Below are 56,429 nucleotides of genomic sequence, written 5' to 3' on the forward strand. Positions count from 1 at the left end.
GTACCACCTCGACCGGCGACGACAGCCCGGGTAGGCCGCTGTTCCGCAGTGGCGCCAGCCGGTCGCGCAGCCGGGCCGTGGCCGCCGCCCGGTCCCGCCACCAGCCGTCCGGCTTCGATCCCACGACGTTGGCGGCGTCCACGACCAGAAGCGGCTCGGCTGTCATCCGCCCAGCCTGCCATCCCGCCCCACCGGTGATCGCCGCCACGCTGCCGCGCCTGCGGGGAGCGAGACCCCTTTCACCGTTACGCAGCGTTTGTCGGGCCTTCCGCCGGGTAGCCCAGCTGACGCCAGTGCCCGCGCCCGTGAGGGGGACATGAGATGACCCAGGGACCCGGCGATCTCGGCCCCGACCCGTGGGACGAGTTCCTGGCCCGGTACTTCGGCCGCGGCGAAAACCGCCGGCAGGGGCAGCGGGTGGACATCACCAGGCTGATGACCGCGGACGCGCGGGAACTGCTCGCCGACGCGGCCCGTCGGGCGGCGCAGGCGAACAGCAGCGACCTGGACACCGATCACCTGCTCTGGGCGGCACTGCAACGCGAACCGCTGCGGGACCTGCTCGCCCGGGCCGGAGCCGACCCGGACACCCTGCTCGGCGCGCTCGGCGGCGAGCAGCGGGTGGACCGGCCAGCCAAGCACGGCCAGGTCCCGTCGAACATGTCCCTGACCCCGGCCGCGAAGCGGGCGCTGCTCGACGCCCACCAGCTCTCCCGGGCGATGAACGCGTCGTACATCGGGCCGGAGCACATCCTGATGGCCCTGCCGCTCAACCCGGAGTCGCCGGCCGGCCGGATGCTCGCCGCCGGGCGGATCCAGCCCCAGTCACTCCAGGCCGCGAGCGCCGGCGGGGGCGGGAACGGCGGCCCCGCACCGGACCGGGGCACCCCGACACTGGACCAGTACGGCCAGGACCTGACCGACCTGGCCCGGGCGGACGAGATCGATCCGGTGATCGGCCGGGCCGACGAGATCGAGCAGGCGGTCGAGATCCTCTCCCGCCGGACCAAGAACAACCCGGTGCTGATCGGCGAGGCCGGGGTGGGCAAGACCGCCATCGTGGAAGGGCTCGCCGAACGGATCGCCGACGGGGACGTGCCGCAGACGCTGATCGGCAAGCGGGTGGTCCAGCTGGACCTCGCCCGGCTGGTCGCCGGCACCCGCTACCGGGGCGACTTCGAGGAGCGGCTGAAGAAGGTCATCGACGAGATCCGGGCGCACGGCGACGAGTTGATCATCTTCCTCGACGAGCTGCACACGCTGGTCGGCGCGGGCGGGGCCGGCGCGGAGGGTGGGATGGACGCCAGCAACATGCTCAAGCCGGCACTGGCCCGTGGCCACATGCGGGTGATCGGCGCCACCACGCTGAACGAGTACCGCCGCAACATCGAGAAGGACGCCGCGCTGGCCCGGCGGTTCCAGCCGGTGCTGGTGCCGGAGCCCACCTGCGACGACACCGTCGCCATCCTGCGCGGGCTGCGGGACCGCTACGAGGCCCACCACCAGGTCCGGTTCACCGACGAGGCGCTGGTCGCCTGCGTCGACCTCGCCGACCGGTACCTCACCGACCGGTTCCTGCCGGACAAGGCGATCGACCTGCTCGACCAGGCCGGTGCCCGGGTCCGGCTGCGTACCCGCACTCCGGCCGGCGACGTACGGGAACTGGAACAGGAACTCGAGGAGGTCCGGCGGGAGAAGGACCAGGCGGTCGCCGACGAGCAGTACGAGCGGGCGTCCGAACTGCGGGACCGGCTGCAGGAGGTACGCGACCGGCTGGAGGCGACCAACGGCAACGGCGGCCGGTCCTCCGTACCGGAGGTGGGGCCGCAGGACATCGCCGAGGTGGTGTCCCGGGCCACCGGCATCCCCGTCAGCCAGCTCACCGAGGAGGAACGGGACCGGCTGCTGCGACTGGAGGGGCACCTGCACGAGCGGGTGGTCGGCCAGGACGACGCGGTGGGCGCGGTCGCCGAGGCGGTACGGCGGTCCCGGACCGGGCTCGCCGACCCGGACCGGCCGATGGGCAGCTTCATGTTCCTCGGCCCGACCGGGGTGGGAAAGACCGAGCTGGCCCGGGCGCTGGCCGAGGCGCTGTTCGGCGAGTCGGACCGGATGATCCGGCTGGACATGAGCGAGTTCCAGGAGCGGCACACCGTGAGCCGGCTGGTCGGTGCCCCGCCCGGCTACGTCGGGTACGAGGAGGCGGGCCAGCTCACCGAGGCGGTACGCCGCCGCCCGTACGCCGTGGTGCTGCTCGACGAGATCGAGAAGGCGCACCCCGACGTGTTCAACATCCTGTTGCAGGTGCTCGACGACGGCCGGCTCACCGACAGCCAGGGCCGTACGGTGAACTTCCGCAACAGCGTACTGATCATGACCAGCAATCTCGGCTCGGAGCTGATCACCGGTACCCAGCGCAGCGTCGGATTCGGTGGCGGCGCCGAGGGTGCCGAGGAGGAGAACACCGAGCTGCGGGAGCGGCTGATGCGCCGGTTGCAGGAGTCGTTCCGGCCGGAGTTCCTCAACCGGATCGACGAGGTGATCATCTTCCGGCGGCTGGAGAGCGAGCAGTTGCGCCAGATCACCGGACTGCTGTTGGAGGACACCCGGCGGCGGCTGCACGCCCAGGACATCACCGTCGACTTCACCACCGAGGGAGTGGACTGGCTCGCCGAGCACGGCTACCAGCCGGAGTTCGGAGCCCGGCCGCTGCGCCGGACGATCCAGCGGGAGATCGACAACCGGCTGTCCCGAATGCTGCTCGACGGCACACTCGTACCGGGTCAACGGATCACGGTCGGTGTCCGGGAGGGCGAGTTGACCTTCGACGTGTCCGCCGGCGAACGGTCCGGAGGCCGGAGTCCGGCCGCCCTCTCCGCGGGTCGGTGAGTCGGCGGCGGCCGGGACGTCATCGCCAGGGCAGTACCCGGGAGGCCGGGGTGGTGCCCGCCGGTGGCGGCCGGCTCGAGGAGAGGAGTCCAGGGTGAGCCAGCCCGAAGAGAACCGCGAGAAGAGCGCCAAGACCGACGCGGTACTGCGTCCGCCGTCCGCCGTGCCCAAACCGGCGCCGCCCCCGTCCGCTCCGGGCCGACGGAAGACCGCCGAGAACGAGCCGGCGCCCGCGCCGGAGTCGGAGGAGGAGGAAGCGTGATGGCTCGGCAACAACGCGTGGAGCCGGAGGTGGAGCAGTTGTGGCAGGACTTCCACAATTGCGTCAACGTCACCTCGGAGCAACTGCGGAGCTGGCTGCTCACCCAGGGCTCCGGCGAGCAGGCGTTCGGGTCCGAGCCCGATCTCGGGCTGCCCGAACCCGGCCGGCGGATCCTCGCCATCCTGGGCAAGCGCAAGGTCGACCTCACCGGCGACGACATCCAGCTCATGCGGGAGACGGTGGGTGAGATCCAGGACCTGGTCGAGACCCGTCCGGCCGCCGGGGTCGCCGACGAGGACTGGCGGCGGGCGCTGCTCGACCTTGGGCACGACCCGCTGATCGAGCCCAACACGACCACGACCTACCGACGCCAGCCGTAGCCCGCGGCACCGGCCGTGCTGCCGGCGCTGCCGACCCGACCGACCTCTCCGGTGCGAGCACCGGAGAGGTCGTCGACGCGTCGGCCTACTCGCCACCGATGGTGGAGACCCCCAACCCGGCCGCCTCGGCGGCGTCGGTGCGCTCGGTGCGGATCGCCTCCTCCCGAGCCAGCAGGGCGGCGTACTCGGCAACGTCCTCCGGCGTGGGCAGCGCTGGAACCCGACGCAGGAAGGCTTCCACGTCACGGGAGGCGGCGGTGTGCGCGGCCGCGATCCGTCGTGCGGTCTCCCCGTCGTCCTCGGGTGGGATGAGGTCGGTCATGCCGTTACCGGTACCCGCTCGCGGCCAGTTCGCACCGGTACGGGCGGAATACCTGCCCACCGAAACGAGGACGGATGGCGCCGTGCGCCGCCCGGCCCGGAACCGGACGGCGCACGGTGGCCGGAGCCCCACCGACCGAGGGGGTCGGATCGGCGGTGTCGCAGCGATGTGGACCGCCGCCACCGACACCGTCGGTCCTGGGCCGGGCAGGACATGGTTAAGGTAGCCGGCAACAATCGACCCAGCCAGATAACGCCTGGCTCATACCGTCGCCCGGAAGGACCCCACTTCCGGCGGGGCAGCGCTCCGGCGGTCGACGCCCGCGTCCGCACCGGGCACGGGTGGGGCAGTCACCGAGGAGACGTGTTTGTCCAGCACCGGCGCGCGCCGACGGCCGGCGGTTCTGGTGGCGTACGCCGCCTTCATCCTGGTCGGCCTGAGTACCGGCGTCGCGGGCGTGCTGTTGCCGGCGCAGATCCTCGACTACGGCGTGGACAAGGCCACGGTCGGGATCACCTTCTTCACGTTCTCCGCCGGGTTCCTGCTGGCCGGCATCACCGCCGGCGGGTTGATGCACCGGCTCGGCACCCGTACCGCCCTGGTCGTCGGGGGTGGCGCGTTCGTCGCGGCCGCGCTCTACACGGCGGTCCGTCCCCCGTTCCTGGCGTTCGTGGCGGTGCAGGTGCTGGCCGGTTACGGCATCGGCGTCCTGGAGTCGGTGCTCAACGCCTACCTCAGCGAACTGCCCGGAGCGACGACGCTGCTCAACCGGCTGCACGCGTTCTTCGGGGTGGGCGCGTTGCTCGGGCCGGCACTGGCCGCCTGGATGCTGCGCGCGCTGCCGTGGACGGCGGTGTGGCTGGTGCTCGCGCTGGCGTCTCTGCCACTGGTCGCCGGCTTCCTGCTGTCGTACCCGGCGCGTGCCCTGCCGGACGACGGCCGGGACGCCCGCGGGCCCGACCCGGGCGTCGGCACCGGGGACGGCAGTGGGTCCGGCACCGCGGAGCCGACGACGCGGGGATCCTCGACGGCCGGCGGTGGTCTGCTCGGCACGGCCGTACGCCAGCCGGCGGTGCTGCTCGCAGCGGTGTTCCTGGCCGTCTACGTGGGGCTCGAGATCAGTGTGGGCAACTGGGGCTTCAGCCTCCTGGTGGACGGGTACGGACAGCAGGCCGTGCTCGCCGGGTACACCGTCAGCGGATACTGGCTAGGGCTGACCGCCGGCCGGTTCCTGATCAGCCCGATCGCCGTCCGGATCGGGCTGACCCCGGCGGGCATGACCACCGCCTGCCTGACCGGTGTCACGGCCAGCGCCGTACTGACCTGGCTGTCGCCCGCTCCGGTGCTGGCCAGCGCCGGCCTGGTGCTGTTGGGCTTCTTCCTCGGCCCGATCTTCCCGACCGCCATGGCGATGGTGCCGCTGCTGACGTCAGCCCGGTTGGTGCCCACCGCGATCGGCGTCCTGAACGGGGTCTCGGTGGTCGGTGGGGCGGTCCTCCCGTGGCTGGCCGGCGCGATCGCCCAGGGGGTCGGAGTGTGGACCCTGCTGCCGTTCACCCTGGCGTTGGCGCTGGCCCAACTCGCGATCTGGTGGCGACTGGCCCGGCGGGTCGTTCCCGGCTGATCCTCAGGCGGCGGCCAGGTCCTGGGGGCCGAAGCTGGGGTTGCGGGACAGCCAGGCCAGATAGTGCGGGTTGCGGGACAGCGAGTCGGTGTACGCCGCGATGGCCTGCGCGAGTACCCGGTCGGCGATCGCGGCCGCCGGTGCGTCCGGATGCCAGCCGAGCAGGAGCCGCCAGCGCAGCGGCGTGTTGGCCAGCGGGCGGGTGACCAGGCCCGACACCGGACGGAAGGTCGCCTGGGCGAGTGCGACCGCCTCGCCCGCCTCGACCAGGTCGATGCAGCTGCGGATGTCGGTCTCGTAGATCTTCCGGGGCGTGAACCCGGCTCGGGCACAGGCCGCGACGAAGCAGTCGGCGAAGCAACCGTCGCCGGGCGCCGCCGCCCAGCGTTCCTCGGCCAGCGCGGCCAGGTGCACCTCGTCGTGGGCGGCCAGCGGATGCGCCTCGGGCAGGAGGACGAAGACCGCGTCGTTCGCCACCGCCCGCCAGGTGAGGCCGAACTCCGCCGACGGGATGGCGTCGCCGCAGACACCCGAGAGCACGTAGTCCAGCCGCCCGCCGAGCACCATCTGGGCCAGCTCGTCGACGGACCAGGACGCGAAGGTGCTGATCTGCGCGTGCGGCTGGTCGGCGGCCAGCCGGTGCACCAGCCCGCCGAGGATCGGGCTGTTCACCCCGCCGAACCGGAACCGGGTCAGCGCCGCGCCCGTGCCCGCGAGTCGGGCGGCCTCGTCCTGCAGGCCCTTCATCGCGGGCAGCAGGACCCGGGCCCGGGCCAGCACCAGCTCGCCCAGCGCGGTGGGGCGGGCGCCCCGCCGATCCCGCTCGAACAGCGGTCCGCCGAGAGTGCGCTCGATGCGCTGGAGCTGTGCCGTGAGGGCGGGCTGCGCCAGCCCGAGGGTCGAGGCCGCCTTCGTCACGCTGCCCGTCTCCGCGATCGCGCAGACCACCTTGAGGTGCCGCAGCTCCAGGTTCATAGCGTGACGGTAGGACCCGAAAGGGATTCACGGGAAGACCTTTGGTCAGTCAAAGATCCCCAAAGGAAACCCAAACTGCGACCGAACGGACACCTAATTCTGACGTGTGGCCCAGAGCAGCCCTCGTTCGGTGATCGTCCGGATCGGCGGAAGGGTCAGATCGTCGAGCTTGTGGCCGACCGTCGAGACGAACACCCGGCCCGCCCCCCACGATCTGGTCCAGACGGCGGGCAGCGTGACAGGCTGCCGCCACGGCGTCGCCGTCGGCGTCCCGTCCGCCTCCGGCGCCGCATCCGCGTCCGGCCCCGGCTCGAACGTCACAGTGGCCAGTACGTCGTTGAGCGGGTCGGTGAGCACCCAGTACTTCTCGGTGTGCAGGGAGACCGGACCGATCTCCCGGACGATCGGGTGTTCGGCCCGGTCCGGCAGCACCGTCAGCTCGTGGTCGACGAACCCGGCCGGATGGTGTACGAATACACCGCCGGTGAGCTGGTGGTACGCGTTGTGGTGGAACGCGCCGACGATCCCGCCGTGCCAGCCCGCGAATCCGGTGCCGGCGCGGACCGCCGCGATCAGTCCCGCCGCCTGCTCGTCGGTGATGGACCCGATCGACCAGCACTGCACCACCAGGTCGGCGGCGGCCATCCGCTCCGGGTCGGCGTAGACCGCCAGGTCGTCGTGGACCTCCACCTCGAAGCCCTGCCCGCGCAGGAACGGAATGAACAACTCGGTCGCCGGCACCGGAACGTGGCCGTCCCAGCCGCCCCGGACCACTATCGCGTCGCGCATCGCCATCATCCGTCCATCGTCGTCGCCGGCCCGGCCAGACACGTTCGCCCGGTGCGTCGGCACGCCAACCGGCCCGACGCGGGAACGCGCCGGGCCGGAAGGATCATGACATTCGTTCGACGGTCAGGGTGCCGGTGGCGGCGGGGTCAGGTCATCGACGTACGTGGGCCGACCGCTCACCACGTCCCGGAGCTTGTCGACAACGCCGAGGGCGGGCTCGACGACCCGGTTCCAGGGCGGGGTGGCCGGGGTGGTCGGATGCGGCCGGGTCGGCGCGGCCTCCTCGGCGATCTCCACCCGGTTGCCGAGCCGGATCAGGTCGGCGTCGCTGGCCGCGGACCGCAGGGCCGGGAAGATCTGGGTCGACGCGGTCTCGGCGTGCCGGAGCAGTTGGCCGGCGACCTCACCCGCGAGCTGGTCGAACCGGGTTTCCGTCGGCGTCGCGCCGGAAAGTTCCCGCAGCGTACGCAGCATCTCGTTGTCCGCGGCGATCTCCCGGTCGGCCAGCGACCCGCCGTCGGGCAACGCGCTCCGGACGGTGGGGTAGAGGTACTGCTCCTCACCGGACAGGTGCCGGGCGACGGTGGCGGTCAACACCTCGGCGACCTGACTGCGTCGCTCCGGTGCGACGTCGTTGGTCAGCTCACCGCAGAGCGCGACGATCTGGTCGTGCTCCTCGGCGAGCAGATCCACCATGCTGCGCCCGCCGGGCCGGTATTCCTCGTCCTCACCGGTCGGGGGTAGCGGGGGCAGGGGCAGGGTCACGGTAGGCCTCCTTACAGGCTGTTCCCGGATCCAACGCCGCTTCATCGACCGACGCTGCTCCGTGGACACCGCGCAGGTACCCCCGGCCCCGGAAGGCGAAACCCGACGGTGGGTGGGGCGGATACGCAGGGACGGCCGGCTGGTATGAAGAAGCGCATGAGTAGCCAGTCCGCGTCCGCCCACCCGAGCGCCACCGACGACGTCGTCGAGCTGTGCCGGGACCTGCTCCGCATCGACACCAGCAACACCGGAGACACCGAGACCAGCGCCGGCGAGCGGGTGGCCGCGGAGTACGTCGCGGAGAAGCTCGCCGAGGTGGGCGTCGAGGCACACGTCCGCGAGTCGGCACCGGGCCGGACCAACCTGGTCGCCCGGATCCCCGGCACCGACCCGAGCCGCGGCGCCCTGCTGGTGCACGGGCACCTGGACGTCGTACCCGCCGACGCCAGCGAATGGTCGGTGCACCCGTTCTCCGGGGAGATCTCCGACGGCTACCTCTGGGGCCGGGGCGCCATCGACATGAAGGACTTCGACGCGATGGTGCTCGCGGTGGTCCGGAACTGGCAGCGCACCGGAGTACGCCCACCCCGCGACCTGGTCCTCGCGTTCACCGCCGACGAGGAGGCCGGTGGCGAGTACGGTGCGCACTTCCTGGTCGACCGGCATCCCGATCTGCTGGACGGCTGCACCGAGGCGATCGGTGAGGTCGGCGGCTTCTCGTACTCGGTCAACTCCGATCTTCGGCTCTACCTGATCGAGACGGCGGAGAAGGGCCTCGAATGGCTGCGGCTGCACGCCCGGGGCCGTCCCGGGCACGGGTCGATGGTGCACGACGACAACGCCGTCACCGCGCTCGCCGAGGCGGTCGCCCGGGTCGGCCGGCACCGGTTCCCGATCGTGCTCACGCCGACCGTGCAGGCGTTCCTGGAAGAGGTTTCCGAGGCGATCGGCATCGAACTCGACCCGACCGATCCGGAGCTGGCGATCGCGAAGCTCGGTCCGATCGCCAATCTGATCGGCGCGACGGTCCGCAACACCGCCAACCCGACCCGGCTGGCCGCCGGCTACAAGGACAACGTGATCCCCAGCCGGGCCAGCGCCACCATCGACTGCCGGAGCCTGCCGGGCCAGGCCGAGATATTCCTGGAGCAGTTGCGGGAGGTGGTCGGGCCGGACATCGAGATCGAGCACATCCAGCGGCAGCCGGCGCTCGAGACCAGCTTCGACGGCGATCTCGTGAACGCGATGGGGGCGGCACTGCGGGCCGAGGATCCGGGCGCCCGCCCGGTGCCGTACATGCTCTCCGGTGGCACCGACGCCAAGGCGTTCGCGAAGCTCGGCATCCGGTGCTTCGGCTTCGCGCCGTTGCGGCTGCCGGCCGATCTGAACTTCTCCGCGCTCTTCCACGGCATTGACGAGCGGGTGCCGGTCGACGGGCTACAGTTCGGCGTGCGGGTGCTCGACCGGTTTCTGCGCCAGAGCTGACCGCCTGTCCGGCTGGCACACACGCCCGGCACCCACCTACGATCCTGGGCGATCCATCCACTTCCGGTTCAACTACCTCCGGTCCACGCATTCCAACGTCCGGTCCACCCATGTCGGCCCGCGTCGGAGTCGACGACCGCCTGCGTGGCGGTCGTCCGGCGGGCTGGTGAACATCGCACTGAAGGGAAAGGCCACACCATGACCGACCAGCACGCCGAGCTGGACGTTGCCCTGGAACGGGTCATCGAGACCGCCCGGGCGCACCTTGCCGCGGTCCGGGCCGCCGAGGGCCGGATCGACGACGATGCCGTCTGGCAGGCGTACGTCGAGCTCAACAACGCGTCGTACGAATACGACGAGCAACTGCTCGACGCCTTCGGTGAGGTCACGCCGTGGGACGTGGAGGCGATCGATCCGGAGGAGGCGGACGAGCGCTACGGGGTGGGCCTCGGCGGCGCCGACGGCACCGAGCCGGGCGACCCGCACCCGCTCGTGCTCTCCGTACGCCACCGGCGTGACTACCGGGTGCCCAGCGTGGCCGCCCTGTTGCGGGTGGCTCAGGCGGCCCGCCGTGCCGGTGTGCCGGACGAGGAGGAGGCGCCGGCGGTCGAGGGTGTCGGCGAGGCGGTGCTGGAGCTGTTGCAGACCGGTGACGGGTCGCTCGGTGCGCTGGACATTCCCGAGCTGGAGCCCCTCGACGGTGTGGTCATGGTCAGCGAGGTGACCGTTCCGCTCGATCTGGAGTCCTTCGACGACGAGGACAGCAGCGGGCCGTTCACGCCGGGCGCGGACGACCGGCTGGTCGGCCGGCTCGACGAGCACCCGTTCGTCTCGGACCTCGACGAGGAGCCCGAGCGGGCCCGGTAGCGCCGATCCGCCTGGCCGGGTGCGATCCGTCCAGGTGTCAGTAGGAGAGGCCCGGTTGCGACTGGTTGACGACGCGTCGCCGCAGCATCACCTGCCGCGTACCGTCGCGGAACAGTCGTACCCGGGCCAGCTCCCAGCCGGAGAATTCGGCCTGAATCGCCAGTTGCGCCATTGCGGTCGTCCTGTCGACATTGGGCGGCAACCGTAATGGCGCGTATTCGTAGTCCATGTCCTCTATCCTGCCCACGCCGGCTGGGAGACACCAGTCCTTCACCGGGGTGAGCTGGGCCGGGCGCGGGAGGCTGCCACGCCCGGGGGCGCCTCGCCCCATTTGAGGTGACTGTCCGGTTTCTGGTTGGCTGTGGTGCTCCGGGGTTAGCTGTCGCGTTCCGGATAGCCGACGGGCACCGCCGAGACGTCGTCGAGAGCGCGGGCGATCTCGTCCGGCAACGTCATCCGCTCCACCTGGAGCGCACCGAGCAGCTGGCCGACCGTCCGGGCACCCAGGATCGGGGCGACGACCCCGGGCCGGTCCCGAACCCAGGCGAGGGCGACCTCCAACGGCGACACGCCCAGCCCACCCGCCGCGGTCGCCACCGCCTCCACGATGCTGGAGCAGCGCGGCTCCAGGTAGCTGGCCACGAAGCGCTCGAAGTGCGCCGAGGCGGCCCGCGAGTCGGCCGGGCGGCCGTGCCGGTACTTCCCGGTCAGCACCCCGCGACCCAGCGGCGACCAGGGCAGCACGCCGAGACCCAGGCTCTCGCAGGCCGGCAGCACCTCCCGCTCGATGCCCCGTTCGAGGAGTGAGTACTCGACCTGGGCCGCCACCACCGGAGCGCGTCCCGGAAAGGCCGCCTGCCAGGTCGCGGCCTGCGCGGTCTGCCAGCCGGAGAAGTTGGAGACCCCGACGTAGCGGACCCGGCCGCTGGCCACCGCGTGATCCAGTGCGGCCAACGTCTCCTCCAGCGGGGTGGCCGGGTCGTACCCGTGCACCTGCCACAGGTCCACGTGATCGGTGCCCAGCCGGCGCAGCGACGCGTCGAGGGTGCGCAGCAGATGGCCCCGGGAGCCGTCCCGGCGGCGGGCGGAGCCCGGCCGGAGCCCGGCCTTGGTGGCGAGCAGCAGGTCGTCCCGGGGCACCAGGGTGCCCAGCAGGGAGCCGATCACCGCCTCCGCGTCGCCGTCGCCGTACACGTCGGCCGTGTCGACGAGGTTGCCCCCGGCGTCCAGATAACTCTTCAGCTGGGCGGCAGCGTCATCCGCATCGGTGTCCCGACCCCAGGTCATGGTGCCGAGCGCGAGCCGGGAAACCGCCAGCCCGCTTCGGCCGAGCGGTCGCTGTTGCATGGTTGAACTTTATTCAGAACATCGCCTCGCCGATATCCTCGCTCCCGTCATCGCCGTTCGCGTCGCGGGGGACAAAGCCGACGTCCGGGCACGGCTCCGGCACTGACCGGCAGGTACCGGGCAACTGACGGGCAGGTGGCGGGCGCCCGGGCGGCCCGGAACGAGGAGTGCCGGCGCGTTGGGCCCACCGGTCGTCGGCTGCCGGAGGAGCATTGCGTACCCTGATGCGACTTGCCGCATGGACGGGGGGAGAGGGACCAGTGCGACTCGGGCTCAGCCTCGGATATCAGACGGCGTGGAGCACCCCCGCCGACCACCTGGCCCTGGCCCGCGAGGCGGACCGGCTCGGTTACTCCGTGGTCTGGGCCGCGGAGGCGTACGGCTCGGACTCGCCCAGCATGCTCGCCTGGCTGGCCGGACAGACCGAGCGGATCGACCTCGGTGCCGGGGTCATGCAGATCCCGGCGCGTAGCCCGGCGACCACGGCCATGACGGCGGCCACCATCGACGCGGTCTCCGGCGGCCGGTTCCGGCTCGGCCTCGGCGTCTCCGGGCCACAGGTCTCCGAGGGCTGGCACGGCGTGCGGTTCGCCAAGCCGTTGGCGCGGACCCGGGAGTACGTCGACATCGTCCGGCTGGCGCTGGCCCGGAAGCCGGTCGAGTACGACGGCGCGCACTACCGGCTGCCCCTGCCGGACGGTCCGGGCAAGGCGCTCCGGCTCGGCTTCCATCCGCCGCGCGAGCAGGTTCCGATCTACCTCGCGGCGGTCGGGCCGAAGAACCTGGAACTCGCCGGTGAGATCGCCGACGGCTGGCTGGGGGTGTTCTACGCGCCGGAGTTCGCGGCCGAGCAGCTCGCCGCGGTCGCCGCCGGACGGGCCCGCGCGGGGCGGGAACTCGCCGGGTTCGACGTGGTGCCCACCGTGCCGGTGGTGGTCGGCGACGACGTCGCCAACTGTGCCGAACTGGTCCGCTGGTACGCCGCGCTCTATGTCGGCGGGATGGGCAGCCGGGAGCAGAACTTCTACAACCAGCTCGCCACCCGGATGGGATACGGTGACGCCGCCCGGGAGGTGCAGGAGCTCTACCTGGCGAAGCGGCAGCGGGACGCCGCGGCGGCGGTGCCGCTGGAGTTCATCGACCGCACGTCCCTGCTCGGCCCGAAGGAGCGGATCGCCGCGCGGATGGCCGAGTACGCCGCCGCCGGTGTGACCACGCTCTCGGTGAGCCTCTTCGTCGCCGACGCGGACAGCGGCATCGAGACCCTGCGTACCTGCGCCGAGGCGCTGGATCTTGCCGGAGTCGGGGAGTGAGCGGGCGGGAGGTCCGGGCGGCGGACTGCTGGCGGCGGAACGCGGCGACGAGCGGGGTGCGTGGGTGAGCTGGATCGAGGCAATCGTCCTGGGCATCGTCCAGGGCCTCACCGAGTTCCTGCCGGTGAGTTCGTCGGGGCATCTGCGGATCACCTCGGCGATCTTCTTCGACCAGGACGCCGGGGCGTCGTTCACCGCCGTCACCCAGCTCGGCACCGAGTCCGCCGTGCTGCTGTACTTCGCCAAGGACATCTGGCGGATCACCCGGGTCTGGGTGATCGGGATCTGGGACTCCTCGGTCCGGTCGAGCCTGGACTACCGGATGGGCTGGTACGTCATCATCGGCTCGATTCCGATCGGGTTGTTCGGCTTCCTGTTCAAGGACCAGATCCGTACGGCGGCGCGGAACCTGTGGCTGGTCGCGACCACGCTCATCGTCTTCGCCTTCGTGCTGGCCTTCGCCGAGTACTGGGGCCGGCAGACCCGACGGCTCGAGAACTTCACCCTCCGGGACGGCATCGTGATGGGCTTCGCCCAGGCGATGGCCCTGATTCCCGGAGTCTCCCGGTCCGGCGGCACGCTTACCGCCGGGCTGTTCCTCAACCTGACCCGCGAAGCGGCGGCCCGCTACTCGTTCCTGCTGGCCATTCCGGCGGTGGTGATGTCCGGGGTGTTCAGCATCCCGGACGTCTTCGACACCAGTGGCGGCGGCTCGATCCCGTCCGGGGCACAGATGATCGTCGCCACGGTGATCGCCTTCGCGGTCGGCTACGCCGCCATCGCCTGGCTGCTGCGCTATGTCGCTCATCACACCCTCTACGTGTTCGTGCTCTACCGGGTCGCGCTCGGCAGCCTCGTCCTGGCGCTGCTGCTGACCGGCACCATCTCGGCGACCTGACGACCCGCCTGCCTGGTCGGCGAGGGTGTCGGCGGGGCGGCCGGGCCGGGCCGTAGGGTGGGAAAGCGTGGCAACCCTTCTCCTCCTCCGGCACGGCCGGACCACGGCGAACGCGAACGGCGGCCTGGCCGGTCGGCAACCGGTGGAACTCGACGACACCGGCCGGAGCCAGGCGGCGGCGGTGGGGACGCGACTGCGCGCGATCCCGCTGGCGGCGGTGGTCACCAGCCCGCTGATCCGGTGTCGCCAGACGCTGGAGCTGGCGCTGCCGGACGCCGCCCCGGTGGTCGAGGACGGGCTGGTCGAGTGCGACTACGGCGCCTGGCAGGGGCAGCCGCTGAAGAAGCTGGCCAAGGATCCACTGTGGCAGGTCGTACAGCAGCATCCGAGCGCCGCCGTCTTCCCCGACGGGGAGACGATGGCCGGGATGGCAGCCCGGGCGGTCGAGGCGGTACGTCGCTGGGACGCCCGGGTCACCGCCGAGCACGGGCCGGAGGCGATCTGGCTGGCCTGCAGCCACGGCGACGTGATCAAGGCCATCGTCGCGGACGCGATGGGCATGCACCTGGATCTCTTCCAGCGGATCGTCGCCGACCCGGGCTCGGTCACCGGGATCCGGTACACCCCGGTGCGGCCGTTCGTCCTGCGACTCAACGACACCGGGGGTGACCTGACCGGTCTGGTGGTGCCGCGCCGGGGCCGGCGGCGGCGTTCGCGGGCGGCCGAGTCGGATGCCCCGGTCGGTGGTGGGGCGGGCGCAGCCGGCACGGGCCCGGGATCGGACGTGCCGGTCGCCGCCGACGGACGGAAATGATGATCGTTTCACCGCCCGGGCCGGGCCCCTCACCCCGGTCCGGCGTGCCGGAGGAGGCCCTGAGCTGGGTCCGGCCGGGGCCTACGGTGATTCGGGTCGGTGGGCTGCACGGTGTGGTATCCGGCCGGATAGGGTCGTGGGTATGACCCACCAGGTGCACGCATTCGAGCCGCCGGAGCGGTTCGTCGCCGGGACCGTGGGTCCGCCCGGTGAGCGGACATTCTTCCTGCAGGCCCGGGGCGGTGGCCGGCTGGTCAGTGTCGCCCTGGAGAAGGTCCAGGTCTCGCTGCTGGCGGAGAAGCTGGAGGAGCTGCTGACCGAGGCGCACCGCCGGTTCGGCGTCGAACTGCCCGAGGCTCCGGTCGCGGTCACCTCGGACAACGAGCCGCTGGACACCCCGGTCGACGAGGAATTCCGGGTGGGCACCCTCGGCCTGGCCTTCGACGTCGACACGGCGACCGTGGTGATCGAGGCGATCGCCGCCGGCGAGGCGGAGGCGGAGGTCGAACTCGGTGCCGGTGAGGACGACGTCGACGAGGACGAGGAGCCGGACGACGACCTCGATCGGCTGCGGGTCCGGTTGACCCCCCAGGCGGCCCGCGAGTTCATCGACCGGGCCCGTCGGGTGGTGGCGGCCGGTCGACCGCCGTGCCCGCTCTGTGGCCAGCCGCTCGACCCCGCCGGACACCTCTGTCCCCGTCACAACGGCTACCACCGGTGATGGTTCCCGCCTCCGGGCCGGGACCGTCCCGGTGACCTCGGCCGACCTGCGACCCGTGCTGGACGAAAGCGACGCCCTCCGCCTCCTGCTCGGTGGCGAGTTCGAGCTGGAGGGGCGACTGGTCGACGCCTCCAACACCACGCTGCGGGGGTTCCTGACCCTGGACGGGGTGACGGTCCGCTGCGTCTACAAACCGGTACGGGGGGAACGGCCGCTCTGGGACTTCCCGGACGGCACTCTGGCCGGTCGGGAGGTCGGCGCGTACCTCGTGTCCCGGGCCACCGGCTGGGACCTCATTCCGCCGACCGTGCTCCGGGACGGTCCGCTGGGCCCCGGCGCGTGCCAGCTCTGGATCGACGAGCCGGAGGAGACCGAGCCACTGGTCGGATTCGTGCCGGCCGGAAGCCTGCCGGACCGCTGGCTCCGGATCGCGGCGGCCCAGGACGACGACGGCACGCCGTACGCCCTCGCGCACTCCGACGACCCCCGGCTGGCCCGGCTGGCCGTGCTCGACGCTGTGATCAACAATGCCGATCGCAAGGGTGGACACGTGCTCGTCGGGCCGGACGACCGGATCTACGGTGTCGACCACGGCGTCTGCTTCCACGTCGAGGACAAGCTTCGGACCGTGCTCTGGGGCTGGTCGCGGCGGATCCTGCCACCGGACGCGCTGGAGATGCTGGAAGGGCTGGCCGAAGCGCTCACCGGCCCGCTCGGCGCGGACCTGGCCGACCACCTGACCCGGTCCGAGGTCGGTGCCGTGCGGAGTCGGGTCGCGCGGTTGCTGGCGACGACCAGCTTTCCGGAGCCGTCCGAGGAATGGCCGCCGATTCCCTGGCCGCCGATCTGAGGCTCGACGCTTTCCGGCCGGGGGTGTGGTGTCGGTCTGATCACCTCGTCCGCCGGCCCCGGTGATCAACGCCGTTCGGCTGGCTAGGCTGGTGACCATGGAAACGTGGGTGGGTCACGAGATTCCGCGACTGCCGGGCCGGGGACGGCAGCTCGCCCTGTTCGACACCGCGCGCGGCTCGGTGCAGCCGACCCGCCCATCCGGCGCGGCGACCCTGTACGTCTGCGGCATCACCCCGTACGACGCGACCCACCTGGGCCACGCGGCAACGATGATCACGTTCGACGTGCTGCAACGGGTGTGGCGGGACGGTGGTCATCCGGTGACATACGTGCAGAACGTCACCGACATCGACGATCCGCTGCTGGAGCGGGCCGAGCGGGACGGCGAGGACTGGGTGGTCCTGGCCATGCGGGAGACGGCGCTGTTCCGGGAGGACATGGAGGCGCTGCGGATGATCCCGCCGGCGCACTACGTCGGCGCGGTCGAGTCGATCCCGGCGATCGCCGAGAAGGTCCGGGTGCTGCTGGACGACGGTGCCGCGTACCGCCTCGACGACGGCACCGGGGACGTCTACTTCGACATCACCGCCGTGCCCCGGTTCGGCTACGAGTCCAACCTGTCCCGTGAGCAGATGCTGGAGTTCTCCGCCGAGCGCGGCGGCGACCCGGACCGGGCCGGCAAGCGGGATCCGCTCGATCCGCTGCTCTGGCGCGGCAGCCGGGACGGCGAGCCGGCCTGGGAGGGTGGACCGCTGGGCCCGGGCCGCCCCGGCTGGCACATCGAGTGCGCCGTCATCGCGTTGGCCCTGCTCGGCGACAGCATCGACGTCCAGGGCGGCGGCAACGACCTGCTGTTCCCGCACCACGAGTGCTCTGCGGCCCACGCCGAGCGGCTGACCGGGGTGGCGCCGTTCGCCGGGCACTACGTACATGCCGGGATGATCGGGCTCGACGGCGAGAAGATGTCGAAGTCAAAGGGCAACCTGGTCTTCGTCTCCCGGCTGCGGGCCGACCACGTGGATCCGATGGCGGTACGGCTCGGGCTGCTCGCCGGCCACTACCGGACCGACCGGGCGTGGACCGACGACGTGCTCAAGGTCGGCCACCAGCGGCTGGCCCGGTGGCGGGAGGCCGTCGCGGCCCCACTCGGCGCCCCGGGCCCCGCCCTCCTCGCCGAAATTCGCGAACGCCTCGCCGATGACCTCGACACCCCCGGCGCACTCGCCGCCATGGACCGCTGGGCGGACGCGACCCTCGCCCACACCGGCACCGACCCGGCGGCACCGGATCTGGCCGCCGCCACCGTCGACGCCCTCCTCGGCGTCCGCCTGTAAGGAAGGGCCCCTTCTTATCGTTTTTTGCATAGGAAGGGCCCCTTCTTAACCTCCTCCTAGTTCGAGATCCGGCGTGGGGGCGGGGACCTTGTACTGCTCGGTGAGGGTGGTCATCGGACCCGGCCAGGTCGCCTGGGCAACCTCGATCGGCTTGTGGCTTGCGTCGTAGGCGACGTGCAGCAGGTGCAGCACGGGGGTGTCCGGCCGGATCTGGAGGATCTCCGCCTCCTCCCGGCTGGGCTGTCGGGCGCTGATCTGGTCCGTCGCCGACATGTAGCGTCGGCCGATCGCCTCCTCCGCCTCCTGGTAGAGCGGTCGTCCGTACGCCTCCATCCGTTCCAGGCTGGTGCCGGCGGCGTCGGCGGTCCGGAACCAGGAGGCGCCGACCTCGACCGGCACCTCCTCGGTGCGGACCAGATGTCGCCGGACGATCAGCTCGGTTCCGTCCGGTACGCCGAACGCGTCGGCCACCTCGGGCGGTGCCGGTGCCCGGCCGACCTGCACCAACTGCTGCCGGTACCGGGCGGCGAGGTCGGCGTGGTAACCACGGTGGCCGCCGTACCGGCCTCGGGAGAGGCGGTTCAGCCGGCGCCGGGTACCGCGGACGAAGGTGCCCGAGCCGGGTTTGGTGATCAGGACGCCCTCGACCCGGAGCTGGTCGATCGCCCGCTGGACGGTCTGCTTGGCGACGCCGAACATCTCGGCGATGGCCGGGATCGACGGCAGTCGGTCCCCGGCCGCCCAGTCACCGTTCCGGATCCGGGCCCGCAACTGCGCGGCGATCTGCCGGTGGGGAAACTCGGCCGCCCCAGGGTTGATCTGCATGCTGCCCCCGTCAGTCCCGCTCGACAATGACACTAGGTTCCTAGGATGCCGTACGGGATGTGTGCCGGGCAACCCCGGACACGCACCACCCGATCCACAGCCGCCGACGAGCAGCCGGACACGACGAGCCATCGACGGAGCGGGTGCGACGAGCCACCGACAGACCGGAGGCGACGACCCACCGATAGCGGTGGGGGATCGGCTCTCGACTGGAGTACGGCCGAGGGACGGCCTCCATTCGGAGACCGTCCCTCGGGCTGCTACGGGTGTGCTGTCACCAGGCGTACGGCCGCCAGGTCACCAGGCGTACGGCCGCCAGGTCACCAGGCGTACAGGGTGTGCAGTCACCAGGCGTACGGGCGCGGGGTCACCAGGAGCCGGCGGTCGGACCGGCCGAGCCGCCCCTGCGGCGTAGGTACTTCTCGAACTCCTGGGCGATCTCGTCCCCGGTCAGTGGCTGGATGCCGGCGTCGCCGACCCGTTCCTCCAACTCGCGGACGTACTCACCGAGCTCGGCGTCCTGCTCGGCGGCGGTGCGTACCCGCTGCTCCCACTCGGCGGCCTCCTCGGCCAGGTCCGACATCGGAACCGGCAGATCGAGCACCTCCTCGACCCGGTGCAGCAGCGCCAGGGTCGCCTTCGGGCAGGGCGGGTTGTTCGCGTAGTGCGGCACGTGCACCCAGAACGACACGGCGTCGACCTCGGCCCGGGTCGCCGCGTCGTGCAGTACCCCGACGATGCCGGTCGGGCCGTCGTAACGGGTCGGGGTGAGCTGGTAGCGCTCGGCGGCGTCCTTGTCCGAGGCGCTGCCACTGATCGGCAGCGGCCGGGTGTACGGCACGTCGGCGAGCAGGGCGCCGAGCAGTACGATCCGGTTGACCTCCAGGCTGTGGCAGAGTTCCAGCACCTGCTCGCAGAACGTCCGCCAGCGCATGCTGGGCTCGATGCCCCGGATCAGGACCACGTCCCGGTCCGTGCCTTCCGGGCTGGCCACCATGAACCGGGTGGTCGGCCACTCGACCCGACGGGTCTCGCCGTCTGCCATGGTGATCGTCGGCCGGCTCACCTGGAAGTCGTAGAAGTCCTCGGGGTCCAACTCGGTGATCTGGCGAGCCTGCCAGACCTGCTCGAGATGCTCCACCGCCGCGGTCGAGGCGTCCGCCGCGTCGTTCCAGCCCTCGAAGGCCGCGATTGCGACCGGCGAGCGCAGCACGGGCAAGCCGTCGAACTCGGTCACGCCCTACCCCCAGGGTGCGTGCCGTCGCCGATCCGGGCGGCGCACAGCCGCGCGGTGGTCCCCCCGATGTGCCTGGTGCTGGCGTCCCTGTTGTCCCTCACGTCCGTCAGCCTACGTCCCGGATTCGGATGCGGCCCGCCGGCCGCGCCGTCCGGCTCCCGCGCGGGGCCGGGGCGGGGCCTGGTCTGCCGGCCGTCCCAGGGGTGTTGAGCAGGGATATCTGGTACGGAGAGGACGATAGCGACGCGGGTCACACCAGACGGAGTGGTACGCCTACGGTCGGTGTTCCGCTCCTGGTGGGCACTGGCCTGGAACCGTGCCGACTCCGTTACTGGACGCGCTCGTCGATCGGGTTCGGATGGCGGCGCCGAGGACCCCGTGCAGGGGTATTCGGGTGGAATTCCGGCGCGGCGGGGACGGCCGTGGATAGCCTCGCCGGGGAGGGCCGAATCCGTCTCACGTCCCGGTCGAGGTCGCCGCCGAGGGGGTGTCATGCCCACGTCGTTCACACTGGATCGCTCCGACGGGCCGGCGGCGGACGGGTCACCGGTCAGTTCCGTCACCGAGCGGTGGATCCTCCGGACGGTGGCCATCTGCGAGGGCGCCTGCGAGATCTGGTTTCTCGAGAGGATGACCGACCGCGCCGGTCCGGAGCTGCACGACGACGTCGAGATGTTGATCGTCCGGAACGTGCTCGCGGATTCGATCGACGGGCTGCGGTTCAGCTCGGCCGAGCTGCGGGACGACGTCCTCCGGGCCACGCCGCCGTCGCTGCGTTCCGCGTTGCACGCGCGGGCGGCCGCCGTACTAGCCGCGGAGTTGTTCCCGGGGCCAGCCGCGAACCAGCTGTTGCGGGCGATGGCGGTGACGGGACGTGTCGACGTCCCGCTGGTGTCCCGACTCGTCGCCGACCCGGCGACGGAACCGTCGGTCGCGGCGGATCTGCTGTTGGCGGCTCGAGCTGGTCGCGGCGCCGCCCTCGGGCCGCAACTGCGGCGGGACTGGGTCCTCGCCACGGTCGACCATCTGATACTCGCCGGACGGCTCCAGCCGGCGCTGACGATTCTGACCGAGGAGATCGCCGCCGACCGGGACGGGGCCGGGCACCGGGCCCAGTTGCTGGGCCGGCTCGGCGCCTGGTACGCCATCGGACGGCCGTCGGTCGCCATCGACTACCTGCACCAGGCGCTGGCCCAGAGCGACCTGGAACCCGCGCACCGGAGTCTGCTGCTCACCACCCTGGCCCACGTCGCGGCCCGGGTGGGACATCCCGATGTCGACGAGTTCCTGGCAGCGGCGGTACGGAGCCAGGCGGCGGCCGGCGCGCCCGACGGTGAGGTCCGGTTGGCGCTGGCCGAGGCCGGGGTGGCACTCGCCGGCGGCGACGTTCCGGCGGCCCGGCAGGTGCTCGACCGGGTCGACCCGAGCGCACCGGCGGCGCGGGCGCACGCGGCGTTCCTCCGGGTCGACCGGATCGTGAACCAGCTCGTGCTCGGCGAGTACGAGGAGGCCGGGACCGCGATCCGGATCGCCGACGCGGAGATCGGCAGTCTCGGCGCGGCGGCCCGACCGATGCTGACCGCGTGCGACTGCCGACTTCGGGTGGCGATCGGTGAACTGCCGGAGGCGTCGGCCCGGGCCGGCCTGGCGTTGCGTCGCTGTCCGACGGGTCAGGTGTCGGACGAGGTGCGTGCCGAACTGCTGGCGGTGCTGGTGGAGGTGTCGTTCCGGCAGGGCGATCCCGGCGCGGCCCGGAAACTGCTGGCCGGCGTCGATCCACCGGCCGACTGGCCCGAGAACCTGCACTGGGTACGGCTGGCCTGTGCCGCCGCGCTGGACCCGGAGCCGGACCGGCACGCCGGACTTCTCCGGGTCGCCGTTGACACGCTCGCCCGGTCGGTACGCCCACTGCTGCTCGTTCCGCAGCAGGCACCGGCATTGACCCGGGCCGCACTGCTGCTCGGTGACCGGCACCGGGCCCATCTGGTGAGCGGCTACGTGACCCGGGTGGCGGAGCGGGTCGACCGCCCGCTCTGGTGGGGGATAGCGCAGCACGTCGCCGGCCTGGTGGACCGGGAGCCCGGCCTGGTCCGGGACGCGGTTGCCGAGTTGCGGGCCACGTCCGCCCGGCCCGCCCTGGCCGATGCGCTGCTCGATCTGGCCCGGATGCCCGCAACCCCGGCAGCGGTGGCCCGGAAGGCGGCGGAGGAGGGGGCCGCGTTGTTCGGTCGGCTCGGCGCGACGGGTGACCAGGAACGGGCGGACCGGTGCGGCCGCGCCGGCCCGGCGCTGGACCGCCGGCACCGGCACGAGCGGACCGCCGCCGGGTTCGACGCGCTGACCGCCGCCGAGGTGCGGGTGGCGGAGCTGTTGGCGGGTGGCGCGACGAAGCAGCAGGCGGCGGCTGCCCTGTTCGTCTCGTTCCACACCGTCGACAGCCAGCTCCGGGCGGTCTACGCCAAGCTCGGCATCCGGAACCGGCTGGAACTCGCGCGCCGGTGGCGGACCCGGACCCCTGACCAGGATCCGGGCTGACCCGCCGGTTCCGGCCGGCTCAGGAGGCGATCACCGGCTTCGTCCTCGGCAGCGACTCGATCAGCGACCGGGGCAGGTTGAGCGCGTCGGCGGCGACCTGCGGCGGGGTGTTGGCCATCCACTGGGCCAGCGAGATGTCCTCGAACCTGGGGTTGCGGAACATCTCCAGGAAGACCAGCGGCCGGTCCCCGGTGTTCTCGATGTAGTGACCGTAGGCGTAGGGCACGTACCCGACGTCACCGGACCGGTAGTCGAAGGTCCGGTTGTTGCCGGAACTGGCGAACACCCCCATCCGGCCGGTGCCCGAGATGTAGTACTGCCACTCGTCGTCGGTGGGATGCCAGTGCAACTCCCGCATCGCACCCGGCTCGATCTCCACCAGGGCCGCGCAGATGGCGGTCGACGCGGCGAAGTTGCTGACGTCCGCGATCCGTACCGAACCGCCGTCGAACCGCTGTGGCGCCTGGGCGTGCAGCCGGTGTTTGAAGGTACGTGGCACGTCCCCGCTCGGACTGACCACCCGATCGGACTCCAGCGCCGGCGGTACCTGCCCCGGGAAGATGTACTTCTCCCGTTCCGGGAGGTCGGCGAGCTGCTCCGTACGCCATCCGAAGTTCTTGGCCAGCACGCTCCGCGGGGTGTGCGCGAAGAAGTCGCTGATCATGAAGGTGGAATTCTCCGACGAGGCGCCGTCGTCGAAGACGAGCAGGAACTCCACCCCGTCGTCCAGCGCCTGGATGTGGTGCGGCACCCCCTTGGGGAAGAACCACAGGTCGCCCTGGGACACGTCCTCGAGGAAGTTGCGTCCCTCCTGGTCGACCGCGCCGATCCGGCAGCTTCCGGCCAGCACGTACGCCCACTCGGACTGCTGGTGCCAGTGCAGTTCGCGATAGGCACCGGGTTCGAGCGCCATGTCGACCCCGGACATCGTGGTGGCGATCGGCAGTTCCCGTTGGGTCACCTCCCGGGTCCAGCCGCCGTCCTCGATCCTGGTGTGTGCGTTGGCGAACGAGAACCTGAGGTTGGGCACCGTGCCCCGGTCGGTCGTGGGCGGCACGAGCAGGTCAGGGTTCTGCCGGTCCAGCCCGACGTTCCGGGGACCGACGTCGACGCCACCGGCGGCGCCGCGCTTCGGCTGAGGGAGACCACCCTCGTACGGTTCGCTCATCTCGACTCTTCCTCTCGATGGTGGCGGTCCTGCGCTCTCATCCGGAACACGTCCCGTCCCGCCGGACCCGCTGACCCCTGCCGGGCCGGCGGTCGCCGAGCAGGAGCGTCCGGACCAGTGCCGGCCCGCCGTGCAGGCCGACGGCGATCGGGATCATCAGGCAGGTCAGGGTCAGTACCACCAGCGTCCAGAGGGGAGCCCCCACCCAGCCGGTACCGATGGTCAGCAGGGCGAGGACGCCGAGATTGCGTCGGCTCCGGCTCACCGGGACGGTCATCGGTCCCTCCTTACTGGACGGCCTCTTCCCGGTGGAAGCGGGGGGGAAGCGGGAGCGTTGCCGCTTCGGTGGTCACCCCTGCCGTCTAGCCCGGAACCGGGGCGGCAACCTCACGTGAACGCGGGATATGCGCGGAGAAGGGCCCGCGCCGGCGCCGATCGGCGCCGTTCGCACCGCCGGCGCGACCGACTGTGTCGACCGGTCGCCGTCGTGTTTGGTTCGGTCGCCGTCGTGGAACTGTTCCGGTACTCCGACTTCGAGGTGGTGGCCGCGATGAGCCCGTTGCCCCGTGGTGGCCGATTCTGGCCGCTGTTCGCGCTCGTCGTCACGCTGGTCGTCGCAGGTGCCTGCTTCGCCGGTCCGGGCGGGGAGGAGGATCCGACGCAACCGGACGATTCGGGTACGCCCGTCGCGACCGGCACGGCGCAGGCCGGTGCGGACGGCACGATGACCGTCGAGGAGTTCGAGCAGGACATCCAGAGCGCGGTCCGGGCAGCCGAGCTGTACTGGTCCGGTGAGTTCCGGGAGGCGGGCCAGCGGTTCCAGCGGGTCGGCCGGATCACCGCCTACGAGCGGGACGGCGAGATCGAGTGCGGGAGCCAGCCGCTGCCCCGGAACAACGCGGTCTACTGCTCCGAGGGTGACTTCATCGCGTACGACATCAACTGGGCCGTGGCCGCGTTCCGGCAGATCGGCGACGCGTTCCTGTACTACCTGCTCGGCCACGAGTACGCGCACGGTGTGCAGATCCGGCTCGGCATCCGGTACGAGTTCACCATCGAGCAGGAGTTGCAGGCCGACTGCATGGCCGGGGCGTACATCGGGGACTCGGAGCGCGCCCAGGCGCTGTCGGTGCAGGACGGCGACCTCGACGAGTTGGCGGCGGGGCTGAGGGCGGTGGCCGACGATCCGGGTCAGCCGTGGTTCGCCGAGGGGGCGCACGGCACGGCGAAACAGCGTACGGACGCCTTCTTCGCCGGCTACCGGGGTTCGATCGAGGCGTGCGAGCTTGGTTGACGGGGCTGAGGGATCCGCCACACTTCGGGGCCGGAATCGGGAGATCAACGGGGAGCCTTGGCAGGATCGAGACCACAGACCCAGTTCGATCCGGGAGGAAATCCTGAACAGCCAGCATCCCGCAGCCGTGCTCTTCGACATGGACGGCACTTTGGTGGACAGCGAGCGGCTGTGGGACATCGGGCTGCAGGAGCTCGCCGCGCAGTACGGCGGCACGCTGTCGACGGCCGCTCGGCTCGCCATGGTCGGCACCAGCGCCACGGTGTCGATGGAGATCCTGCACACCGATCTGGGGCAGCCGTGGCGTGACCCGGCGGTCGGCGCCGCGTGGTTGGACAAGCGGGTCGCCGAGCTGTTCCTCACCGATCTGCGGTGGCGGCCCGGCGCGCTGGCCCTGGTCTCGGCGATACGCGCCGCGACGGTGCCGACCGCGCTGGTCACCTCGACCCGCCGGAGCGTGGTCGAGGTGGCGTTGGAGACCCTCGGGCGGGACAGCTTCGACGTGGTGGTCTGCGGCGACGAGGTGACTGCGACCAAGCCAGATCCGGCGCCGTACCTGACCGCGGCCCGGTTGCTGGGGGTGCCGATCAACCGCTGCGTCGCGATCGAGGACTCGCCGACCGGGGTGGCGAGTGCGCTCGCCGCGGGTGCCGCCGTACTCGCGGTGCCCAGCGAGCTGCCGATCGACCCGGCCGACGGCGTACGGATGCTGGAGACGCTGACCGGGGTCGACCTGGAGCTGCTCGCGGGCCTGCTGAAACCGATCGAGCTGCCGCACTGATCGGGCGGACGCACGACAGGGGCGGTGTCCTTCCGGACACCGCCCCTGTCTGCCCACCGACTACCCCCGTCGACGGCGGGCGGATTACTCGTGCGCGATCGCGCCGAGCACGTTGAGCCGGGCGGCGCGGATCGCCGGCAGCACCGCCGCGACCACCCCGACCACGGCCGCCAGGCCGAGGAACACCCCCATCTCCGTCCACGGCAGGACGAGCTGGGTGATCCCGTCCTCGCGCAGCGCCCGGACGACCGCCGCGCCGAGTCCGGTACCGACCACCACACCGAGGAGCGCGCCGAAGACCGAGATCACCACGGCCTCGACGGTGATCATCCGCATGGTCTGGGCCCGGCGTAGCCCGATGGCCCGGAGCAGGCCCAGCTCCCGGGTCCGTTCCAGCACCGACAGGGCCAGCGTGTTCACGATGCCGAGTACCGCGATCAGGATCGCCAGCGCCAACAGCACCTGGATCATCGTCAGCAGTTGGTCGAACTGGCTCGTCTGCTGGTCGATGAAGTCGGCCCGATCGGCGACGGAGACCTCGGGGCTGTCCGCGAGCAGCGTTTCGACCTTCGGCATCACCTGGTCGACCGACGCGCCCGGCGCCAGTTGCAGGTATGCCTGAATCGGCTGCGGCACCGCGAAGTTCGTCGCCGCCGAGGCCGGAACCAGGAACCCGTTGAACAGATCCGACTTGGCGTAGATCCCGGTCAGCGTGTACGTCTGCGCGTCGCCCCGGGACAGTTGCACCGGCATGGTGTCGCCGACGGCCAGACCCCGCTCCTTCGCGGTGTCCGAGTCGACCAGCAACTGGTTCGGGCCGAGCGAGTCGATGCTGCCGGCGGTCGGGGTGGCCCGGTAGATCTGCCGCAGCGCCGCCACGTCACTGGTCGCGGTGATCCACGCCTGCTTGTCGCCGATCTGCGCCCGGTCGCCGTACAACCCGGCCACCATCGCGACACCGGGCAGTTCGGCGGCCTTCTGCAGCACCGCCGGGTCGAAGCTCGGCGGCCGGGGTCCGGTCTGCGCACCGGAGATGACCAACTCGGCCTGGATCGTGTCCTCGGCCAGTGCGGTGATGCTGCTCTTGGCCGAGTCGAGGATCACCGTCACGCCGGTGACCAGGGCGATCCCGACCATCAGCGCGGCGGCGGTGATCGCGGTACGGCGCGGGTTGCGGCCCGAGTTCAACCGGCCCAGTTTGCCCGGCACCGACCAGGCGAAGAGCCTGCCGAGCAGCGAGACCACCGGCCGGCTGATCAGCGGGGTCAGCAGCGCGACCCCGACGAAGCAGAGCAGCACTCCACCCAGAATGGTCCACAGCGTGTTGTCGCCGCTGCTGCCGCTCAGGCCGAGCGCCAGCAGGGTGCCGCCGAGCGCCGAGACCACGGCGCCGGCCGCGGAGATCTTGGTCAGTGGCCGGTCCGGGGTCGCGATGTCCTGCATCGCGGCCACCGGAGGGATCCGGGAGGCGCGCAGCGCCGGCAGCACCGCCGCGACGACCGTGACGAGCAGGCCGACCACGAACGAACTGATCACCGCGCTCGCCGGTACGCCGATCCCGGCCAGTTGCAGCCCGCCGACCGACTGCCCGAACACGTACGCCAGGAGCGCGCCGATCCCGATGCCGGCGGCGAGCCCGAGCACGGAGGCGACCAGGCCGATCACCACGGCCTCGACCAGTACCGATCCGATCACCTGACGCCGGCCGGCACCGATGGCCCGGAGCAGCGCGAGTTCCCTGGTGCGCTGGGCGACGATGATCGAGAAGGTGTTCAGGATCAGGAAGATGCCGACGAAGAGGGCCACGCCGGCGAAGCCGAGCAGGATGTTGTTGAAGAAGGCGAGACCTTCCTTCATTCCGGCCGAGGCGTCGTCGGAGAGCTGCTCGCCGGTCTTGACCACGTAGCCGTCGCCGAGTGCCGTCGCGATGTCGTCGCGCAACGCCGCCGGGTCGACGCCGTCGGCCGCCTTGACGGTCAGTTCGGAGAAGACCCCCGGTTGGCCGAGCATCAGTTCCTGGGCGGCGCGTTCGGTGAACGCCACCTCCTGGGCTCCGCCGAGGCTGTCCCGGTCGCCGCTGTAGCCGAAGATGCCGACGACGGTGAACTCGCGCTTCGGTTGCAGGGTCAGCACCCCGACCCGGTCGCCGACGGACAGCTTGGCCGCCTCGGCCACGCCCGCGTTGATCGCCACCTGGTCGTCGGCGGTCGGGCCACTGCCTTCGCGCAGGGTGACCAGGCCGCTCTCGCCGATCCAGTTCGACCCCATCTGCGGCGGTCCGAAGGAGGTCAGCACCTTGCCGTTGCTGCCGATCACCCGGGCGCCGTCGGCCATGGCCAGGCCGGTCGCGCTGGCCACCCCGGGCACGGCCTTGACCTTGTCCAGGGTCGCGGCCGGGAAGGTGGCGGCGACGGGCATGCCTTCCATCTCGTTGACGTCGATCTTCGGCTTGGCGCTGACACCGACGTCGGTGCCGACGTACGCGTCGCTGAAGATGGTGTCGAAGGAGCGTCCGAGGGTGTCGGTGAGGACGAAGGCACCGGAGACGAACATGACGCCGAGTACCACGGCCAGCCCGGAGAGGATCAGCCGGAGCTTGCGGGCGAGCAGGCTCTTCAGGGTCGCGCGCAGCATCAGTGACCCGCCTCGGAGAGCCCGTCCAGCTTCTTCATCGTGTCCAGCACGGTGTCCGGGGTCGGCTCGACGAGTTCCGAGACGATCTCACCGTCGGCGAGGAAGATGACGCGGCCGGCGTAGGAGGCGGCGACCGGGTCGTGCGTGACCATGACGATGGTCTGCTGGTACTCGGCGACGGAACGACGGAGGAAGCCGAGTACCTCGGCGCCGGCCCGGGAGTCGAGGTTTCCGGTGGGTTCGTCGGCGAAGATGACGTCCGGCCGGGAGGCGAGGGCCCGGGCGCAGGCGACGCGCTGCTGCTGGCCCCCGGAGAGCTGTGCCGGACGGTGGTTGAGCCGGTCGCGGAGTCCGACCGTGTCGATGACCGTGTCGAGCCATTCGGGGTCGGCTTTCCGGCCGGCGATGGACAACGGCAGCAGGATGTTCTCCTGCGCGGTCAACGTGGGCAGCAGGTTGAACTGTTGGAAGATGAAACCGACCTTGTCGCGGCGGAGTTTGGTGAGGCCGGCGTCGCCCAGTCCGGTAACGGCGGTGTCACCGATATGGATTGTTCCGCGGGTGACCGAGTCCAGCCCGGCGAGGCAGTGCATGAGGGTGGATTTTCCGGATCCGGACGGCCCCATGATCGCGGTGAACCGAGCCCTCTCGAATTCCGCGTTGACCCCCCGCAGGGCGACCACCTGGGCCTCGCCGCTGCCGTACACCTTCCATACGTCGCTGGCCCGCGCCGCCGTCTGCGAATCTTGGGCTACCGTCGCCGTCACTTCATCTCCCCCTAGAACAATCTTGGTCCGGCCGGACCAAGAGGCCCGGCCGGCAGCATCCATCGTCGATGACAAAGGCAACCTGGTCGTCCGTCCCCGGGCGGAGCCCGAGGCGGATTTTCGGTGCGGGTCGGCCCTGATACCGAATCAGGGTTGCCCCTGACTGGTACGGCTTCGCCCCGTCGAACCAAGCCGTGCTGCCAGCCCTCGCTACAATGGCTGTGTCAATAATCCGACCCGGCGTCCGGTTCGGTTCGTCGCCGACCGGTCGATCCCGGGACCATTCCTATCCGGTTTTCTTATCCGACGGCGATTGTTTCCTCAAATGCGATTGTCCGTGCCGGGAACTGGTGCATCCCGGCCGGTGGCTCGGCGGCGCCGCCGTCCCCCGTTTCGTACCTGCCCAAACGATAGGCGCCGTCGGCCGCCGCTCCGTCGTACGCCGGGACGGTTCCCGGGTCCGCCCGTCGTACCGGGGCTCTCCTCCGGTGGGACGAGCCCGGTGCCGCCGGGTCGTACACCCCGTCCTGCCGCAGGCGTACGCCGTGGAGTCGTCACCCACCCCGATCCGCTCAGGGGAGGGCGGGGGCCGAGGAGGGCGTTCGCCGGTCAGGCGCCCGGGCGGACCAGGCCAATCTCGTAGGCCAGAACGACGGCCTGCACCCGGTCCCGCAGTCCGAGCTTGGTCAGCACGTGCCCGACGTGGGTCTTGATCGTCGTCTCGCTCACCGTCAGTACCCGGGCGATCTCGGCGTTGGAGAGGCCACGGGCGACCTGGACCAGGACCTCGCGTTCCCGCTCGGTGAGCACGCCGATCGCCTTCGGCGGGGTGGCGGACGGATCGGGCAGCGACTCCGCGAACCGGTCCAGCAGCCGCTTGAGGATGCGTGGGGCGACCACGGCCTCGCCGTTCGCGACGGTCCGGATGGCGGTCACCAGGTCCTCGGCCGGCACGTCCTTGGCGAGGAAGCCACTGGCACCGGCCCGGAGCGCACCGACCACGTACTCGTCGAGGTCGAAGGTGGTCAGGATGAGCACCCGGACCGGCAGCCGCGCGTCGATGATCGCCCGGGTGGCGGCCACTCCGTCCATCCGGGGCATCCGGATGTCCATCAGCACCACGTCGGGCAGCAGGCGGCGGGACAGGTCCACCGCCTCCGCGCCGTCGCCGGCCTCGCCGACGATGTCGAGGTCGTCCTCCGCGCCCAGCACCATCCGGAACCCGGTACGCAGCAGCGGCTGGTCGTCGGCGAGAAGAATGCGGATCGGCCGGGCGGGCTCCTGGCGGTCGGTCATGCGGTCGTACCGCCCGGTCGGTACGACGGGACCGCTGCCGCCCTGGCCGCCCCGGCACGCTCGCTTCTCGCCCTCACGATGCCCCCTCGTTGATCGGCGCGCCCAGTTGCTCCATCGGCATCTTCGCGTACACCCGGTAACCGCCGCCGGGGCGGGGCCCGGTGCGTAGGGTCCCACCGTAGAGGGCCATCCGTTCCCGCATGCCCACCAGGCCGTGTCCGAGCCGTCCGGTCTCCGGGGCCGGCCCACGTCCGGTGTCGGAGACCTCGACGATCATCCAGTAGACGCCGAAACTGAGCCGGACCTGGGCGGTGGCCGCCCCGGCGTGCTTGAGCGTGTTGGTCAGCGCCTCCTGGACGATCCGGAAGATCGTCAGCGCCACCCCCGGATCCAGCGGTCCCGGCGTACCGTCCACCCGGAGCGTCACCGGCAGGCCCGCCTCCTTGACCTGTTCGACCAGCGCCTCGATCCCGGCGAGCCCCGGCTGCGGGGAGAGGTCCGCGGCCGGCTCGGCGTCGGTGCGCAACACGTCCAGCAGGCGGCGTAGCTCGCGCAGGGTCGTCCGGCTGGTGTCCTCGATGGTGCCCAACGCACCGTCGGTGGCACCCGGGTCCCGGGGCAGTACCCGCCGGGCGCCGGTGGCCAGCACCCCCATCACGCTCACGTGGTGGGCGACGACGTCGTGCAGCTCCCGGGCGATCCGCCGCCGTTCGTCGGCGACCGCCTGGTCGGCCAGGGAGCGTTGGTTCTCCTCGGCGACCCGGGCCCGCTCCTCGAGGGCCCGGATGGTGGCGCGCCGGGCGTGCACCGTACGCCCGACGAAGAAGCAGACCAGTGCGAGCAGCGACTGGGTGAAGACCACGTACGCGGGGGAGGGTTCGGTGAGGCGGTCCGGTGCCGGCTCGGCGAGGGCGACCACGAGGGCCGGCGTCCAGAGCAGTACGGCGGCGAACGCGGCCTGGCGCAGCGGCAACAGGGCCGCGGTGGTGTAGGTCAGGGCGACGAACGCCACACCGACGGTCACCGGCTCGGTTCCGGTCAGTACCGAGATGATGAAGGACAGCACCGCGAGGGCCACCGCCGGCCACGGCGCCACCCGGCGCAGCACGATCGGCGTGGCGCAGGCGACGGTCCAGGACAGTGCCACCGGCCAGCCCGGCGGGGTGAGTTCCGGCGGTGCGGTGACCGCCACCACCGTCTCCACCAGGACGGCCGCCACGGCGAGCAGTCCGTCCCAGGCAAGCCAGCGGCGTTGCCTGGGGGTGACCCGGGACCGGGCCCACGCCCAACGGTCCCGGGCGTTGCCTGGCGGTGCCGGGACATCGGAACGGGTCATGCTGGCGACGGTAATCGCTGTGCGGCCGAACAGGTCGTCGCTGATGGCGACCTGTGCCTCCTTCTTCAGGAGGAGGAGCGCTCCTCCTGGTCGGGACGTGTCGGGACCGCAGGGTCGGTCGGGCTCGCCTGGTGGGGCACCGGACCGGTCGTCGGGGTGGTGGCCGCGTCCGTCCGGGTGGTGGTCGTCCGGACCGGCGCCGCGACGGTCGTGGCCGGCCCGGTCGGGGCGGCCGGCTCGGGGAACGGCGGGGGAGTTCCGCCGAAGGCCGGGCAGTGCGCCTGGTGGCTGCACCAGCCACAGAGCCGGCTGGGCCGGGGACGGAAGTCGCGGGCCCGGGTGGCCTGTTCGATGGCGTGCCACAGGGCCAGCACCGTGCGCTCGAACCGGACCAGTTCGTCGGCGTCGGGCGTGTAGTCGCAGATCTCCGCGTCCTTGAGATAGAGCAGGCGCAGCACCCTCGGCACCACCCCCCGGGTCCGCCACAACACCAGGGCGTAGAACTTGAGCTGGAACAGCGCCCGCGCCTCGAACGCCTCCCGGGGTGCGCCGCCGGTCTTGTAGTCGACCACCCGCAGCGCGCCGTCGGGCGAGACGTCCAGCCGGTCGATGTAGCCACGGATGAGCAGTTCGTCGTCGACCACCGTGGACACCAGGCTCTCCCGCTCGGCCGGCTCCAGCCGGCGCGGATCCTCCACCGTGAAGTAGCCGTCGAGCAGGCCGCGGGCCGATTGCAGGAACTCGACCGGGCCGGCGAGGTCGTCCGCGGTGAACACGTCGGCCAGTTCGGCCTGCTCGGTCACCAGCCGCTCCCACTGCGGTGCGACCAGGTCGGCCGCGGCGGCGGGGGTCCGCTGTTCGGCGGGGAGGTCGAACAGCCGCTCCAGGACCGCGTGCACCAGAGTGCCGCGGGCCTGGTCGACGCTCGTCCGCTCCGGCAGGCGGTCGATGCTGCGGAACCGGTAGAGCAGCGGGCAGGTCTTGAAGTCGGCGGCCCGGGACGGTGACAGCGAGGCGGCGACCGGCGGGGTGGGTCGGCTCGACGCGGCGGCCGTCTCCGGACCCCGCGCGGCCGTCTGCGATGTCACCGTCTCCGCCGTCATGTCCGGAAGGCTATGTCACGGGTACGACCGAACCGGCCTCACCCACCCCGCCGTGCGTACCCGCGCCGATCGTCCGCGTCGACCCCGGCCGAACCGGCGGGTGCCCACGGCGTGATGTTCCGTAGCATCGGACCAATGGAGGAAAACTCGCGACCGCGGCGTAACCCGGACCGCCGGCCCGCAATCGCCGTCGGGCGGGTGTTCGGGGTTCCGGTCTACCTCAACGCCTCCATGCTGCTGCTGGTCGCCCTGGTCACGATCATGTACGGCGAGTTCGTCCGGCAGCAGCTCGAGCTGACCCAGCTCACCGGCTATCTGGTCGGGTTCGGCTTCGTGGTCTTCCTGCTCGGCTCGGTGCTGCTGCACGAACTGGGTCACGCGCTGACCGCGCGCCGGTACGGGATCGGGGTCCGCGGGATCACGCTGGAACTGCTCGGCGGCTACACCGAGATGGACCGGGACGCACCGAGTCCCCGGGTGGACCTGCTGGTCTCGCTCGCCGGCCCGGCCGTCTCCCTGGTGCTCGGGCTGCTGGGAGTGGCAGTCACGCTGGCCCTGCCGGACCGGACCCTGCTCAACGAGTTCGCCTTCCAACTCGCCGCGAGCAATGTGCTGGTCGCGCTCTTCAACATCCTGCCCGGACTGCCGCTGGACGGCGGTCGGGCGTTGCGGGCCGGGGTCTGGGCGCTGACCAAGGACCGCAATCTGGCCACCGAGGTGGCTGGCTGGTTCGGTCGGGCCGTCGCGATCGGCACCGTCGTGCTCTTCAGCCTGCTGACCTGGTTGGGCGGGCTTCCGCCGCTGGGTCTGGTGCTGATCCTGCTGGTCGCGTTCACGCTCTGGCAGGGGGCCGGCCAGACGATCCGGGCGGCCCGGATCAGCCGGCGATTCCCGCTGATCGACCTGTCCCGGCTGGCCCGCCCGGTCTTCTCGGTGCCCACCGGTACCCCGTTGGCCGAGGCGCAGCGTCGGGGGGTGGACGCGGGGCAGGGCGCGTCCGCGCTCGGCGTGGCGGACTCGTCCGGCCGGCTGGTGGCGCTGGTCGACCGGACCGCGGCCGAGGCGGTGCCGGTCGAGCGCCGGCCGTGGGTCGCCGTCGACACCGTGGCCCGGAACGTGGACGGGGTGCCCAGCCTGGCCGTCGGACTCGGCGGGGAGCAGGTGATCAACGCGGTACAGGCCCACCCGGGCGCGCAGTACCTCGTGACGTCAGGCGAAGATGTGATCGGCGTTCTGCATATCGCCGACCTGGCGCAGCTCCTGGAGCCGAAACGGAAGATGACTCAGTGACCGCACAGCCCACCGCCGTTCCCACCGACCCGGCCGCCCCGGTGCCGGCACACCGAGGTCCGTTCCGGCCGGGTGACCGGGTGCAGCTCACCGACCCGAAGGGGCGGATGCACACGATCACGCTGGAACCGGGACGGTCCTTCCACACCCACCGGGGTGCCATCGAGCACGACGCGTTGATCGGGCTGCCCGACGGAAGCGTGGTCACCTCGACCGGCAGCACGCCGTACCTCGCGCTGCGACCGCTGCTCTCGGACTACGTGCTGTCCATGCCGCGTGGTGCCCAGGTGATCTATCCAAAGGACGCCGCGCAGATCGTGACGATGGGCGACGTCTTCCCCGGCGCCAAGGTGCTCGAGGCCGGCGTCGGTTCGGGTGCGCTGACCTGTTCCCTGCTCCGGGCGGTCGGTCCGGACGGTGAACTGCATTCCTACGAGCTGCGCGAGGACTTCTCCGAAATCGCCCGCCGAAATGTGGAATCCTTCTTCGGTGGACCGCATCCGGCGTGGACCCTCCGGGTGGGGGACGTCGCATCCTGCCAGGAGTCCGGTTTCGACCGTATTATCCTTGACCTGCTCACCCCTTGGGAGGCACTCGACCTGGTCGAGCGCGCTCTGGTGCCGGGCGGTGTCTTCATCGGCTACGTCGCCACCACGCCCCAGCTCTCCGAACTGGTCGAGGCACTGCGCGAGCGGGGCGGGTTCACCGAGCCGCGAGCCTGGGAGTCCCTGGTGCGGGACTGGCACGCCGACGGACTCGCGGTACGTCCGGACCACCGGATGATCGCGCACACTGCATTCCTCGTCTCCAGCCGCAGGCTGGCGCCCGGCGTCACCGCCCCGCCCCGCCGGCGCAAACCGAGCAAGGGTGCCGAGGCGTACGCGCTGCGTCGCCAGGCACGGCAGGAGGCCGAGGCGACACCCGGGGGAGCCGCGGGATGACCCCTCGCGAGGAGGCGCCATGAGCCGACCGGCGTACGGTGGCGGCGGTGGCGACCTGCCCGCGGTCTTTCCGGACTGGTCGCCCTACCAGGATCTGGAGTCGGCAGCCAGGGCGTACCTGCGAGATCCCGATGTCGCGATGGAGGCGCTGACCGGCGTGCTCCGGGGCGCGTCGGTGCTCGGCTTCACCCTGGAGCGGTTCGTCAACGAGGTGAACGGGGTCTGGCAGGAGGTCGCGATCTGCGACGGCAGCCGGCTGATCCTCTGGCACGGCGAGGACGTGCCGCCGGAGGACGGGCCCGCCGGCTCGATGACCTCGTCGCTCCGGGTGGTCCCCGTCTCGACGGTGAGTGAGGTGGGTTGCCGGCGCCGGTTGAGTCGCACCGCCACGGGTCAGATCCGGGTCGACAGCATCGACGTCTACCTGCTGCTCAGTTCGCTCGACGAGGGTGTGCCCGGTGACGAGGCGCAGTTGCCGCCCCGGCACGACGCGCTGCGGTTCGGCAAGACGCTCGACGACGGCGGTGCGGGGCAGATCGCCCGGCTGGAGGAGTTCGCCCGGCTCGTCGCCTCGGTCGTCGGCCGTCCGACCCTCTGACGGTTCGTCCGGTCGGGTCGCGGCTGGACCGGGCGGTACCGGAACAGGTCCGGCTGGGCTGCCGTCCGGAGGGCCCCCGGCGCGGTCAGGCCGCCTCCGGTCCCGCCACCTCGACCTCGTCCGGGCCACCCAGGACGTGGATGCACTCGCCGGGGCACTCCTTGGCCGCGTCGATGACCTCCAACCGCAGGTGGGGCGGTACGTCCACCCGGCTGCCCGGCGCGAGCCGCAGGTCGCCCGCCGCGTCCTTGACGTACGCCAGGCCGTCGACGTCGAACTCGAAGACCTCGGGCGCGTACTGCACGCAGAGCCCGTCGCCGGTGCACAGGTCCTGGTCGACCCAGACCCGAAGTTCCGCCGGCCCCGGCGGGACTGCCGCCCCGGCCTGTTGCGTTCCGTCGCCAACCACGCCGCGACGGTACCCGAACCGCGGCCCGGGATCCCGGCCGGGACGGGCCCGGAGGACGGCTCCGGGGATGGACAAAGTGATCAAGCTTCAGTGACGAGGGTGTTGCGTGGAACCGAATCAGCGTCATAGCGGTTAGTGTTAGGGCAGAACGTTCAAGCCCCCGGGGAGGTGGGACGTGGCACGCAGCGACGACGCGGACTCGCGCGCCGCACGGTGGGAGAAGGAGGCCCACGATCTCTCCACCCAGGTCGCGTTTCTTCAAGAGGAACTCGCTCTGGTGCGGCGCAAGTTGACCGAAAGCCCTCGACACGTCCGGCAGCTCGAAGAACGGCTGGCGGCAACTCAGGCGCAGTTGGCTCGACTCACGGAGAACAACGAGCGGCTCGTGAACACCCTCAAGGAGGCACGCGCCCAGATCGTCACGCTCAAGGAGGAGATTGACCGTCTGGCGCAACCGCCGAGCGGTTATGGTGTCTTCCTGGCCCGACACGACGACGGCACGGTGGACGTGTTCACCGGCGGTCGCAAGCTTCGGGTGGCCGTATCACCCTCGCTCGAGGTGGCGGAGTTGCGGCGTGGCCAGGAGGTCCTGCTCAACGACGCGCTCAACATCGTCGACGCGTTCGGCTACGAGCGGGTCGGCGAGGTCGTCATGCTCAAGGAGGTGCTCGACAGCCCCACCGGCGGCGCGGGCGACCGGGCACTGGTGATCTCCCACGCCGACGAGGAACGGATCGTCCACCTCGCGGAGACCCTCATCGGCACCGCCCTGCGGGCCGGTGACTCGCTCATGATCGAGCCGCGTTCGGCGTACGCGTACGAGCGGATTCCCAAGAGCGAGGTCGAGGAACTGGTCCTCGAGGAGGTCCCGGACGTCGACTACGGCGACATCGGTGGCCTGCAGTCCCAGATCGAGCAGATCCGGGACGCCGTCGAGCTGCCGTTCCTGCACGCCGACCTCTTCCGGGAGCACCAACTCCGTCCGCCGAAGGGCATCCTGCTCTACGGTCCTCCGGGGTGTGGCAAGACGCTGATCGCCAAGGCGGTGGCGAACTCGCTGGCCAAGAAGATCGCCGAACGGCGGGGTCAGGAGAAGCACACCAGCTTCTTCCTCAACATCAAGGGCCCCGAGCTGCTCAACAAGTACGTCGGCGAGACCGAGCGGCACATCCGGCTGATCTTCCAGCGGGCCCGGGAGAAGGCCGGCGAGGGCACCCCGGTCATCGTGTTCTTCGACGAGATGGACTCGGTGTTCCGGACCCGTGGCTCCGGCGTCTCCTCCGACGTCGAGAACACGATCGTGCCGCAGTTGCTCAGCGAGATCGACGGCGTCGAGGGCCTGGAGAACGTCATCGTCATCGGCGCCTCCAACCGGGAGGACATGATCGACCCGGCGATCCTGCGACCCGGTCGACTCGATGTGAAGATCAAGATCGAGCGGCCGGACGCCGAGGCGGCCAAGGACATCTTCTCCAAGTACATCCTCACCGGTCTTCCGCTGCATCCGGACGACCTGGCCGAGCACGGTCACGACCCGCAGTCGACGGTCGCCGCCATGATCCAGGCCGTGGTGCTTCGGATGTACTCGGAGACCGAGGAGAACCGGTTCCTCGAGGTCACCTACGCCAACGGGGACAAGGAAGTCCTCTACTTCAAGGATTTCAACTCCGGAGCGATGATCCAGAACATCGTCGACCGGGGCAAGAAGATGGCGATCAAGGAGTTCCTCTCCTCCGGACGCAAGGGGCTGCGGCTGCAGCACCTGCTCGACGCGTGCGTCGACGAGTTCCGGGAGAACGAGGACCTTCCGAACACCACCAACCCGGACGACTGGGCCCGGATCTCCGGCAAGAAGGGGGAGCGGATCGTCTACATCCGTACCCTCGTCTCCGGTGGCAAGGGCGCGGAGGCCGGCCGGTCCATCGAGACCGCGAGCAACACCGGCCAGTATCTGTAACGTGCGGAACCATCGTGGGCGTCGCGGTCGCGGCGCCCACGATGCTGTCCGGGTACGTCATGGTCTGGGAAGCGGAGAAGGGCACGGTTGAGGCGTACGGTGGCCGTGTCGACACGCCGGGCGAACAATCCGGCGACGGGGCGGACTACGCTCAACGACATGGGCGAGCGGAGCGAGGCGACGGCATGAGCGTACGGCGGATCATGGGCAGCGAGGTGGAGTACGGCATCTCCGTGCCCGGCCAGGCCGGAGCCAACCCGATGGTGACCTCCTCCCAGGTCGTCAACGCGTACGGCGCCCGTCCGGAGCTGGCCCGGGGCGGCCGGGCACGGTGGGACTACGAGGAGGAGTCGCCGCTGCGGGACGCCCGGGGGTTCACCTACTCCGGCGCGGCGTACGACCCGGCCGAGGCACTGGCCGACGAGGACCTGGGACTGGCGAACGTCATACTGACCAACGGCGCCCGCCTCTACGTCGACCACGCCCACCCGGAGTACTCGACTCCGGAGGTGACCAACCCGCTCGACCTGGTCCGGTGGGACAAGGCGGGCGAGCGGGTGATGGCCGAGGCGTCCCGGCGGGCGGCCACCATCCCCGGTACGCACCCGATCCACCTCTACAAGAACAACACCGACAACAAGGGCGCCAGCTACGGCGCGCACGAGAACTACCTGATGCGCCGGCAGACCCCGTTCGCCGACATCGTGGCGTACCTGACGCCGTTCTTCGTGACCCGGCAGATCGTCTGTGGTGCCGGACGGGTCGGGATCGGACAGGACGGCTCCCAGCCGGGTTTCCAGATCTCCCAGCGGGCCGACTTCTTCGAGGTCGAGGTCGGCCTGGAGACGACGCTGAAGCGGCCGATCATCAACACCCGGGACGAGCCGCACTCGGACGCCGACAAGTACCGCCGGCTGCACGTCATCATCGGCGACGCCAACCTCTCGGAGATCTCCACGTACCTGAAGGTCGGCACGACGTCACTGATCCTCGCGATGATCGAGGAGAAGGCGCTGACACCGGACCTCGCGATCGCCGATCCGGTCGGCGAGCTGAAGGCGGTCAGTCACGATCCGTCGCTGTCGCACCGGCTCCGGCTGCGGGACGGTCGGCGGCTGACCGCGCTCGACCTGCAGTGGGCGTACTACGAGCGGGCCCACTCCTTTGTGGAGCAGCGGTACGGCGACGACGTCGACGAGCAGACCGCGGACGTTCTCGACCGCTGGGAGAGCGTGCTGGACCGGTTGGGCCGGGACGCCATGCTCTGCGCGGGTGAACTCGACTGGGTGGCCAAGCTGCGGCTCCTGGAGGGTTACCGGGAGCGGGAGAAGCTCGGCTGGGCCTCGCACAAGCTGCAACTGGTGGACCTGCAGTACTCGGACGTACGCCCGGAGAAGGGCCTCTACCACCGCCTGGTCAGCCGGGGCTCGATGGCGACGCTGCTGTCGGAGGAGGTGACCCGGGCCGCGATGGTGGAGCCGCCGGAGGACACCCGGGCCTACTTCCGGGGCCGCTGCCTCGCCCAGTACGCCTCCGAGGTGGTGGCGGCGAGTTGGGACTCGGTCATCTTCGACGTCGGTCGGGAATCGTTGGTGCGGGTGCCGATGATGGAGCCCGAGCGGGGAACGCGTAAGCACGTCGGCGCGCTGTTCGACAGGTGTGCCAGCGCCAAGGACCTGCTGGAGACGATCACCGGCGGCTGACGGCCGGGCCGGCGGCGAGAAAGATCGGTTGTGCGGGGCCGCGGGAGTCGCGGCGGCGTCGTTTCGTCGTCGATCCGAGGTAAGTTTCTCGCAGGCGATCGTGGAGGAGGCACCAGATGGCTACTCGTGACAGCGGTGGTCAGACCCAGCCCGGGAAGTCGCGTCGGGACGAAGAGGTCGACGAGGTCGCGACCGAGGCGAACCCCGAGGTTGCCGAGCGGCACGCGGAGATCACCGAGGATGTCGACGACCTGCTTGACGAGATCGACTCCGTACTGGAGGAGAACGCCGAGGAGTTCGTCCGGGGCTATGTCCAGAAGGGCGGCGAGTAGGCGCCGTCGACGGACCCGGCCCGGCCTCGCCGCCACGGAAGACGGCGTTCCGGGCCCGGGGAACCGTTGGTGCCGGAGCCTTTCCGGGGTCCCTGGGGACACCGATCCCGGCACCGGGTCCGGGCGACCGGCGAGCCCGCCGACCGCCCTCGGCGACGGTGTTCCGTTGGTCGGCAACACGAGGACGACGATGATCGCACCGGTGGGATCCGGAGGATACTCTGCTTCCACCGCAACGGTGGCCTCGTCCGGTTCCGCGTGAACGCGGGGGTCGGGGCGACGCGAGAAGATACCTGAGAGGAAGCACGTGGCAGCGGCTTTTGATCCAAGTGGGCGTCTACCCGACGTGTTCCTCAACGTGGGGACGTCCTCCTTCACCCAGTTCCTGAGCGCGGCAGCCCCCGACCTGCTGCCCGGTCGCCGGCCGCTGCCGCCCGGTTCCGCCACCGGCCTCGTTCCGCACGCCACCACGATCGTCACCCTGACCACCACCGACGGCGTCGTGATGGCCGGTGACCGGCGCGGCACCATGGGCAACCTGATCTCCAGCCGGGACATGCGCAAGGTGCATCCGGCCGACGCGCACTCGCTTGTCGGTTTTGCCGGCACGGCGGGCATCGCCATGGAACTGGTGCGACTGTTCCAGGTGGAGCTCGAGCACTACGAGAAGATCGAGGGGGCGATGCTCTCCCTCGACGGTAAGGCGAACCGGCTCGCCGCGATGGTCCGGAGCAACCTGGGCGCGGCGATGCAGGGCCTCGCGGTCATTCCGATCTTCGCCGGCTTCGACCTGGCCGCCGCCGATCCGACCCGGGCCGGTCGGATCTTCAGCTTCGACGTCGCCGGCGGTCCCTACGAGGAGGTCGGCTACGACGGGATCGGCTCGGGCTCGCTGTTCGCGAAGTCGGCCCTGAAGAAGCGGTACCGCCCCGGGATGAGCACCGAGGAGGCCATCCGGGTGGCCGTCGAGGCGTTGTACGACGCCGCCGACGACGACAGCGCCACCGGCGGCCCCGACCTGAGCCGCCGGATCTACCCGGTCGTGATGACGGCCACCGCGGAGGGCACCAACCGGCTCTCCGACGCCGAGGCGGCCACGGTCGCCGAAGCGGTGGTCGCCGCCCGCTTGGAGAACCCGGGCGGCTGACCCCGCCGCACATCCCGCAGTCCGCCGTCAGCAGAACCGGTAAGGAGAACCGCCGCCGTGGCCATGCAGTTCTACGCCTCACCCGAGCAGATCATGCGCGACCGCTCGGAGTTGGCCCGCAAGGGCATCGCCCGGGGCCGGAGCGCCGTCATGCTCAGTTACGAGGGCGGGGTGCTCTTCGTGGCGGAGAACCTCTCCAGCGCCCTGCACAAGGTCAGTGAGATCTACGACCGGATCGCCTTCGCCGCCGTCGGCCGTTACAACGAGTTCGAGAACCTGCGCCGGGCAGGCGTGCGGATGGCGGACACCACCGGGCTCAGCTTCGACCGGCGGGACGTCACCGGCCGGGCGCTGGCGAACGCGTACGCCCAGACCCTGGGGGCGATCTTCACCGAGCAGTCCAAGCCGTTCGAGGTGGAGATCTGCGTCGCCGAGGTGGGTGGCACGCCGGAGGACGACGAGCTCTACCGGATCACCTACGACGGTTCCGTCAACGACGAGCCGGGCCGGATGGCGATGGGGGGCCAGGCCGAGGCGGTCACCGGGGCGCTGAAGGCGGACCACCAGCTCGACATGTCGCTCGAGGCCGCCGTCCGGTTGGCCGTACGGGCGCTGGGCAGTGTCGGTGGCGAGGGCGGGGCGCCCAGGACCATCGCCGCGAGCCAGTTGGAGGTGGCGATCCTGGACCGCCGCCGGGTGGGCCGTACCTTCCGGCGGATCACCGGTGCGCCACTGACCGCGTTGCTCAACGGTTCGCCGGCCGAGGCCACCGGAACCGAGACCCCGGATCCGAAGCTGCCGGCCACCGGCCCGGACAAGCCGACCGAGTCGGCCGCCTCCGCGGACCTGGAGGGCCCGGACAAGTCCACCGGCTCCACCACCGGCGGCAAGGACGCCGGGAACGGGAACGACAAGCCCGGCCAGGGCAAGGCCAAGCCAGCCAAGTAGCGGATCAGGCTCTGACGGTCGGTCCGGAGCCGGACGCCCCGGTGGTGACCACCGCCGGGTCCGGCCCGGTGGCGACCACCGCCGGGTCGGCGGGCCGCAGCGCCGCGGCGAGCTGTGATCGCCAGTCCGCCAGCGGTGGCAGCTGGGCTCGGGCCCAGCCGGCGTGGCCCAGCACGCTGTAGCGGGGCCGTCGGGCCGGTCGGGGAAACCGGCCGCTGTCGACCGGCACGATCCGGTCCGGATCCAGGCCCGCCCGGACGAAGATCTCCCGAGCCAGGCCGTACCAGGTCGTCTGGCCGGCGGCGGTGCCGTGGTAGATCCCGGCCGGTGCGTCGCCGCGCCGGGCCGCGCCGCCGAGGTCGACCAGGCGCTCGGCGAGGGCGTACGACCAGGTCGGCTGGCCCAGTTGATCGTCGACGACCTCGAGCCGCGGCCGTTCGGTGGCCAGCCGGAGCATGGTGGCGACGAAGTTGGGGCCGTGCGTGCCGTACAGCCAGGCGGTCCGGACGACGTATCCGGTCTGCGGAAGCAGCCTGGCCACCGCGAGTTCTCCGGCGAGTTTGCTGCGGCCGTAGGCGTTGATCGGAGCGGTCGGAGCGTCCTCCGGATAGGGCCGGGTCGCATTCCCGCCGAAGACGTAGTCGGTCGAGACGTGCAGCAGCCGGGCACCGGCCTCGGCGCAGGCCCGGGCGAGGGTGGCCACCCCGGCACCGTTGACCGCGGTGGCGGCGGCCTCCCGGCTCTCCGCCCCGTCGACGTCGGTCCAGGCGGCGGCGTTCACCACGACCTGGTGCCCGGTCACCCCGGCGCGGACCGCCGCCGGATCGGTCAGGTCCAGTTCGGCCCGGGTGGCGGCGGTGACCCGGACGTCCGGCCGGTCCGAGAGTACGGCCACCACGTCCCGGCCCAGCATCCCGCCGGCCCCGGTGACCAGCCACCCGATCCCGGACCCGTCCGGCCGGACCCGTCCGGCGGAGGTCATCGGGTCGGAACGTCGGGTCGCCACGTTCCCTCGCCGCCCAGCCGCGCCTTGAGCGGCTCCCACCAGGCCCGGTTCTCCCGGTACCAGGTGACCGTCTCGGCGAGCCCCCGCTCGAGAGTGACCTGCGGGGCGTACCCGAGTTCTTCGCTGATCTTGGTGATGTCGAGCGAGTAGCGGCGGTCGTGGCCCAGCCGGTCGGCGACCGGGGTGACCCGGTCCCAGTCGGCACCGCAGGCGGTCAGCAGTCGGGCGGTCAGCTCGCGGTTGGTCAGTTCGGTGCCGCCACCGATGTGGTACACCTCGCCCGGTCGGCCCTTGTCCTGGACCAGCGCGATGCCGACGCAGTGGTCGTGGACGTGCAGCCAGTCCCGGACGTTGCCGCCGTCGCCGTAGAGCGGCACGTTGCCGCCGTCGAGCAGGTTGGTGACGAACAGCGGAATGACCTTCTCCGGGAACTGGTACGGACCGTAGTTGTTGGAGCACCGGGTCACCACCACGTCCATCCCGTAGGTGCGGTGGTACGCCAGGGCCAGCAGGTCGGAACCGGCCTTGGCGGCGGCGTACGGCGAGTTGGGCGCCAGCGGCCAGGTCTCGGTCCAGGATCCGGAGTCGATCGAGCCGTAGACCTCGTCGGTGGAGACGTGGACGAACCGGCCGGTGCCGTGCCGCAGCGCGGCGTCCAGCAGGGTCTGGGTGCCGAGCACGTTGGTGGTGATGAAGGGCGCCGCGCTGTGGATGGAACGGTCGACATGGGACTCGGCGGCGAAGTGCACGACGACGTCGTGACCGGCCACCGCCTGGTCGACGACGGCCGGGTCGCAGACGTCTCCCACCACGATCCGGAGCCGGGGGTCGTCGCGGACCGGATCGAGGTTGGCCAGGTTGCCGGAGTAGGTGAGTTTGTCCAGCACCGTTACCGCGCTGGGCGCCAGTCGGGGGCCCGTACCGGTGAGCACCATACGAACATATTCAGAACCGATAAATCCGGCTCCACCGGTTACGAGGATCCTCATGGATCGGGAAGTCTACGCGTTCCTCCGTCGCTGCGGCCGTATCCGAAATTGTCGGTGAGCCGACTCAATGTCGGGCCGTACCCCGGTAACCTGCGCGAATGCGTGGAATCCTGCTGGCCGGCGGCACCGGCTCGCGGCTGTGGCCGATCACCCAGGCGGTCTCGAAACAGCTTATGCCGGTCTTCGACAAGCCGATGATCTATTATCCGCTGTCCACTCTGGTCATGGCCGGAATACGGGAAATCCTCATCATCACCACTCCCGATGACCAGGAGCAGTTCCGGCGGCTGCTGGGGAACGGCGCCCAGTGGGGTCTGCGGCTGGAGTACGTCGCGCAGCCGAGTCCGGACGGAATCGCCCAGGCGTTCCTGCTCGGCGAGGACTTCCTGGCGGGTGAACCGGTGGCACTGATTCTCGGCGACAACATCTTCTACGGCGGGGGACTGGGCCGAAGTCTTGCCCGCAACGATGCGCCGGAAGGTGGACGAATCTTCGCCTATCCGGTGGCGAACTGCGAGGGATACGGAATTGTCGAGTTCGACGCCGACGGGGTGGCACTGTCGATCGAGGAGAAGCCGGAGAAGCCGAAGTCGCGCTACGCGGTGCCGGGTCTCTACTTCTACGCCAACGACGTGGTGGAGATCGCCCGCGGCCTGACCCCGAGCGAGCGGGGCGAACTGGAGATCACCGCCGTGAACCAGACGTACCTGGCGGCGGGTCGCCTCAAGGTCACGGCCCTGGACCGGGGTACGGCGTGGTTGGACACCGGCACCGTCACCTCGCTGATGCAGGCCGGCGAGTTCGTCCGGGTGATCGAGGAGCGGCAGGGGCTGAAGGTCGGCTGTATCGAGGAGGTGGCCTGGCGTGGCGGGCTGATCAGCGACCACCAACTGCGCGAGCTGGCCGAGCCGCTGAGCAGGAGCGGCTACGGCGAGTACCTCTTCGGGATCCTGGAGGATCCCGGCCGGTGACCGCCGGCCGGCGGCGCGGCGGTCGCCGGCAGGTGCCGATCCGTCGGCCCGATCGGCGGCTCCGGACCGGCATCGGAACCAGATCCGCGCAACGCCACGTCCTGACACTGACCAACCACGGCTCCGGGCGACTAATCTCCAAGCATGGAGCGGCGAATCTTCGGCCTTGAAACCGAGTACGGCGTCACCTGCACCTACCGCGGTCAACGGCGACTGTCTCCGGACGAGGTCGCCCGGTATCTCTTCCGTCGGGTGGTGTCCTGGGGACGATCGAGCAACGTTTTCCTACGCAACGGTGCCCGGCTCTACCTCGACGTCGGGTCCCACCCGGAGTACGCCACCCCCGAGTGTGACTCGGTCACCGACCTGGTCGCCCACGACCGGGCCGGCGAGCGGATCCTGGAGGGTCTGCTGGTCGACGCCGAGAAGCGGTTGCACGATGAGGGGATCGCGGGCGAGATCTACCTGTTCAAGAACAACACCGACTCGGCCGGCAACTCGTACGGTTGCCACGAGAACTACCTGGTCTCCCGGCACGGGGAGTTCGGCCGGCTGGCCGACGTCCTGATCCCGTTCCTGGTGACCCGGCAGCTGATCTGCGGGGCCGGGAAGGTGCTGCAGACCCCGCGCGGGGCGGTCTACTGCCTGTCGCAGCGGGCCGAGCACATCTGGGAGGGCGTCTCCTCGGCGACCACCCGTAGCCGGCCGATCATCAACACCCGGGACGAGCCACACGCCGACGCCGAGCGGTACCGACGGTTGCACGTCATCGTCGGGGACTCGAACATGAACGAGGTCACCACCCTGCTCAAGGTGGGCAGCGCTGACATCGTGCTGCGGATGATCGAGGCCGGGGTGGTGATGCGCGACCTGTCGCTGGAGAACCCGATCCGGGCGATCCGGGAGGTTTCGCACGACATCACCGGGCGTCGGAAGGTACGGCTGGCCTCGAACAAGGAGGTCAGCGCGCTGGAGATCCAGCAGGAGTACCTCGCCAAGGCGACCGAGTTCGTCGAGCGGCGGGGCGGTGACCAGACCGCGAAGCGGGTCGTCGAGTTGTGGGGGCGGGTGCTCAACGCCGTCGAGAACGGCAACCTGGACCCGGTGTCCCGCGAGATCGACTGGGTGACGAAGCTCCAGCTGATCGAGAAGTACCAGCGCAAGAACGACCTGCCGCTCTCGCACCCCCGGATCGCGCAGATGGACCTCGCCTACCACGACCTGCGCCGCGGACGCGGCCTGTACGGGCTGTTGGAGCGGCGTAAGCAGGTCGACCGGATCGCCACCGACCCGGAGATCTTCGAGGCCAAGGAGACGCCACCGCAGACCACCCGGGCCCGGCTGCGTGGTGAGTTCATCCGACACGCCCAGGAGAAGCGCCGGGACTTCACCGTCGACTGGGTGCACCTCAAGCTGAACGACCAGGCGCAACGGACGGTGTTGTGCAAGGACCCGTTCCGGGCCTACGACGAGCGGGTCGAACGGCTGATCGCGAGCATGTGACCGGGCATCCGGGCGGGGCCGGCCAGGCCCGCCCGGGGCATTCGTTATTCTGGCGGCCGTTATGACGCATCCAGAATCCGGTCGGAACGAGGGCGAGCATCATCGCCCCGAGCAGGTGCGACAGAACCGTGTCGAGCGGCGGCGCGCGAAGATCCGTGAGGAGATCGAGCGCAACCGCCGAGGCGAGTACAAGGTGCCCACCTGGGTGCTGACGGTGACGCTCGTGCTGGTCGTGGCCGGTTGGCTGGCCCTGGTGTTCCTGAGCTGACCCGTCGATACGCACCGGCGGTTCGGCAGAGGCCGGCGGCTCGGCAGAGGCCGGCGGCGGGCTCCGGGTCAGCGCAGGCTGGCGGCGTGCCGCCCGGCGGCGGCCGCCGCGAGGAAGTACGCGTGGTCGGCATCCAGGCCGCGCCCCATCGTGGAGAGCGGGACCGGCGTCGCACGCAACGCCTCGTCGAGTCCGGCCACGGCCACCCGGACGACGCGGTGCCGCTCGGCCAGCGGGACCAGGGCCTCCTCCACCTCGGTGAGCAGGTCCGGCGGCAGTTCGGCGGGGAGCACCAGGTCGGCGGCGGCCAGCGCGACCCGGCCGTACGCGGTGACGCTGTGGTGCGAGAGGCCGCGGTGCCGGGGCCGGGGATCGGCTCCGGAGATCCGCAGCGAACCCACCGGATGACCGCCCAAGGTCGCGACGGCGTTGACGGCCTCACCGACCGACACCCCGGAGAAGCCCCACCGGGTGCCCGTTCCCAGGTTGCCCGGCCCCTGCGCGACGATCGCCACCTCGGCGCCGAGCACGTGCCGCGCGGCGAGCAGACCGCTGTGCAGGTTGGTGGCCTCCAGGTCACCGCCGAACGCCTGGCCGACGGTGACCGTTCCGGCGAGTTCGGTCCGCAGCCCGTCCAGGGTCCGGGAGAACCACGCCGGCAGGGCACCCCCGTCGGTCATCAGGTAGGCGATCCGGATTCCGGGCGCGTCGGCCCGGATCCCGGCGACGACCGCCGGCAGCGCGGAGTGCAGATCGGCGGTGACCACCGGCAGCCCGTCGAGGCCGTCGGCATCGGCGAGCGCAGCCCGGTGCGGCGAGGCCTCCTCGTCGACACCGAGCACGATCGGTTGCAGCGGCGTGTAGCGGGCCTTGACCAGATGCCCCGCGTCGCGGCTGTGGCCGGCATCGGGCGGGTCGGCCGGCAGCCGGTCCGGCAGCGCCACGACCAGGGCGTATCCGCCGGTTCCGAGCCCCATCACCAGGGCGCCCACGTTGAGCAGCACCCGGTCGCCCGGCTCGGGCATGCCGACCAGTTCCGGGTACGCCAGTGCCCGGACGATGCCGCCGTCGGTCTGCCGGACGTCGAGTTCGACGGCACCGTGCCAGTGCCGCCGGAGCGTCGTGACCGTGCCTGACCGCCATCGCACCATGGCCGGCAGGGTAGTCGGCGGGCGTCGGGGCTCCGTCGTCCGGCCCCGTCCGGCACCGCGCCCGGCCGTTACGACCGGCGGGTCCGGGTGGGGTCGAGGAAGACGTACCGGATGTTCGGATAGCGGGCGACGAGCTGCCGCTCGGCCTGGTCCGAGCCGGCCTCGATCTCCGCCCCGGTGGCCTCGTCCCGGAAGTCGACCTTCGCCGCGACGAGGATGTCGTCCGGACCGAGGTGCATGGTCAACAGCGTGTCCACCCGGTCCACCGTCGGCAGCGAGGAGAGTTCGCGGTAGATCCCCGAGTACATCTGCGGTGGTACCGCCCGCCCGACCAGCAGCGAGATGTTGCTGCGGGCCAGAATGGCGGCGACCACCAGGAGCAGGAGACCGATCACGATCGAGGCCAGTCCGTCCCAGAGTTCGTCGCCGGTGAGCTGGGCCAGGCCGAGGCCGGCGGCGGCGACGGAGATGCCGATCAGCGCGGCGGCGTCCTCCAGGAACACCGCCTTGATCGTGGTGTCCGCGGTGTGCCGCAGGAAGCGGGCGGGGGTGATGTTCCGCTCGCGGGAGGTCCGGAGGATCTGCCGGACGGCCCGGGCCAGGGACACCGACTCGATTCCGAACGAGATCGCCAGTACGACGTACGAGATCAGGTACTCGCCGCTGTGCACCCCGTCCCGGACGGTGTTGACCCCGTGTGTGATGGAGAAGCCGGCGCCGACCACGAAGGTGAAGATCGCGGCGATGAACGCCCAGACGTAGCTCTCCTTGCCGTACCCGAACGGATGCTGCGGATCGGCGGGCCGGGCGCCACGGCGGAGCGCCGTGAACAGCAGTACCTCGGTGGTGGTGTCGGCCACCGAGTGGGCACCCTCGGAGAGCATCGCGGCGGAGCCGGAGATGGTTCCGGCCACCACCTTGGCCACGGCGATCGCGAGATTGGCCAGTCCGGCCACCACCACCGTGCCGAGGCTCTCCGAAGTGCCGTCCCGTTCCGCCATAGGGCCAGCCTAGGAGCCGGCCAGCGGACGCAGGCGCGGACCCGACCGGGACCTGGCGCGGGTACCCGCGTTGTGATCCGACACTGCTAGCGTCTGTGTCGTGTCGCGGACCCGTACCGAACGCCTGGTCAACCTGGTGATCTGCCTGCTGTCCACGCGACGGTTCCTGACCGCCGCGCAGATTGCCGCGACCGTACCCGGCTATGAGCATGATCCGGACGACCCTCGGGACCACGAGGCGTTCCAGCGCAAGTTCGAGCGCGACAAGGCCGAGCTGCGCGAACTGGGCGTGCCGCTGGAGACCGGTACGGCCAGCGCGTTCGACACCGAGCCGGGTTACCGGATCGCACACCGCGAGTACGCGTTACCGGACATTCCGCTGGAACCCGACGAGGCGGCGGCGGTGGGCATCGCCGCCCGGCTCTGGCGGCACGCCGGCCTGGCCGCCGCGGCCTCCTCCGGGCTGGCCAAACTGCGCGCCGCCGGCATCGACGTCGACCCGCAGGCCACCCTCGGGATGGAGCCCGTGGTCACCGTCGACCCGGCGTTCGCACCGCTCACCACCGCGGCCCGGGACCGCCGCACGGTCACCTTCGAGTACCGGGTGCCCGAGGGCGACGCCCCGACGAGCCGGCGGTTGCAGCCCTGGGGCGTGGTCTGCTGGCGTGGCCGGTGGTACGTGGTCGGTCATGATCTCGACCGGGCGGCCGCCCGATGCTTCCGGCTGTCCCGGATCATCGGTGGCGCGGTCCGGGTGCTCGGCGAGCCGAACGCCTTCTCTCCGCCGGTCGGCGTCGATCTGATCAGTCACGTCGCCCGGTTCTCCGGTCCGGTGGAGCGCTCCGGCCGGGCCACCGTCCTGGTCCGGCCCGGCCGCGCCGCCGGGTTACGCCGGTGGGCCCGGGAGGTGACCAGCGGACCGGACGGTGACCGGCTGGTCCTGCCGTACGCGGAAGCCGAGTCACTGGCCAGTAGGCTCGTGGGCTACGGTCCCGATGTCCGGGTGGTCGACCCACCGGAGGTCCGGGAGGCCGTCATCCAGCGGCTGAAGGAGATCGCCGCCCGGCACGACGACGTGGTCGTGGCCCGGACGTCGGCGTAACACGGACAGGGCTCGTGCCCTGGTGACTGACTGAGCAGAGGGAGGAGCCGGCGTGACTCGTCCGGCGCAACGGTCCGGCGGCGCACGGGCCTCGGCCGACCGGCTGGCCCGACTGCTCAACCTGGTGCCCTACCTACTGGCCCGGCCCGGCATCGAACTGGCCGAGGCCGCCGCCGACCTCGGGGTCACCGAGCGGCAACTGCGGGAGGACCTGGAACTGCTCTGGGTCTGCGGGCTGCCCGGGTACGGACCCGGCGATCTCATCGACATGGCGTTCGACGGTGACCGGGTCACCATCACCTACGACGCCGGCATCGACCGTCCGCTGCGGCTCACCCCCGACGAGGCGCTCGCGCTGGTGGTCGCGCTGCGGATGCTCGCCGAGACCCCGGGGATGGCGAACCGGGACGCGATCGAGCGGGCCCTCGCCAAGATCGAGAACGCCGCCGGTGAACTCGCGGACGCCCCGGTCGCGGTACGGATGCCCGGAGACGGCGACCGGGTGGAGGCGCTGCGGGACGCGGTGCAGCGTCGGCGGGCGCTCCGGATCACGTACTACACCGCGACCCGGGACGAGACGACCGAACGCACCATCGACCCGATCCGGGTGCTGATGGTCGGCGGCCTGGCGTACGTCGAGGCCTGGTGTCGCCGGGCGGAGTCGGTGCGGATGTTCCGGGCCGACCGGATCGACGCGCTCGTCGCCCAGGCCCAGGCCACCGGCCGGGCACCGTCGCTGATCATCGGGGTGCTCCGCGACGGCGGGCTCGCGCACGTCGCCGCCGCCGGGCAGACCCCGGAACCCGATCCGGACACCCAGTACCGGATCGGCTCGATCAGCAAGACCATGACGGCGGTACTGCTGCTCCAACAGCGCGACGAGGGGCGACTCGACCTCGACGACCCGCTGGACCGGCACCTGCCCGACACCCCCGTCGGCACGGTACGACTCCGCCAGCTCCTCGGCCACGCCGCCGGACTGCAACGGGAGCCGGACGGCGACTGGTGGGAACGCTCGGCCGGAGCCGACCTCGACACCCTGCTGGCCGGGCTGACCGCCGCCAAACTGGCCCATCCGCCACACCGCACCTTCCACTACTCCAACCTCGCGTACGGGCTGCTCGGGGCGGTGCTGGAACGGATCACCGGCGAATCGTGGTGGAAACTCGTCCGGACCCGACTGCTCGATCCACTGGGGATGGTCCGCACCTCCTACCAGGCGACCGAGCCGTTCGCGCGCGGATACGTCGTACATCCCTGGCACGGGACGTTGCGGGAGGAGCCGCGTACCGACACCGGGGCGATGGCGCCGGCCGGACAGATCTGGGCCACCACCACCGACCTGGCCCGGTGGGCCGCCTTCCTCGCCGCACCGGATCCGGAGGTCCTCGCCCCCGGCACGCTCACCGAGATGTGCGTTCCGGTGGCGATCTCCGACCTCGACTCCTGGACCGCCGGGTACGGGCTCGGCCTGGAGCTGCACCGGGTCGGCGACCGGGTGTACGTCGGGCACGGCGGCTCGATGCCCGGCTACGTCGCGACGATGTCGGTGCACCGGCCGTCCCGCACCGGCGTCGTCGGTTTCGCCAACTCGTACGGTTTCCGGTCCGGAGCACTTCCCGCGCTCGGCCGGCAGCTGCTCAGTACGGTGCTCGACTCCGAGCCCGTGCCGGTTCGGCCCTGGCGACCGGCGTCCGCGCCGCCGGCACCGGAGATCGCCGAGTTGACCGGTCGCTGGTGGTGGATGGGCCGGGAGGTCGAGGTGGCCTGGGACGCGACCACCGACGAGTTGCTGATCACCCAGCTGGCGTCGAGCGCCGCCGCGCCCTGGCGGTTCGGCCGGGACGGCACCGGCCGGTGGCGCGGCCGGTCCGGCCTCAACGACGGCGAAATCCTCGTGGTCCGCCGCGACCCGACCGGCGTCGCGGCGGCGCTGGACATCGCCACCTTCGTCTTCACCCGCGACCCCGACCGGACCGGCTAGGAGCCGGCTGGCACCGTCGCGAGCCGGCTGGCAGCCGTCACGGACCGGATGGCAGCGTCACGAACCGGTTGGCAGCCGTCACGAACCGGATGGCAGCGTCACGAACCGGTTGGCAGTGTCACGAAGTCGATCAGCCGTTCCACGGCGTTGATCAGCGGTGTCTCCACGTCGTGGAAGCTGTCGACCCGGGAGAGGATCCGCCGCCACATCTGTGCCGGTTCGGCGACACCGAGCGCCGCACAGACGCCCTCCTTCCACGGCCGTCCCGGCGGCACCACCGGCCACGCGGGAATGCCGACCGCCGACGGCTTCACGGCCTGCCACACGTCCACGTACGGATGCCCGGTGACCAGGACGTCCGGCGAGGTGACCGCCGCCACGATCCGGCTCTCCTTCGATCCTGGCACGAGGTGGTCGACGAGGACGCCCAACCGGCGCCCCGGTCCGGGACCGAAGTTCCGGACCTCGGCGGCGAGTTCGTCGATGCCGTCGAGCGGCTCCACCACCACGCCCTCGATCCGCAGGTCGTCGCCCCAGATCCGCTCCACCAGCGCGGCGTCGTGGATCCCCTCCACCCAGATCCGGCTGGCCTTGGCGACCTGTGCCCGTACTCCGGCCACCGCGACCGAGCCGGACGCCGTCCGCTGGCGTACCGGTGCCGCCATCGCGGGCCCCGGTCGACGTAACGTCACCGGCTGCCCGTCGAGCAGGAACGCCGCCGGCAGGAGCGGAAAGTTGCGCCGTCGCCCGTGCCGGTCCTCCAGCACCACCGCGCCCGACTCGAACCCCACCACGGCGCCACAGAAGCCCGAGTCGGCATCCTCGACCACCAGATCGGGCTCGGCGTCCACCTCGGGCACGACCTTGCGGCGCCGCCAGTTTCCGGCGAGCACGTCGTCTCCGTACATCCTCCCCATGAGGGCCGACGCTAGCCGTGACCGGCCGAACAGTGTCGTAGACGCGCCGCCCGGCGGGCAGCCGAGACAGCCGCCACGCAAAGCACGTACCCTAGCCGCATGTCCCCCGCAACGGGCGCGGCGACCCTTGTAGCGCGCCGGTCCAGCCGTTTCGTGGCCTGGGTACGCGCTTGGCGTGCCGGGCTGGTGCCGTACGACGAGATTGCCGAGGAGATCGCGCGCGGTGAGGAACACCTCGTCGCCGATGCTCCCGGCACCTGGACGGACGTGCCGCTGCGGAACGCGCTGGCCGCGTTCTCCAAGCACTCGCCCGACGAGATCCGCCTGGTGCTGCCCGCCCCCGGTGATCCGCGCGGGCTGCCCGGCCCCGGCCCGTTCGCCTCCGCCGCGCTGCTCGCCGGCGAGGCGGTGGTGGCCCGCGACCTCGGCGTGATCCCCGAGGTACGGACGCACACCTCCGGGTCGGGAGTGACCTTCGAGACGCTGCTGTGGCGGGTGTACCCACTGCCGACGAACGCTCCCGCCGCCTCGCTGGTCAATCCCGGCGCGGCGGAGGCCGAGGCGGAACTCTCGACGGCCCTCGCCGAGGCGACCGCGGCGCTGACCCGACTGGACGTCGCGCAGTGGCGCCCGGAACTGGCCGGGGCGCTCGCCGCGCTGCGCCGCCCGGACAACGGGATCGATCTGCCGCCCGGTTTCGATCCGCGCTCCCGCCGGCTGTTCGCCCGGGCCAGCGTGCTGGACCAGGTGCTCGCGCTGGCCGAACATGCCGCGCCGGGCGGTTCGGTCAACGGCCACGAGGCCCAGCAACGCGACGCCGCGTTGCGACCGCTCACCGCGGCCTGTCGCCGGGCGGTCGTCGCCGCCTGCAACGCCCCGCTCTCGGCGTAGCCGCGACGCCGGGCACAACGGCACCGGTCCGGCCCGCACCACCGCCGGCCGCACCACCGCCGGCCGCACCACCGCCGGCCGCACCACCGCCGGCCGCACCACCGCCGGCCGGGGAGATGTCCCGGTCAGCCAAAGTCGCGGTCAGCCCGGTACGGACGTCCGCTCCCGGTACACCTGCGCCCGGGCCCGGGCGAACCGTTCCGCCGGCTCGCCGGCCAGATAGTTCCACGGATACTCGGTCACCAGGTCACCGACCGCGTCGAACTGCTCCGCCACCGCCGCGTGCTCGTCGGCGAGCCAGAAGGCCATCGCAAAATTGTTGTGCGGAACCGGCCAGCCCGGCCGACGCCGGTAGCCGGGATGCCGGACGGACCGGTCCGCCGCCCAGTGCAGTGCGGCGCGTACCTCCGGTTGCCGCATGTGCACCCGGTCCGACCCGTCGGGTAGGTCCAGCCACCGCTCGATGTGCGCCTTCGGCATCAGCGCGCCGAGCCCACTGCCGGCCGGCGCGTTGGCCACCGTCTCGTCGACGAAGCGGTGCATCTGCTCGTGCGACCCACCCCATTTGGCGCAGAGTTGGCCGAGCATCCTGTTGTGTGCCCCGTGGTGCCAGCGGTACCGGGTGGTGGCCTCCGAGAACCGACGGTGGGACTCGTCGACGCCCAGCCCGCGTCCCATCCCGGTGACGATCAGCAGCGCCCAACCGGTGGGGTCGTTCGGAGCCCGCTGCACCGCCTCGTCCAGGCAGTCCTCGGCGAGCTTGAGCCGTTGGGCGAACATCTGGAACTGGGCCGCCGAGGTGTCCTTGGCCCGCCCACTGCCCCGGGCCTGCCAGGCCCAGCGGATGGCGTGGGCGCCACGGACCAGCACGGGCAGTGCCGACCGGGGCTCTGCCTCGATCCACTCACCGATCCAGGCCTGCATCCCCGTCGTCTCCGCCGCCAGGTCGACGTACCAGGCGAAGTCGTCCGGATCCTCCACCCGACGCAGGAAGTCGTGCACCGGACGCCAGTTCCGGTTCGCGAGGTGATCGAGCAACATCACCGCGTCCGGATCACCGAGCGCCGGATCGATCGTCGGAACGGTCAGCTTGGCGCCACGACGGAACGGCCACACAGGTCATGTCCTCTCTAGACGGTCGGCACGAATCGTACGGACATCGACGGGTCTTGTGGGGGCACGGTCCGAAGCGATAGCGTCCCGCTCCGTCCTCGAAACGAGCAAGCGACCACGGGGGGAACGTCGCATGACCGCTCCGATTCGGGCGGGACTGGCCGTTGCGATGCTCGCCGGCTTCTACCTGCTCGCGCTCGTCCAACTCGTCGCCGTCTTCGCGCTCGCCGCATGGCTGGCCAGCCTGATACCAGGGCTGCTGGCGCTGAAACTGATCTGGCCGCTGATCGTCGCGGCATCCGGAACGGTCGGGCTCGCGCTCTGGCGGGCCATCCGGAGCCGGCCGGAGCCGCCGGAGGGACTACCCGTCACCCCGGCGCAGGCGCCGATGCTCTGGAACGCGGTCCGGAGCCTCGCCGCCGAGGTCGGCACCCGGCCCCCGGACGAGATCCGGCTCGTGCCGATGGTGAACGCCGCGGTGGTCGAGCAGAGCCGACTGCTGGGGTTGCTCTCCGGGCCGCGACATCTCTACCTCGGCATCCCGTTGCTGTACGGACTGAACCTCGCCCAGTTGTACGCCGTACTCGCGCACGAACTCGGGCACTATTCGGGCCGGCACACCGCGCTCGGTGCGGTGGCCTACCGGGGGCGGTTGGCGATCGGCGGCACGATCACCCGGATCGGCCGGTACAACCCCGTCGGCTGGGCCTTCAAGGGTTACGCCCGGCTGTATCTGCTGGTGGACCACGCGGTGGTACGGCGGCAGGAGCTGGAGGCCGACCGCGCCGCCGTACGGGTAGCGGGCCGGCAGGCCGCCGGTGACGCGCTCCGTGAACTGCACGTGATCGACGCCGCCTGGGACTTCTACTTCTCCCGGTACGTCGGACCCGCCTGGGAGTCCGGACACACCCCGGAGGACCTCTTCGGTGGTTTCCGCCACCTGCTGGCCAACCGGCAGCCGGAACTGGTCCGGCTCCGACAGACCACTCCGGACCACCACCCCTCGCGGTGGGACACCCATCCGCCGCTCGCCGAGCGGCTCTCCGCCATCGCCAGCGCCCCGGTCCGGAATGTGGCAGTCGACGACCGTCCGGCCGCGCTACTGCTCCCCGAACTCGACCTGCTCGGCCGCGAGTTGCAGGCCGCGCTGGTCGGCACCGACGGTCGTACCGTGCTGTCCTGGCCGGAACTGACCGCGTTCACCGCCGCGGCAGCCACCGAACGGGCCGCCGCCCGGGTCGTGGCGAGGCTGGCCGAGGCCGTCGCCGGCACCGCGCAGCCCTGCCTCGGTGCCCTGCTCGACCTCGTCGAGGCGGGGCGGCTGGTCGAGCTGGCCCAGCCGCTGCTGCCGGCCGCCACCCGCCGGGAACTCGCCGGCGAGTTCGCGCCGATGCTGGTTCCGGTGCTGACCCTGGCCGCCCTGCGTTCCGGGGTCGTCCGGTGGCGGCACTCCTGGTCCGGTCCGCCCGAACTGCTGGGTGTCCACGACGGCAAGCCACTGGACCTGCTCGAACTCGCCCAGCTTGCCGTCGTGCCGGAGACCACGCCCCGGGCCCGGCACTGGCTGGCCGCGCTCGGGGTCGACCTCGCCGTTC

51 protein-coding genes and 2 pseudogenes are annotated in these 56,429 nt (G+C 71.2%); 31 read left to right on the top strand and 22 right to left on the bottom strand.

Annotated elements, in window-relative coordinates:
* The first annotated feature begins 321 nt into the window (after positions 1–321).
* The 3 genes from I0C86_RS21800 to I0C86_RS21810 all read left to right on the top strand — a co-directional run bounded on the left by I0C86_RS21800 (position 322) and on the right by I0C86_RS21810 (position 3,531).
* Positions 322–2,889, top strand: coding sequence for an ATP-dependent Clp protease ATP-binding subunit (locus tag I0C86_RS21800; protein ID WP_196203115.1), 2,568 nt, complete (start codon positions 322–324; stop codon positions 2,887–2,889).
* Positions 2,890–2,983: 94 nt separating this feature from the next.
* Complete coding sequence (locus tag I0C86_RS21805) at positions 2,984–3,151, top strand: hypothetical protein (protein ID WP_196203116.1); 168 nt, start codon at positions 2,984–2,986, stop codon at positions 3,149–3,151.
* On the top strand, positions 3,151–3,531 hold the full coding sequence (locus I0C86_RS21810; protein WP_196203162.1) for a DUF3140 domain-containing protein: 381 nt from the start codon (positions 3,151–3,153) through the stop codon (positions 3,529–3,531). Before I0C86_RS21805 ends, I0C86_RS21810 begins: the two co-directional genes overlap by 1 nt.
* An 85-nt stretch (positions 3,532–3,616) precedes the next feature.
* Here the strand turns inward: I0C86_RS21810 and I0C86_RS21815 are convergent, their stop codons facing one another.
* Entirely contained in the window at positions 3,617–3,853 is a 237-nt protein-coding gene (locus I0C86_RS21815) for a hypothetical protein (protein WP_196203117.1), read from the bottom strand.
* A gap of 367 nt (positions 3,854–4,220) precedes the next feature.
* Between I0C86_RS21815 and I0C86_RS21820 the strand changes: the two genes are divergently transcribed.
* Positions 4,221–5,477 carry an MFS transporter gene (locus I0C86_RS21820; RefSeq protein WP_196203118.1) on the top strand — a complete coding sequence of 419 codons (1,257 nt, stop codon included), beginning with the start codon at positions 4,221–4,223 and terminating at the stop codon, positions 5,475–5,477.
* Between the two features lie 3 nt (positions 5,478–5,480).
* On the opposite strand, the gene I0C86_RS21825 is transcribed toward I0C86_RS21820, so the two are convergent.
* The 3 genes from I0C86_RS21825 to I0C86_RS21835 form a co-directional block, all read right to left on the bottom strand.
* On the bottom strand, positions 5,481–6,452 hold the full coding sequence (locus I0C86_RS21825) for a LysR family transcriptional regulator (RefSeq protein WP_196203119.1): 972 nt from the start codon (positions 6,450–6,452) through the stop codon (positions 5,481–5,483).
* Between the two features lie 93 nt (positions 6,453–6,545).
* Positions 6,546–7,241: a ThuA domain-containing protein gene (locus tag I0C86_RS21830; RefSeq protein WP_196203120.1), complete on the bottom strand. Its 696-nt coding sequence runs from the start codon at positions 7,239–7,241 to the stop codon at positions 6,546–6,548.
* Positions 7,242–7,364: 123 nt separating this feature from the next.
* Positions 7,365–8,006, bottom strand: coding sequence for a hemerythrin domain-containing protein (locus tag I0C86_RS21835; protein WP_196203121.1), 642 nt, complete (start codon positions 8,004–8,006; stop codon positions 7,365–7,367).
* Positions 8,007–8,162: 156 nt separating this feature from the next.
* Here I0C86_RS21835 and I0C86_RS21840 point away from each other — a divergent pair, with 156 nt between their 5' ends.
* Both I0C86_RS21840 and I0C86_RS21845 read left to right on the top strand, forming a co-directional pair.
* A complete protein-coding gene (locus I0C86_RS21840) occupies positions 8,163–9,491 on the top strand; it encodes a M20/M25/M40 family metallo-hydrolase (RefSeq protein ID WP_196203122.1) in 1,329 nt (442 codons plus the stop codon).
* Positions 9,492–9,689: 198 nt separating this feature from the next.
* The gene (locus I0C86_RS21845) at positions 9,690–10,358 is read left to right on the top strand and encodes a hypothetical protein (RefSeq protein ID WP_196203123.1); all 669 of its coding nucleotides are present in this window, start codon (positions 9,690–9,692) and stop codon (positions 10,356–10,358) included.
* Between the two features lie 37 nt (positions 10,359–10,395).
* Here the strand turns inward: I0C86_RS21845 and I0C86_RS21850 are convergent, their stop codons facing one another.
* Together I0C86_RS21850 and I0C86_RS21855 are read right to left on the bottom strand one after the other, a co-directional pair.
* Positions 10,396–10,587 (bottom strand): DUF5703 family protein, encoded by a 192-nt coding sequence (locus tag I0C86_RS21850; protein ID WP_196203124.1) that lies wholly within the window; start codon positions 10,585–10,587, stop codon positions 10,396–10,398.
* 146 nt (positions 10,588–10,733) lie between these two features.
* Positions 10,734–11,705: an aldo/keto reductase gene (locus I0C86_RS21855; RefSeq protein ID WP_196203125.1), complete on the bottom strand. Its 972-nt coding sequence runs from the start codon at positions 11,703–11,705 to the stop codon at positions 10,734–10,736.
* Positions 11,706–11,965: 260 nt separating this feature from the next.
* Here I0C86_RS21855 and I0C86_RS21860 point away from each other — a divergent pair, with 260 nt between their 5' ends.
* The 6 genes from I0C86_RS21860 to mshC all read left to right on the top strand — a co-directional run bounded on the left by I0C86_RS21860 (position 11,966) and on the right by mshC (position 17,637).
* On the top strand, positions 11,966–13,018 hold the full coding sequence (locus tag I0C86_RS21860; protein ID WP_196203126.1) for an LLM class F420-dependent oxidoreductase: 1,053 nt from the start codon (positions 11,966–11,968) through the stop codon (positions 13,016–13,018).
* Positions 13,019–13,082: 64 nt separating this feature from the next.
* Positions 13,083–13,916 (top strand): undecaprenyl-diphosphate phosphatase, encoded by an 834-nt coding sequence (locus tag I0C86_RS21865; protein WP_196203163.1) that lies wholly within the window; start codon positions 13,083–13,085, stop codon positions 13,914–13,916.
* 67 nt (positions 13,917–13,983) lie between these two features.
* The gene (locus tag I0C86_RS21870) at positions 13,984–14,730 is read left to right on the top strand and encodes a histidine phosphatase family protein (protein WP_196203127.1); all 747 of its coding nucleotides are present in this window, start codon (positions 13,984–13,986) and stop codon (positions 14,728–14,730) included.
* A 142-nt stretch (positions 14,731–14,872) separates the two neighbouring features.
* Complete coding sequence (locus I0C86_RS21875) at positions 14,873–15,451, top strand: DUF3090 domain-containing protein (RefSeq protein ID WP_196203128.1); 579 nt, start codon at positions 14,873–14,875, stop codon at positions 15,449–15,451.
* Between the two features lie 31 nt (positions 15,452–15,482).
* On the top strand, positions 15,483–16,301 hold the full coding sequence (locus I0C86_RS21880; RefSeq protein ID WP_196203129.1) for an SCO1664 family protein: 819 nt from the start codon (positions 15,483–15,485) through the stop codon (positions 16,299–16,301).
* A 97-nt stretch (positions 16,302–16,398) separates the two neighbouring features.
* Positions 16,399–17,637 (top strand): cysteine--1-D-myo-inosityl 2-amino-2-deoxy-alpha-D-glucopyranoside ligase, encoded by a 1,239-nt coding sequence (gene mshC, locus I0C86_RS21885; RefSeq protein WP_196203130.1) that lies wholly within the window; start codon positions 16,399–16,401, stop codon positions 17,635–17,637.
* 45 nt (positions 17,638–17,682) lie between these two features.
* On the opposite strand, the gene I0C86_RS21890 is transcribed toward mshC, so the two are convergent.
* A complete protein-coding gene (locus I0C86_RS21890) occupies positions 17,683–18,462 on the bottom strand; it encodes a GntR family transcriptional regulator (RefSeq protein ID WP_196203131.1) in 780 nt (259 codons plus the stop codon).
* A gap of 367 nt (positions 18,463–18,829) precedes the next feature.
* The gene (locus I0C86_RS21895; protein ID WP_196203132.1) at positions 18,830–19,699 is read right to left on the bottom strand and encodes a PAC2 family protein; all 870 of its coding nucleotides are present in this window, start codon (positions 19,697–19,699) and stop codon (positions 18,830–18,832) included.
* Between the two features lie 492 nt (positions 19,700–20,191).
* On the opposite strand from I0C86_RS21895, the gene I0C86_RS21900 reads away from it, so the two are divergent.
* Positions 20,192–22,234: a helix-turn-helix transcriptional regulator gene (locus I0C86_RS21900; RefSeq protein WP_196203133.1), complete on the top strand. Its 2,043-nt coding sequence runs from the start codon at positions 20,192–20,194 to the stop codon at positions 22,232–22,234.
* A gap of 19 nt (positions 22,235–22,253) precedes the next feature.
* On the opposite strand, the gene I0C86_RS21905 is transcribed toward I0C86_RS21900, so the two are convergent.
* Together I0C86_RS21905 and I0C86_RS21910 are read right to left on the bottom strand one after the other, a co-directional pair.
* Positions 22,254–23,402, bottom strand: a complete 1,149-nt coding sequence (locus tag I0C86_RS21905) for an oxalate decarboxylase family bicupin (protein WP_196203134.1) — start codon at positions 23,400–23,402, stop codon at positions 22,254–22,256.
* Positions 23,403–23,439: 37 nt separating this feature from the next.
* Positions 23,440–23,679 (bottom strand): hypothetical protein, encoded by a 240-nt coding sequence (locus I0C86_RS21910; RefSeq protein ID WP_196203135.1) that lies wholly within the window; start codon positions 23,677–23,679, stop codon positions 23,440–23,442.
* A gap of 231 nt (positions 23,680–23,910) precedes the next feature.
* Between I0C86_RS21910 and I0C86_RS21915 the strand changes: the two genes are divergently transcribed.
* Complete coding sequence (locus I0C86_RS21915) at positions 23,911–24,696, top strand: neutral zinc metallopeptidase (protein ID WP_323373778.1); 786 nt, start codon at positions 23,911–23,913, stop codon at positions 24,694–24,696.
* Positions 24,697–24,823: 127 nt separating this feature from the next.
* Complete coding sequence (locus I0C86_RS21920) at positions 24,824–25,477, top strand: HAD family hydrolase (RefSeq protein WP_196203136.1); 654 nt, start codon at positions 24,824–24,826, stop codon at positions 25,475–25,477.
* Between the two features lie 84 nt (positions 25,478–25,561).
* On the opposite strand, the gene I0C86_RS21925 is transcribed toward I0C86_RS21920, so the two are convergent.
* From I0C86_RS21925 to I0C86_RS21945, 5 genes are all read right to left on the bottom strand, one after another.
* Positions 25,562–28,111, bottom strand: coding sequence for an ABC transporter permease (locus I0C86_RS21925; protein WP_196203137.1), 2,550 nt, complete (start codon positions 28,109–28,111; stop codon positions 25,562–25,564).
* Entirely contained in the window at positions 28,111–28,878 is a 768-nt protein-coding gene (locus I0C86_RS21930) for an ABC transporter ATP-binding protein (RefSeq protein ID WP_196203138.1), read from the bottom strand. The genes I0C86_RS21925 and I0C86_RS21930 overlap by 1 nt, the downstream gene beginning before the upstream one ends.
* 609 nt (positions 28,879–29,487) lie before the next feature.
* Positions 29,488–30,174, bottom strand: a complete 687-nt coding sequence (locus I0C86_RS21935) for a response regulator (RefSeq protein WP_196203139.1) — start codon at positions 30,172–30,174, stop codon at positions 29,488–29,490.
* Positions 30,175–30,247: 73 nt separating this feature from the next.
* Positions 30,248–31,510, bottom strand: a complete 1,263-nt coding sequence (locus tag I0C86_RS21940) for a sensor histidine kinase (RefSeq protein ID WP_196203140.1) — start codon at positions 31,508–31,510, stop codon at positions 30,248–30,250.
* Between the two features lie 65 nt (positions 31,511–31,575).
* On the bottom strand, positions 31,576–32,613 hold the full coding sequence (locus I0C86_RS21945) for a RecB family exonuclease (protein WP_196203141.1): 1,038 nt from the start codon (positions 32,611–32,613) through the stop codon (positions 31,576–31,578).
* A gap of 135 nt (positions 32,614–32,748) precedes the next feature.
* Between I0C86_RS21945 and I0C86_RS21950 the strand changes: the two genes are divergently transcribed.
* Genes I0C86_RS21950 through I0C86_RS21960 form a run of 3 tightly spaced genes read left to right on the top strand, consistent with a single transcriptional unit; the run spans position 32,749 to position 35,442 of the window.
* Positions 32,749–33,903, top strand: coding sequence for a site-2 protease family protein (locus tag I0C86_RS21950; RefSeq protein ID WP_196203142.1), 1,155 nt, complete (start codon positions 32,749–32,751; stop codon positions 33,901–33,903).
* Positions 33,900–34,844, top strand: a complete 945-nt coding sequence (locus tag I0C86_RS21955) for a tRNA (adenine-N1)-methyltransferase (RefSeq protein WP_196203143.1) — start codon at positions 33,900–33,902, stop codon at positions 34,842–34,844. The genes I0C86_RS21950 and I0C86_RS21955 overlap by 4 nt, the downstream gene beginning before the upstream one ends.
* 19 nt (positions 34,845–34,863) lie before the next feature.
* Positions 34,864–35,442, top strand: a complete 579-nt coding sequence (locus I0C86_RS21960; RefSeq protein WP_196203144.1) for a hypothetical protein — start codon at positions 34,864–34,866, stop codon at positions 35,440–35,442.
* Positions 35,443–35,527: 85 nt separating this feature from the next.
* Here the strand turns inward: I0C86_RS21960 and I0C86_RS21965 are convergent, their stop codons facing one another.
* A complete protein-coding gene (locus I0C86_RS21965) occupies positions 35,528–35,851 on the bottom strand; it encodes a ferredoxin (RefSeq protein WP_196203145.1) in 324 nt (107 codons plus the stop codon).
* Positions 35,852–36,026: 175 nt separating this feature from the next.
* Between I0C86_RS21965 and arc the strand changes: the two genes are divergently transcribed.
* The 5 genes from arc (at position 36,027) to prcA (ending at position 41,938) form a co-directional block, all read left to right on the top strand.
* Positions 36,027–37,808: a proteasome ATPase gene (gene arc, locus I0C86_RS21970; protein ID WP_196203146.1), complete on the top strand. Its 1,782-nt coding sequence runs from the start codon at positions 36,027–36,029 to the stop codon at positions 37,806–37,808.
* 185 nt (positions 37,809–37,993) lie between these two features.
* Positions 37,994–39,511: a depupylase/deamidase Dop gene (gene dop, locus I0C86_RS21975; RefSeq protein ID WP_407676337.1), complete on the top strand. Its 1,518-nt coding sequence runs from the start codon at positions 37,994–37,996 to the stop codon at positions 39,509–39,511.
* 116 nt (positions 39,512–39,627) lie between these two features.
* Entirely contained in the window at positions 39,628–39,843 is a 216-nt protein-coding gene (locus tag I0C86_RS21980; RefSeq protein ID WP_196203147.1) for a ubiquitin-like protein Pup, read from the top strand.
* A 307-nt stretch (positions 39,844–40,150) separates the two neighbouring features.
* Positions 40,151–40,990, top strand: a complete 840-nt coding sequence (prcB, locus tag I0C86_RS21985; RefSeq protein ID WP_196203148.1) for a proteasome subunit beta — start codon at positions 40,151–40,153, stop codon at positions 40,988–40,990.
* A 57-nt stretch (positions 40,991–41,047) separates the two neighbouring features.
* Positions 41,048–41,938, top strand: a complete 891-nt coding sequence (gene prcA, locus I0C86_RS21990) for a proteasome subunit alpha (protein ID WP_196203149.1) — start codon at positions 41,048–41,050, stop codon at positions 41,936–41,938.
* A gap of 4 nt (positions 41,939–41,942) precedes the next feature.
* Here the strand turns inward: prcA and rfbD are convergent, their stop codons facing one another.
* Positions 41,943–42,920 carry a dTDP-4-dehydrorhamnose reductase gene (rfbD, locus tag I0C86_RS21995; RefSeq protein WP_196203150.1) on the bottom strand — a complete coding sequence of 326 codons (978 nt, stop codon included), beginning with the start codon at positions 42,918–42,920 and terminating at the stop codon, positions 41,943–41,945.
* Complete coding sequence (gene rfbB, locus I0C86_RS22000; protein ID WP_196203151.1) at positions 42,917–43,933, bottom strand: dTDP-glucose 4,6-dehydratase; 1,017 nt, start codon at positions 43,931–43,933, stop codon at positions 42,917–42,919. The genes rfbD and rfbB overlap by 4 nt, the downstream gene beginning before the upstream one ends.
* Before the next feature lie 98 nt (positions 43,934–44,031).
* On the opposite strand from rfbB, the gene rfbA reads away from it, so the two are divergent.
* The 3 genes from rfbA (at position 44,032) to I0C86_RS22015 (ending at position 46,675) form a co-directional block, all read left to right on the top strand.
* On the top strand, positions 44,032–44,904 hold the full coding sequence (gene rfbA, locus I0C86_RS22005) for a glucose-1-phosphate thymidylyltransferase RfbA (protein ID WP_196203152.1): 873 nt from the start codon (positions 44,032–44,034) through the stop codon (positions 44,902–44,904).
* A gap of 144 nt (positions 44,905–45,048) precedes the next feature.
* Positions 45,049–46,407, top strand: coding sequence for a Pup--protein ligase (pafA, locus tag I0C86_RS22010; protein WP_196203153.1), 1,359 nt, complete (start codon positions 45,049–45,051; stop codon positions 46,405–46,407).
* A 61-nt stretch (positions 46,408–46,468) separates the two neighbouring features.
* Positions 46,469–46,675, top strand: a complete 207-nt coding sequence (locus I0C86_RS22015) for a hypothetical protein (RefSeq protein WP_196203154.1) — start codon at positions 46,469–46,471, stop codon at positions 46,673–46,675.
* Between the two features lie 68 nt (positions 46,676–46,743).
* On the opposite strand, the gene I0C86_RS22020 is transcribed toward I0C86_RS22015, so the two are convergent.
* Together I0C86_RS22020 and I0C86_RS22025 are read right to left on the bottom strand one after the other, a co-directional pair.
* Positions 46,744–47,826, bottom strand: coding sequence for a DUF3866 family protein (locus I0C86_RS22020; RefSeq protein ID WP_196203155.1), 1,083 nt, complete (start codon positions 47,824–47,826; stop codon positions 46,744–46,746).
* 68 nt (positions 47,827–47,894) lie between these two features.
* Complete coding sequence (locus I0C86_RS22025; protein WP_196203156.1) at positions 47,895–48,827, bottom strand: cation diffusion facilitator family transporter; 933 nt, start codon at positions 48,825–48,827, stop codon at positions 47,895–47,897.
* A 100-nt stretch (positions 48,828–48,927) separates the two neighbouring features.
* Here I0C86_RS22025 and I0C86_RS22030 point away from each other — a divergent pair, with 100 nt between their 5' ends.
* The 3 genes and pseudogenes from I0C86_RS22030 to I0C86_RS45745 all read left to right on the top strand — a co-directional run.
* A complete protein-coding gene (locus I0C86_RS22030) occupies positions 48,928–49,929 on the top strand; it encodes a helix-turn-helix transcriptional regulator (RefSeq protein WP_196203157.1) in 1,002 nt (333 codons plus the stop codon).
* A gap of 52 nt (positions 49,930–49,981) precedes the next feature.
* A pseudogene (locus I0C86_RS22035) lies at positions 49,982–51,469 on the top strand (serine hydrolase); the annotation flags it as partial.
* A gap of 177 nt (positions 51,470–51,646) precedes the next feature.
* Positions 51,647–51,913: pseudogene (locus I0C86_RS45745) on the top strand (DUF7586 domain-containing protein); the annotation flags it as partial.
* Between the two features lie 98 nt (positions 51,914–52,011).
* On the opposite strand, the gene I0C86_RS22040 reads toward I0C86_RS45745, so the two are convergent.
* Positions 52,012–52,830: a DUF3097 domain-containing protein gene (locus I0C86_RS22040; protein ID WP_196203158.1), complete on the bottom strand. Its 819-nt coding sequence runs from the start codon at positions 52,828–52,830 to the stop codon at positions 52,012–52,014.
* Between the two features lie 99 nt (positions 52,831–52,929).
* On the opposite strand from I0C86_RS22040, the gene I0C86_RS22045 reads away from it, so the two are divergent.
* Entirely contained in the window at positions 52,930–53,721 is a 792-nt protein-coding gene (locus I0C86_RS22045; protein ID WP_196203159.1) for a hypothetical protein, read from the top strand.
* A 141-nt stretch (positions 53,722–53,862) separates the two neighbouring features.
* Here I0C86_RS22045 and I0C86_RS22050 read toward each other — a convergent pair whose 3' ends face one another.
* Positions 53,863–54,837, bottom strand: a complete 975-nt coding sequence (locus I0C86_RS22050) for a DUF4034 domain-containing protein (RefSeq protein ID WP_196203160.1) — start codon at positions 54,835–54,837, stop codon at positions 53,863–53,865.
* A gap of 130 nt (positions 54,838–54,967) precedes the next feature.
* Between I0C86_RS22050 and I0C86_RS22055 the strand changes: the two genes are divergently transcribed.
* The coding region (locus I0C86_RS22055; RefSeq protein WP_196203161.1) for a M48 family metallopeptidase at positions 54,968–56,429 on the top strand (1,462 nt) is incomplete at its 3' end.

This window comes from Plantactinospora alkalitolerans, assembly GCF_015690345.1.
Taxonomy (GTDB): domain Bacteria; phylum Actinomycetota; class Actinomycetes; order Mycobacteriales; family Micromonosporaceae; genus Plantactinospora; species Plantactinospora alkalitolerans.

What these genes read in the sequence shown, in the direction of transcription:
- rfbA (WP_196203152.1), top strand. Translation starts at nt 44,032, where the DNA reads ATGCGTGGAATCCTGCTGGCCGGCGGCACCGGCTCGCGGCTGTGGCCG.
- rfbD (WP_196203150.1), bottom strand. Translation starts at nt 42,920, where the DNA reads ATGACCTCCGCCGGACGGGTCCGGCCGGACGGGTCCGGGATCGGGTGG.
- pafA (WP_196203153.1), top strand. Translation starts at nt 45,049, where the DNA reads ATGGAGCGGCGAATCTTCGGCCTTGAAACCGAGTACGGCGTCACCTGC.
- I0C86_RS21910 (WP_196203135.1), bottom strand. Translation starts at nt 23,679, where the DNA reads ATGACCGTCCCGGTGAGCCGGAGCCGACGCAATCTCGGCGTCCTCGCC.
- I0C86_RS21900 (WP_196203133.1), top strand. Translation starts at nt 20,192, where the DNA reads ATGCCCACGTCGTTCACACTGGATCGCTCCGACGGGCCGGCGGCGGAC.
- I0C86_RS21890 (WP_196203131.1), bottom strand. Translation starts at nt 18,462, where the DNA reads ATGCAGATCAACCCTGGGGCGGCCGAGTTTCCCCACCGGCAGATCGCC.
- I0C86_RS21810 (WP_196203162.1), top strand. Translation starts at nt 3,151, where the DNA reads ATGGCTCGGCAACAACGCGTGGAGCCGGAGGTGGAGCAGTTGTGGCAG.
- I0C86_RS21840 (WP_196203122.1), top strand. Translation starts at nt 8,163, where the DNA reads ATGAGTAGCCAGTCCGCGTCCGCCCACCCGAGCGCCACCGACGACGTC.
- I0C86_RS22025 (WP_196203156.1), bottom strand. Translation starts at nt 48,827, where the DNA reads ATGGCGGAACGGGACGGCACTTCGGAGAGCCTCGGCACGGTGGTGGTG.
- I0C86_RS21855 (WP_196203125.1), bottom strand. Translation starts at nt 11,705, where the DNA reads ATGCAACAGCGACCGCTCGGCCGAAGCGGGCTGGCGGTTTCCCGGCTC.
- I0C86_RS21945 (WP_196203141.1), bottom strand. Translation starts at nt 32,613, where the DNA reads ATGACGGCGGAGACGGTGACATCGCAGACGGCCGCGCGGGGTCCGGAG.
- dop (WP_407676337.1), top strand. Translation starts at nt 37,994, where the DNA reads ATGAGCGTACGGCGGATCATGGGCAGCGAGGTGGAGTACGGCATCTCC.
- I0C86_RS22015 (WP_196203154.1), top strand. Translation starts at nt 46,469, where the DNA reads ATGACGCATCCAGAATCCGGTCGGAACGAGGGCGAGCATCATCGCCCC.
- I0C86_RS21925 (WP_196203137.1), bottom strand. Translation starts at nt 28,111, where the DNA reads ATGCTGCGCGCGACCCTGAAGAGCCTGCTCGCCCGCAAGCTCCGGCTG.
- mshC (WP_196203130.1), top strand. Translation starts at nt 16,399, where the DNA reads ATGGAAACGTGGGTGGGTCACGAGATTCCGCGACTGCCGGGCCGGGGA.
- I0C86_RS21845 (WP_196203123.1), top strand. Translation starts at nt 9,690, where the DNA reads ATGACCGACCAGCACGCCGAGCTGGACGTTGCCCTGGAACGGGTCATC.
- I0C86_RS21980 (WP_196203147.1), top strand. Translation starts at nt 39,628, where the DNA reads ATGGCTACTCGTGACAGCGGTGGTCAGACCCAGCCCGGGAAGTCGCGT.
- I0C86_RS21825 (WP_196203119.1), bottom strand. Translation starts at nt 6,452, where the DNA reads ATGAACCTGGAGCTGCGGCACCTCAAGGTGGTCTGCGCGATCGCGGAG.
- I0C86_RS21960 (WP_196203144.1), top strand. Translation starts at nt 34,864, where the DNA reads ATGAGCCGACCGGCGTACGGTGGCGGCGGTGGCGACCTGCCCGCGGTC.
- I0C86_RS22020 (WP_196203155.1), bottom strand. Translation starts at nt 47,826, where the DNA reads ATGGTGCGATGGCGGTCAGGCACGGTCACGACGCTCCGGCGGCACTGG.
- I0C86_RS21850 (WP_196203124.1), bottom strand. Translation starts at nt 10,587, where the DNA reads ATGGACTACGAATACGCGCCATTACGGTTGCCGCCCAATGTCGACAGG.
- I0C86_RS22045 (WP_196203159.1), top strand. Translation starts at nt 52,930, where the DNA reads ATGTCCCCCGCAACGGGCGCGGCGACCCTTGTAGCGCGCCGGTCCAGC.
- I0C86_RS21940 (WP_196203140.1), bottom strand. Translation starts at nt 31,510, where the DNA reads ATGACCCGTTCCGATGTCCCGGCACCGCCAGGCAACGCCCGGGACCGT.
- I0C86_RS21815 (WP_196203117.1), bottom strand. Translation starts at nt 3,853, where the DNA reads ATGACCGACCTCATCCCACCCGAGGACGACGGGGAGACCGCACGACGG.
- I0C86_RS22040 (WP_196203158.1), bottom strand. Translation starts at nt 52,830, where the DNA reads ATGGGGAGGATGTACGGAGACGACGTGCTCGCCGGAAACTGGCGGCGC.
- I0C86_RS21830 (WP_196203120.1), bottom strand. Translation starts at nt 7,241, where the DNA reads ATGCGCGACGCGATAGTGGTCCGGGGCGGCTGGGACGGCCACGTTCCG.
- I0C86_RS21905 (WP_196203134.1), bottom strand. Translation starts at nt 23,402, where the DNA reads ATGAGCGAACCGTACGAGGGTGGTCTCCCTCAGCCGAAGCGCGGCGCC.
- I0C86_RS21875 (WP_196203128.1), top strand. Translation starts at nt 14,873, where the DNA reads ATGACCCACCAGGTGCACGCATTCGAGCCGCCGGAGCGGTTCGTCGCC.
- I0C86_RS21935 (WP_196203139.1), bottom strand. Translation starts at nt 30,174, where the DNA reads ATGACCGACCGCCAGGAGCCCGCCCGGCCGATCCGCATTCTTCTCGCC.
- I0C86_RS21800 (WP_196203115.1), top strand. Translation starts at nt 322, where the DNA reads ATGACCCAGGGACCCGGCGATCTCGGCCCCGACCCGTGGGACGAGTTC.
- I0C86_RS21950 (WP_196203142.1), top strand. Translation starts at nt 32,749, where the DNA reads ATGGAGGAAAACTCGCGACCGCGGCGTAACCCGGACCGCCGGCCCGCA.
- rfbB (WP_196203151.1), bottom strand. Translation starts at nt 43,933, where the DNA reads ATGAGGATCCTCGTAACCGGTGGAGCCGGATTTATCGGTTCTGAATAT.